The organism is Actinokineospora spheciospongiae, from assembly GCF_003182415.1.
Taxonomy (GTDB): Bacteria; Actinomycetota; Actinomycetes; order Mycobacteriales; family Pseudonocardiaceae; genus Actinokineospora; species Actinokineospora spheciospongiae.
The window spans coordinates 1-57,671 of record NZ_QHCP01000016.1; the positions used below are offsets into that span (position 1 = coordinate 1).

Sequence of the window (57,671 nt, forward strand, 5' to 3'; positions counted from 1 at the left end):
CCGCCGCAGCGCGGCTCCACACCACCCCCGCCCGCCCGCCCCACCGCACCACCGCACCACCGCACCACCGCACCACCGCACCACCGCACCGGATGATGCGAACGAATGCCCAGCCGTAACGCAAGTTCCCCTTCCGATGCACAGGCATACCGGCACAAACGCCGATATCCGTGACAAGCGCGCCTCCCGAGCCCGCAGCGCCGGGACCCACCGCCACCGGATACGCCGTCATCACCCCGCACACCACCGGGTCCCCCCACGCAACCTCGAACTAACACCAACCGGCAGCCACCTCTCGGCGCCGCGCGGCTTCGTGCCAACGCCGTACCGGCAACCCGAACCTCACCCAGTGCGGGCCGCGCCAAGCGCTGGCCACCTGAAGCCGAGCCGCTGCGCACGGCGCACGGCGCCCGCAGGCCGGGAGTGCCAACTGGATCAGTGCACATGGCACGCGGTGCCCATCAGGCAGGAGCGCCAACCGAACCAGTGCCCACGATGCACCGAGCTCGCTGGGCGCACCATGACCACGCGCGGCATTCGTCCCCGCGCCACCGCAGCACCAGAGTGCCGGGGGCACCGGACGGGTCCGGCGCCCCGGTGGGTGGTCACCACGGGCGGGGCCTTGGCCGTGTGCGGGTCGCAACCGTGCGGGTGTGTCGGTCGGGTCAGGTGGTGGGGCGGCGAGGCGTCACAGCGGGGGCGGGCTCACTCGCTGCTCTGGTCCACTCGCTGCTCTCCGGTGCACCTGCGCCCCCACCACATCTCCACGACCCACACCCGCGACCGCCCACCTGCCTTCGCGCGCCATTCCGAATTCAGGCTAGCAGACACGTACGACATTCCAGGGCTCTGTCGACGTCCCCTGTGGACAACTCCGTCGGCAGCCCCGAACAAGGGTGCCCTGGCACGGCAAACAGCCGGATGCTCCACATCATACCGTCGTGACCGGGTTCGATGCTCGTAGCAGTGCCAGCTCTCGTTCCGCTGCCGCGCGGTCGCGGACCATGCCGCGTTCTGCGAAGGTGGCGGCGGCGGCGTCCAGGAGGTCGACTGCTCGGGTGTGGTCGCCCGTGCGGGCGAGGAGGCGGGCGAGTTCGAAGCGGATCACGGCCGCGCCGCTGTGGTCGAGGATTTGGTCTCGGACTCGCAGGGCCTCTTCGTAGTACGCCTGGGCGCGGGTCATGTCGCCTGCTGCGGCGCAGACTTCGCCCAGGTTGGTGAGGAGGTGGCCTTCGCCTATCACGTCTCGGGAGGAGCGGACCATGTCCAGGACCCTGGTCATGGTTTCGGTGGCGCTGGTGTGGTCGCCCGCTTGGGATTGGACCTGGCCCAGGCGGCGGAGGGTGTGGGCCATGCCGCTGGTGTAGCCGACCTGGCGGTAGATGGCCATGGCCTCTTCGAGGTGGGTGTGGGCCTCGGTCATGTGGCCGCGCCTGGTCAGTATGTGGGCGCTCTGGGTGCGGACGATGGCTCGGCCGACGACGTCGCCCGCGCGGTCGAAGTCGTGGAGGGCCTTGGTGTAGAGGGTGAGGGCTTGGTCGTCGTCGCCTGCTTGGCGGTGGAGGAGGGCGAGGTCTCGGTGGCAGAGGCCGAGGCCGACTGGCTCGTCGAGGGTGGTGAACAGGTCCAGGGCGGCGGTGAGGGCGGTTCGGGCCTGGGCCGGTTGGCCCCGGTTGATGTGCAGGGTGCCGAGGCTGCTCAACAGGGCCGCGGTGCCGCGGGTGTTGCCGGTGCGGCGGCACAGGGCCAGGGCGTCCTCGTGGGTGTTCTCCCAGTCGTCGAGGTAGCCGCGGGCTTCGAAGAGGGTGGCGACGGTGACGGCGAGGTCCCAGCAGGCTTCGTCCAGGCCCGCGGTGCGGGCCTGGGTGATGGCTGCGCGGAGGTTGGCCTGTTCGCCGTCCATCCACTCGAGCGGGTCGGCGAGGACGGCGCTGACGTAGTCCTCCGGGGGGTGCCAGCGGGGGGCGGTGCCGTGCAGGACCGTGTAGTCGCCGCCGTAGATGCGGCGGTGGGCCTGTTCGGCGATGGCGAGCCAGCCGCCGATGACCCGTTCCACCGCGTCCGCGGTCGGGGTGGTGACCTGTTCGCGGGCGAAGAGGCGGACGATGTCCTGGAAGCGGTAGCGGAACTCGCCGGTGGTCTCGACCGAGGCGACGTCGAGCATCTGGACGTCGACCAGGGGTTCGAGGAGGTCCGAGGGGAAGGGGCGGTCGTCGTCGAGGACGGCGCCAGCGACCCAGCCGGGGAGGGTGGGGCCCTCGACGGCGCTGAGGAGGCCGAAGAGGCGGCGGGCGGCGGGGTCGAGGCCGTCGTGGGTGAGGGAGAGGCTGGCGCGGATGGTCATCTCGCCGTGGGCGAGTTCGTCGAGGCGGTGGCGTTCGTTGGCGAGGCGGGTGACCATCGACGCGAGGGACCAGTGGGGGCGGGCGGCGAGGCGGGCGGCGATGATGCGCAGTGCCAGGGGGAGGCCGCCGACGGTGCGGACGAGGGCGGCGGCGGCCTCGGGTTCGCGGGTGACGCGGTCGGTGCCGACGACTCGGCTGAGCAGTTCCAGGGAGCGGGCCGGGTCGAGGGAGTCCAGTTCGATCTGGCGGGCGCCGGGGACGCCGGTGAGGCGGGTGCGGGTGGTGACCAGGACCGCGCAGGTGGAGCTGCCCGGCAGCAGGGGGATGACCTGGCTCTCGGCGACGGCGTCGTCGAGGACGACGAGGACGCGCCTGCCCGCGAGGAGGGTGCGGTAGACCTCGCGGCGTTCGGCGAGGCCCTGCGGGATCATCGGGCCGGGGATGCCGAGGGCGACGAGGAAGCGGCCGAGGATGTCGGCGGCGGCGCTGGGGTCGTCGCGGGTGCCGCGCAGGTCGCAGTGGAGTTGGCCGTCGGGGAAGTGTTCCTGGGCGACGCGGTGGCCGATGTGGGTGGCGAGGGTGGACTTGCCGACGCCGGGGCGGCCGACGATGACGACGACGCCGACGGCGCGGCCCTCGCCGGTGAGGACGGCTTCGGCGGTGGCGATGAGGGTTTCGTCGCCGAGGAAGTCGGCGGTGTCGGCGGGGAGTTGGCGGGGGACCTCGGTGCGCTGGCCCGCGGGGGCGGCGGTGGGGCCGGGGTCGCGTTCGGGGGTGGTGGCGTGCTGGTGCAGGGTCGGGTCGCCCGCGAGGATGGCGGTTTCGAGGAGCCGCAGTTCCTCGCCGGGTTCGAGGCCGAGTTCGTCGATGAGCAGGTCGCGGGCGGCGCGGTAGACGTCGAGGGCTTCGGCCTGCCTGCCGGAGCGGTGCAGGGCGAGCATGAGCTGGGCGCGGAGGCGTTCGCGCAGCGGGTTCTCCTGCACCAGGCGGGCGATCTCGCCGACGAGGTGGTGGTGGCGGCCGAGGCCGAGTTCGAGTTCGAGGTAGGTCTCGGTGGCGGCGAGGCGGTCCTCGTCGAGGCGCAGGGCGCGGGTGCGCAGGGCGCGGTGCGGGATGCCGCTGAGGCAGGGGCCGCGCCAGAGGGCGACGGCGGCGCGGAGCAGGCCCGCGGCTTCGGCGGCGCGGCCCTCCTTGGCCAGGACCCTGGCCTCGGCGACGGTGCGGGTGAAGGAGTGCACGTCGAGGCGGGCGGGGTCGACGCGCAGGGCGTAGCCGGGTGGGCGGGTTTCGATGGGGACGTCGACCCCGGCGTCGGTGAGGCTCTTGCGGAGGCGGGATACGCAGATCTGCACCTGGGTGCGGGCGGTGTCCGGGGGTTGGTCGTCCCAGAGGGTGTCGACGAGGTGTTCGGTGCTGACGACCTGGTTGGCCTCCACCAGCAGCGAGGCCAGGATGACCTGCTGCCTGCCGGGTGGGATGCGCACGGTGCCGCGGGGGCCGTGCACCTCCACCGGGCCGAGGATGCGGAACGCCGTGGCCGGTTCGGTTCCCGTCGCCGTGTCGATCGGGCACCTCCGCCGAGTCCGGTCATCGAGCAACGGGCTGACTGTAATCACGGTTAATCAGCGCTGTATATACGACGGATGCCAACGGGTTTCGCCCGTTCGGCGTCCTGGTGGGGGCCGTTCGCAGGCAGTGGCGGCGCGGTGGCGACGCAGCGCGAGGTGTCCGGAAACCGCGATGACGGAGGGTGGCTATCGGTTCGGCGACGGGGGGATAGCGGGCGGATAGCGGGCGGTTAAACCGAGGCGGCACAGTGATCTCCACGCGGCCGAGGTGAGTGTGCACCGGGGCCCAGTCCGAGGGGGAGCCCGATGGTGGGGACCGTCCCGAGCACCGCGACCACTGCGGCCGCCGTCGACCACGTGCGCCTGGCGTACCTGTACCTGGACGCGGGCGACCTGGACGCCTACGCGTCGCTGGTGCACGAGGACGCGCAGTTCCGCAGACCCGACGCCCCGGACGCGCGGGGGCGGGTGGAGGTGTTGGCGATGTTGGCGGTGTGCGTGCGGGCGGGTGGGTCGCACGAGTTGTTCAAGGTGGTGGCCGACGGGGACTGCATCGCGGTGGTGGGGCACCACACGTCGTCGGACGGTGCGGACGTGGAGTTCGCGGACTTCTTCACGATCGCCGACGACGGGTTGTTGCTGGGGTGTCGCCGCTTCTACTACCTGGCGCCGTAGGCGCGCAGGGCGGTCTGGTCGGCCCGTCGGCGGCGTGGGCGGTGGCGCGCAGGGCGAGGGGCGGGGGCGTTCGCGGTGTCACCGGTCAGCGTTGGATCAGGGCAGGATGGAGTCGACGTAGCCGCCGTCGACGCGGAGGGCGCCGCCGGTGGTGGCGGAGGCTTGGGGGCTGGCGAGGTAGACGACCATGTTGGCGATTTCCCCGGGTTCGATGAGCCTGCCGAGGAGGGACTGGGGGCGGTGCAGGCGCATGAACTCGCGCTGGGCCTCCTCCCAGGGGAGGTCCTTGTCGACCAGGCTGTACACGAAGTCCTCGACGCCGCCGGTGTGGGTGGGGCCCGCGATGACCGAGTTGACCGTGACGCCGGTGGCCTTGGTGGCTTTGGCGAAGCCTCGGGAGACCGAGAGCAGGGCGGTTTTGCTCATGCCGTAGTGGATCATCTCGGCGGGGACGACGACGGCGGAGTCGCTGGCGATGTACTGCACGCGGCCCCAGCCCGCGGCGATCATGCCGGGGAGGTAGGCGCGGGTGAGGCGGACGGCGCTGAGGACGTTGACCTCGAAGTAGCGGCGCCAGTCGTCGTCGGTGATGGACAGGGGGTCCTGGGCGCCGAAGATGCCGAGGTTGTTGACCAGGATGTCGACCGCGGGGAGGGCGTCGACGACCTCGGCTGTGCCCTCGGCGGTGGTGAGGTCGCCGGGGGCGGGGAGGAAGGTGCCGTCGAGGCGGTCGATGGTGGCCTGGACCTTGGCCGCGGAGCGGCCGTTGACGGCGACGGTCGCGCCCGCCTCGGCCAGGCCCGCGGCGATGGCTTCGCCGATGCCCTGGGTGGAGCCGGTCACCAGGGCCGTCTTGCCGCTGAGGTCGAGCCGCACTGCGCACTCCCGTGGGTCGGGGGGCCGCACCCGGTGCGCGGCCCGCGCACCCATCCTGACCGAGGACCCCCTTCGCCGCAGGGGTCCTCGCCGAACCCCACCCCGGCGGGTAGGGGGAGAAATCTCCTAGGGGGTTCGCGGAATAATCCATTTGGGACGTGACACGCGCCACTGTGAGCGTGTTTTCCCGCCTGGACCGGACGAACGCGAACCGAGCTTGCTTCCTGTCCTCGACTTCGCCCGTCCACTCCCAGGAAGGTCACCGCGGCGCTCCCCGGTGTTCACCGCCCGGTCACCGTCCTGATCGGACAGGTCCCGATCGGGCGGCGCCGCGTCGGTCAGACGGCGGCGCGGTGCAGGAAATGGGGGTCGAGCGTCTGGTCGGCCCGCAGGATCGCCTGCTGCAACGAGCGCAGCATCCGGCACGGTTCCAGACCCAATTCGTGGTTGAGCGTGCTGCGTAGCTGCGAGTAGACCCGCAGCGCCTCCGACTGCCGTTCCGAGCGGTAGAGCGCGATCATGAGCTGGCGGTAGAACGCCTCCCGGAACGGGTGCTCGCTGACCATGTTGAGCAGTTCGCCGATGAGGTGGCGGTCGCGGCCCAGGGCCAGGTCGGCCTCCACGCGCATCTCCACCGCGGAGACGCGCAGCTCGTCGAGCCGGATGGAGGCGTTGCGCAGCACCGGGCTGTCCTGCAGGCCGTGCAGGGTGGAGCCGCGCCAGTGCGCCAGCGCCGAGGACAGCGTCTCCGCGGTGCCGACGTGGTCCTCGGCCTCCAGCAGCCTGCGGCCCTCGCAGATGAGCCGCTCGACCCGGAAGGCGTCGACGGTGCTCGGGTCGGCCTCCAGCACGTACCCGCCCGCGCAGGTCTTGACCGGGCTGACCTCGGCGCCCTGTTCGCCGAGGAACTTGCGCAACTGGGAGACGTAGACGTGCAGCGCGGTGCGGGCGCTGCGCGGCCCGTGCCCACCCCACATCGATTCCAGCAACTGGTCGAGCGAGACCACCTCGTTGGCCCGGACCAGCAGCGTGGCCAGCAGGATCTTGACCTTGGCCGCCTTGGGTGTCCCCACCCCGTTCGCGCCGACCACCTGCAGCGGTCCGAGTACTCGGTATTCCATTTGTCCGCACCCCGATTTCGCGCCGAAAATTGCACCGGATCAACCGCGATCGTCGGCCCCCGGCCCTTTGTGACCGCGCTTGGACGACTTTCCCGGGTCCGATCCCCCGATTGCGGACCCTTAGCGGTTTGGCTAATGGCACTAGTCTGCACCGAGGTTCCAGCGGACGTAATCCACCGAAGAGCGCAACCTGGGCTGGACCGAATGCCGCGTGCGCCGCAATTAACACGCACCTAACAGTGAACGCCGATAACTCGGTCCGAATTGCGGTCGAAACCCCTAGCGGCACCACAGGAGGCGCAAGGGGGTGCCCCCCTAGGCATATGTCGGGACCCGGACCGGCGGGTGGTGGAATGCGCAAGTTCAGATAAGGGCGCTACTCGGATTGTGTCCGCAGACGCCGGAAGCCGCCGCCCGGGGTGGGGGCGGCGGCTTCCGGCGTGGGGGGTGGGGTCAGCCCTGGCTGACGGTCGGGCGCAGGCGGTCGGACACGGCCTCCCACAGGCTGCCCGGACTGGCGAACGCGGCCGGGGTCAGCACCTCGTCGGGGATCTGCACCCCGTAGGCCTCCTCCAGCTTGACCAGCAGCTCCACGGTGGCCAGTGAGTCCAGGCCCGCGGCGCGCAGGCTGGCCTCCGGGCTGACCGGTCCGTCCCCGCCCAGCCGGGGCAGCGCCTCGCGCAACTGCTTCTCGAACTCGGCGTCCCACTGCACGCTCATGTGGTCGGGTCCCTTCTCCTGGTAGGCGTCTCCGGTGCGGAGTTCGGTGACCGGCTCGCGGGCGAGCCGCAGCCGGGAGGCGTGCACCACCGCGCCGCCGCGCAGCAGCACCTCGGTGGGCGCGGGCCTGCTCAGGAAGCCCACCAGGCTGGCGGTCAGCCCGTAGGCGCCCACGTTGGGGATCTCCAGGAGCTGCCCCGGGTGCGGCGCGGGCAGGCTGGCGGCGCGGTTGACGATGTCGGCCGGGGTGCACAGCGGGCCGACCAGCGAGGTGGGCACCCGCTCGGCGTCGGTGGGGGTGGCGGGGCGGGCCGTCATCGGGCGCAGCCTGCCGATGCCGGAGAGGCCGCCGAGGTGGTGGATGCCGGTGTCGAGGACGGTGTAGGTGCCCGGTCCGCTGGTCTTGACGTCGGTGACGGTGCACACCAGGGTGCCGCTGTCGCCGACGAGGTAGCGGCCGGACTCGAAGACCAGCTCGAACCCGGGGGTGCGCCAGGCCGGGAAGCGCGCGTCCAGCTCGCGCTCCAGCGGCTCGCGCAGGGTGGTGTAGACCGGGCGGTCGCCCTCGCCCGCGTACGGGGTGGAGAAGCCGCCGCCGAGGTCGAGGTGGGTGACCTCGATCCCCCACCGGGCGGCCAGGTCGGCCGCGACCCGGACGCTGCCGAGCAGTTCCTCGCGCAGCGTCCGCTCGTCGGGGGTGTTGGTCAGCGGGTAGAAGTGGAAGCCGTGCACGGTGGCGCCGGGAACGGCCAGGTCGGCGCCGGTGACGTCGGGGTTGGCGTCGAGGTCCAGGCCGAACTGGGAGGGTTGGCCGGTCATCCGCAGCCCGGCGCCGCCCGCGTTCGACGGCGGGTTGACCCGCAGCAGGCAGGTGGCGCGGGTGCCGTGGGCGAGCGCGACCGAACCCACCCGGCGCAGGTCGGCCAGCGACTCCACCGAGTAGTGCCGGATGCCGGAGGTGAACGCGGCGGTCAGCTCCTCGACGGTCTTGCCCGGCCCGCCGTAGAGGCACTCGGCGCCGTCGAACCCGGCGGCCAGGGCGGACGCCAGCTCGCCGGTGGAGGTCAGCTCGACGCGGCAGCCCGCGCCGCGCAGCACCCGGACCAGCTCCGGGTGCGGGTTGGCCTTGAGCGAGTACATGACCACCGCGCCGGTGGGCAGCGCGGCGCGCAGGTCGGCCGCGGCGGCCTCGACCCTCTCGGCCCGGTACACGTACAGCGGGCTGCCGTAGCGCCCGACCAGCTCCGCGGCGGTAGGCCCGCCCCCGTCAGTCGCCATTCGCGGCACCTTCCCAGTCGCTGAGCAACGCCTTCTTGTCCGTCTTGCCGTTGGGGGTCAGCGGCAGCCGGTCGCGGACCGCGCACACCGGGGGCACCTTCGCCCGCTCCAGCCGCTCGGCGAGGCCCGAGAGCACCGCCTCCGGCTCGACCGCGCCGGTGACGACCAGCACCATGTCGCGGGTGCCGTCGGGGGGCAGCAGCGCGGCGGCGTCCACCCCGGGCACGTCGACGGCGGCGGCTTCGATCTCGATGGCGCTCATCCGGGTGCCGTGCCGCTTGAACTGGTCGTCGCGGCGGCCCGCGAAGTACAGGTGCCCGTCGGCGTCGAGCCAGCCGTAGTCGCCGGTGAACAGCCGGGCCGCGCCGGTGTCGGGGTCGGTGCGGAACCGCTGGGCGGTCAGCTCCGGGGCGCGCCAGTAGCCCGCCATCACGTGCGGGCCCTCGGCGACGATCTCGCCGACCTCACCGACCGGCAATTCGGCGCCGTCGGAGTCGAGGATGAGGACGCGGGTGCCGGGCAGGGCGGGGCCGACCGAGCCGGGCTTGGCGAGGTCGCCGTCCGCGTCGAGGATGCAGACCCGCTTGCACTCGGTGATGCCGTACATCGGGACCACGCCCGCGTTGGGGAAGGTGGCGCGCAGACCGGCGGTGGTGGGGGCGGTGAGCGCGGCGCCGGTGTTGGTGAACAGCCGCACGTCGACCGGCGGGGCGCCGCGGCGGGCGAGCCGGGTGAGCATGTCGGCCAGCGACGGCACGATGGGCACGACGGTGGCGCGGCTGGCGCGCAGGGTCGCCATCAGCGCCACCGGGTCCTCCGCGTCGGCCACCCGCAGCTCGGCGCGGGCGAGGGCGGACAGGAACACCTGGTAGAGGCCGTAGTCGAAGGACAGCGGCGAGGCGGTGAGCACGACGTCGTCGGCGCGGTAGCCCAGCCGGGCGGCGATGGCGGCGGCGGCGAAGCGGACCCGGCCGTGCGGGCACACCACGCCCTTGGGCGCGGAGGTGCTGCCGGAGGTGTAGATCAGCAGCGCCAGGTCGTCCGGGCCGACCTCGGCGAACGGCTCGTCGGCGCCCTCGGCCCCGGCGAGCACGGTCTCGGCGGGGACCAGGGTGGCGGCGGTGCCGCGGGTGGAGGCCGCGGCGGCGGTGTCGGTGCCCGCGGCGACGACGAGGGCCGGTTCGGCGTCGGCCACGACCTGGGCCAGGTGGTACTGCCGCATGGTGGGGTTGATCGGGACGACGACGGCGCCCGCGCGGAAGGCGCCGTAGAGCAGGGCGACGAACTCGCGGGTGTTGCCCAGCCGCAGCAGGACGCGGTCGCCGCGGGTGATCCCGTTGCGGCGCAGCCAGTTCGCGGCGGTGCGGCTGATCGCGTCGAGTTCGGCGTAGGTGTGCGTGCCGCCGCCGTCGGAGACCGCGGGGCGCCCGCCGGCGACCGCGGCGGCCTCGGTGAGCAGGTCGGCGACGGACCCGGGGGACTCGACCGCCTCGGGCGCGCTCAGCACCACGTTCGTCATCTGCACACTCCGTCATCTCCGGGGGCGTGGGGCTCGCAGGTCTGGTGCGGCGGCCCGCCGGGCCGCTCCCGCCACCACCATCGGGCACCCGGCTACTCCGGTCCTTAAGCGGCGCCTAGTCGGACCCGCCCGTCGACTCCATTGCCGTGCAAGGCTTCCGGGCCGGGGGGCGCGGTCGGTGGAAGCTTGACAACCCTCAGCTTCGGCTAGTCTACTTAGCTTTGAAGCTACGACTGATAACCGCCCTGGGGGGAACGCCCGATGCCGAGAAGAGGCCTCACGACCACGTCGGTGGTCGCCGCCGCGGCCGACCTCGCCGACGCCGACGGCCTGGGCGCGCTGACCCTTGGCAAGCTCAGCGCCCACCTCGGCGTGCGGGTCCCGTCGCTGTACAAGCACATCGACGGCATCGGCGACCTGTTCCGCAGGCTGGCCGCCAGCGCGACCGGTGAACTGGCCGAGGCGCTGCGCTCGGCGGCCGCGGGCCGCTCCGGCGCCGACGCGCTGGCCGCCACCTGCCACGCCTACCGCGAGTTCGCGCTGAGCAGGCCCGGCCGCTACGACTCCATCCAGCACCCGATGGACTCCTCCGCCGAACTCGGCGCCGCCAGGGCCACGATGCTGCGGGTGGTCGCGGAGACGTTGCGCGGCTACGACCTCGACGACGACGACCAGATCCCGGTGGTGCGGATGGTGCGCAGCGTGCTGCACGGGTTCGTCTGCCTGGAGCGCGATTCCGGCTTCCAGCTCGACGTGCCGCTGGAGTTGAGCTTCGAGGAGCTGATCACGATGCTCGACAATTCGCTGAGCACCCGCCGGGACTGAGCCCACGACGGAGAAGGCCACCCGGGTCCCGGGTGGCCTTCTCCGTCGTGGGAGCCCGGGGCCACCGGCGGGGATTCCCGGTGGCCCCGGGCGGTCTCAGACGGCGGGGGCGGACTCGACCTCCACCACCGCGCAGGTGGAGGTGAAGCCCGCGCCGCCGCCCACGAGCAGCACCTTGTCGCCGACGCCGACGATCCCGGTCCGCACCGCGTGGTGCAGGCCCGCGAACTGGTCGCCCGCCCCGATGTGGCCCGCGAGGCGGCCGAACTCCCAGCTCGTCTTGGCCTCGTCGATGCCGATGAGCTGGTGCAACTGCCACTGGAGCTTGGCCCGACCGCTGGCCGGGATGACCACGTGGGCGATCTCCGCCATGTCCGTCTTCGCGTCTACCAGCGCCTGGTCGATCGAGGAGCGCACGGTCGCGCCCAGGCGGCCCGCGGCCTCGCGGACCGCGCCCATGCCCCCGGGGAAGGCGGCGATGCGCTCCCCCAGGGCGAGCTGCTTCGAGCCGGGCGAGTCGTACCAGTCCGGGCCGCGGACGACCTGCTCCAGGCTGTTGTCGCACACGGTGGCGGTGGACAGCAGGCGGGCGAAGCCGCGGTCATTGGCCAGCAGCAGCGCGGTGGCGCCGTCGCCGTAGAGGATGCCGTCCTCGCTGCGCCAGCGGTCGATGCCGGGCAGCGCGAAGCGGTCGCCGGTGGTGATCAGCGCGGTGGACGGCTCGGCGCGCACCGAGAGCTGGGTGGCGGCCAGTTCGAGCGCGGCCATGCCGCCGTTGCACTGCTGGAGGACCTCGTAGGCCGGGACGCGCTCGCCGACGGAGAACCGGGCCACGTAGGAGGCGGCCGGGAACATGTCGACGCCCTGGAACCACAGGCTGGCGTGCAGCACCAGGGCGCACTCGTCGGCCGAGCGGCCGGAGGCGGCCAGCGCGGCGGTCCCCGCGCGGGCGGCCATCACCGGCGCCGGGTCCTCGCCGACGAGGACCGACAGGATGCCGTTGGCCTCGAACTCCACCGCGTCGTAGAGACCGTCGCGGACGGCCTGCTCCGCGCTGTGCGGCTCGGGGAGGTCCACCCCCAGACCCGCGACGTACGTGTTCTCCCAGTGCATGCCAGTCCCGCTTTCGTCTGGAGTGGTCGGACCGCCCGCTGTTCCCCGGCGGGGGTCTCGGCCCGCGGCGGACGCCGGAGGGGCCACGCCGATCGTCTCCCCCGGCGCTTGCGGGGTGCTTAAGCGATCAGCGCATCAGTTGCCGGGGGGCGGGGTGCCGCCCCCCGGCGCGCCGCCGCCCATGCCGCCGGTGGCCTCCTGCTGCGTCGCGCTGTTCGCGTAGTCGTTGGTGGGGTCGCGGTAGATGGTGTGGACGTGTCCCCAGCCGGAGGTGACGACACCGTCGACGTCGGCACCCGCCGAGCCCTGCTGGGCCGCGAACTCGATGTACGCGTTCGGTCCGGAGATCTGGAAGTGGATGCCGTTGCCCTGGGTCGTGTCGTAGGTGGTGGCACCCGACCAGTTGACGTAGGTGGTGTCCAGGGTGGCCTCGATCTTGGCCAGGGCATCGGCGGTGGTCTCCTCGTCGGCGAGGCCGACCCAGTTGGCGATGACGTCGAGGAGGAGTTGCCTCTGCTCGTCGGTGAGATCCGCGCCGGAGAGCCCGGTTCCGGTGGGGTAGTCGCAGGTGCTTCCGGGTGCGCACACCATGTTCGCGACGTCCTCGCCCTGGTAGAGGGTGGTTTTCTGCTCGTCCGTGAGGCTGTTGTAGAAGGCGAACGCTGTGGTGTGGATGTCCGCGAAGGGCTGCACCTGCTCGCCGTCGGCGTTGGTGTAGACGGCGGGCTGCACGCCCAGGTGGGTCGGGGCGAAGGTGATGGCGTCGGTCGCGCCGTCGAGGGTGGCGTTGATGCCGAGGTGGTGGCCGCCGAACTGCAATTCGAAGGCGCTCGTCGCGGACGGGTCGCCGAAGAAGGCGATGTAGTACTGGCCCAGCGACTCCTCGGTGCTGGAGCTGTTCTCCGCCAGGTACTCGTCGCCGCCGATGATGCCGGTGACGGTTTCGTAGCCCTCGTCGTCCAGGAGGGCTTCGAGGACGGCCATCGCGGCGGCCCGCTGCTCCCCGGTGAGGTCGGTGAGGTCGAGGCCGGCGCGTTCGACGAAGGTGACGGGGAAGTTCGACCACGAGGTCGTCTTGGTCTCGTCGTCGTAGGCGTACAGCACGGCTTCGCGCTGCTCGTCGGACAGAGTCGCGAGGAACGCCTGCGCGGCGGCCGCGGTGTTCGAGATGGTCTCGGCGGTGGTGCTCGACGACGCGCTCGCGGAATCGACGAGGGTCGAGATGGCGGTGTCGCCCGAGGTGGTCGGGCTGGTCGAGGTGGCCGTACCGGTGCCCGCGCACCCGGCGAGGGAGAGCCCCGCGGCGAGCAGCGCCGAGGCGACCCACAGCGCCTTGCGGCGCCGGGGAGGCGGTGCGGTGGTCGGGTCGGTGGTCGCGCTGGTCTCGTTCACACCGGTGACGCTAGGGAGCGTTCCTTTGGACGGGTTGTGAGCCGCCCCAGCGCGCGCTGAGTGGGCTGCGGCCGGGTCCGGCGGTTCCGCGCTCGCCCGGACCTCATGATCCCGCGGCACCCGGTGGGGACGAGGCGCCGACGCGTTCCGGACCGACCGCCGCGCCGGGCCGCACCCGGGCGGGCAGGGTCGCCGCGGCGAAGACCGCGCCCGCGAGGACGACCGCGGCGGCCACGGTCATGCCGACGCCCGCGGCGGTGGTGAAGGCGTCGAGCGCCCGGTCGGCCACCCCGCCCCGCCCCTCCTCCCGCGACAGCCGCAGCGCGCCGCCGAGCGACGAGCGCGCCGCGGCGGGCAGGTCGGCCAGCGCGTCGGCGTAGAGCCGCTGCGACACGGTGCCGACGACGGCGACGCCGAGGGCGAAGCCGAGTTCCTGCATGGTGTCGTTCATCGCCGAGCCCATGCCGCTGCGCTCGTCCGGGACGGTGCTGAGCATCGCCTCGGTGGCCGGGGACATGGAGAGGCCGAACCCGACACCGACGGCGAGCAGGCCGGCGAGGACCTGCCAGTACCCGCCCGCCCAGGCGATGGTGAGGATGCCCGCCGCGGCCACCGCGAGCCCGAGGCCGACCGCGCCCCGGGTGCCCAGGCGGGTGGTGAGCGCGGCGGCGAACCCGGAGGACACCCCGACCGCCACCGCGACCGGCGCGATGGCCAGCCCCGCCTGCAACGGGCTGAAGCCGAACGCGATCTGCAACCGCTGGGTGAGCACGAACAGGGTGGCGGCGAGCCCGAACACCAGCAGCAGGTTCCCGACGCTGGCGCCGAGGAAGGTGCGGCTGCGCAACACCGCCAGGTCCACCAGCGGGTGCTCGGCGCGGCGCATCCGGGCGGTGAAGCCGAACCCGGCGGCGACGGCGGCGGCCAGCGCGCCGAGGACCGGCGGGGACACCCAGCCGTGCACCGGGGCCTCGATGATCGCGTAGACCAGCGCCACCGTGGCCGCGGCGCCCAGCGCGGCACCGGGCAGGTCGACCGGGGCCGCGGCCGGGTCGCGCCACTCGGGCACCACCACCAGCCCGATCCCCGCGGTGACCAGCACCAGCGGCACGTTGAGGACGAACACCGACGCCCAGCCGAAGTGGGTCACCAGCACCCCGCCGACCACCGGCCCGATGGCCACGCCGAGCGCGGACACCCCGCCCCACACCGCGATCGCCCGCTGCCGCTCCGGGCCTGGGGCGAACACCTGCACGATGATCGACAGGGTGCCCGGCATGACGAACGCCGCGCCCAGGCCCATCACCGCGCGGGCGGCCAGCAGTTGGCCGACGTCGTCGGAGGCCGCCGCGAGCAGCGACCCGAGGCCGAAGAGCACCAGCCCGCCGAGGGTGAAGCGCTTGCGCCCGAACCGGTCGGCCACCGCGCCCGCCGCGAGCAGCAGGCCCGCGAAGACCAGCGAGTACACGTCGACGATCCACTGGACCTCGGTGGTGCTCGCGTCGAGTTCCTCGATGAGCTGCGGGATGGCGACGTTGAGGACGCTGTTGTTCAGCACGATCGCCAGCAGCGACAGCGACATGACCGAGAGTGTCCACTGGCGGCGCGGGTGCGGTTCGCTGTCCACGGCGGCTCCTCGCTGGTGCGGGCAGGGAAGTCCGCCCCATGTCAGCCGGGTCCGCTTAAGCGGGGCTAATCGGCCGGTTGCTCGCGGCACCGGGTGGGTGGAGGGGTTTGACATCGGGCCGGACACCCGGCAGCATTGGCCGTGCTGGCTACTGGCGTTAGCCTCAAGGCTAGCGCTCGCGACGGGACCGGTCGGAAGGATGGCAGCGCAATGGGCGTGCGGTACCTCGACCGACCCGGCGGGCGCCTGGCCCACGAGGTGCGCGGCGACGGGCCGCTCGTGGTGTGCGCACCGGGCCTGGGCGACCTGCGCGGCACCTTCACCGACCTCGTCGACCGGCTCGTCGCCCGCGGCCACCGGGTCGCCTGGCTCGACCTGCGCGGGCACGGGGAGTCCAGCACCGGCTGGGACAGCCACCACGAGACCGACGTCGCCGAGGACCTGCTGGCCCTCGTCGCCCACCTCGGCGGCCCCGCCGTGCTGGTGGGCAACAGCTACAGCGCCGGGGCCGCGGTCATCGCCGCCGCCCGCGCGCCGGAGGCGGTCTCGGGCCTGGTGCTGACCGGCCCGTTCGTCCGCGACCAGCCCGTCACCGCCCTCGACCGGCTGGCGAACGCCCTGTTCGCGGTGCCGTGGCTGGGGCGGGCGCTGTGGTGCGCCTACTGGCCCAACCTGTTCGGTGACAAGCCCGCCGACCTCGCCGAGCGCAAGCGCGCGCTGGCGGCCAACCTGGCCGAACCCGGCCGGTTCGCCGCGGTGCTCGACATGCTGCGCGGCGACCACGCGGTCGCCGAGGCCGCGCTGACCGCGGTGCGCTGCCCGGCCGTGGTCGTCATGGGCGAGCGGGACCCCGACTTCCCCGACCCCGCCGCCGAGGCCCGCTTCGCCGCCGACGCGCTCGGCGGCACCGTGGTCATGGTGGCCGGGGCCGGGCACTACCCGCACGCCGAGCGCCCGGACACCGTCGCCGCGGCGGTGGCGGGCCTGCGCGGCAGCCTGGACCGGTCGTCGTGCCGCGAGTAGGGCTCAACACGGCCAAGGTCGTGCAGGAGGCGGCCGCGATCGCCGACAGCGAGGGGCTGGAGTCGCTGACCCTGGCCCGGCTGGCGAGCGAGCTGGGCATCCGGGTGCCCTCGCTGTACAAGCACATCAACGGCCTCGCCGACCTGCACCGGCGGCTGGCCGCGATCGCCAACGAGAGCATGGCCGAGGCCATCCGCGGCGCCACCGTGGGCCGGGCGGGCACCGACGCGCTGCGCGCCTGCTGCCGCAGCTACCGCGAGTTCGCGGGCAGGTACCCGGGCCGCTACGCCGCCGCCCAGCGCGCCCCCGACCCGAACGACCCGGACCAGGCGGCCCTCCACAAGCTCAGCGGGGAACTCACCTCGCTGGCCCTGAACGTGCTGCGCAGCTACGACCTCGTCGGCGAGGACTCCATCCACGCCGCCCGCATCCTGCGCAGCGCGATGCACGGCTTCGTCAGCCTCGAACAGCTCGGCGGCTTCGGCCTGCCGACCGAGATCGAGGCCAGCTTCGAGCGGCTGATCGACCTGCTCGACGCGGGCCTGCGGGCCATGGCGGCCCAGGGCAGCACACCGACCACCTGACCGATCTCCCCCGACCGACCCCGCGGGCGCGCACCGCGACCGACACCGCCGTCACCCGCGGTGCGCACCCGCACGTCTCCGCGAGGACCCGTGATGAACCTGCTCGTCCCCACCAAGCCCACCTCCCCGCCCACCGCCGCGAGCCGCACCGGCTGGGGCCTCGGCGGCGCGTTCTTCCTGGCGTTCGGCGTCTTCGAGATGGTCGAGCACGGCGGCACCACCTGGGCCACCGGCCTCATCGGCGCCCTCGCCCCGGACATCCCGCTGCTGTTCGGGTTCTGGGGCAAGGGCTTGGCCAAGAGCCAGCTCTCGCCGAAGGTCGTGCCGTTCTACAACGCCACGCACCACTGGCTGCCGCCGGTCCTGGTCATCGCCTGGTTCAGCCTGATGACCGGGACCAACGACGAGGCCGCCCCCGGCTTCACCCTGGGCGTGATGTGGTTGGCGCACATCATGGTCGACCGGGCGTTCGGCTACGGACCGCGCAACCGGGCGGGTTTCCAGCGCTGGCAGGGTGATCCGGCGTAGCGCCGCTTAAGGGTTCGCGTAGCGGGGTCTTCGACACTGGAGGCGAAGCCCCGGAGAGCGAAACCCGATCGGAGCCGATGTGGACACCGCATCAGAGATCCCACCCGCCGCCACGAAGTGCCCGTACGCCTACCCGTTCCACCGGCCGTCGGCCATCGAGGTCCCGCCGCTGTACGAGAAGCTGCGCGAAGAGGACCCGGTGGCGAAGGTGTCGCTGCCCAGCGGGGACGAGGGCTACGTCGTCAGCCGCTACGAGGACGCCAAGCTGGTGCTCTCGGACCTGCGGTTCAGCCGGGCGGCCACGGTCGAGCCGGGCGCGCCCAAGCTGACCCACGTCACGCCCCCGCCGAACAGCCTGTTCACCCTGGACCCGCCGGAGCACACCCGGCTGCGCAAGCTGGTCGCGGCGGAGTTCACCAACCGCCGCGTCCGCGAGATGCGCCCGCGCATCCAGCAGCTCACCGACGACCTGCTGGATGAGATGGCCAAGGGTGACGGCCACGCCGACCTCAACGTGGCGCTGGCGTTCCCGATGCCGGTCGCGGTGATCTGCGAACTGCTCGGCGTCCCCTTCGAGGACCGGGAGAAGTTCCGCAACTGGTCCAACGCCATCGTGGCCCTCACCACGATGACCGAGGAGCAGATGATGGCCGAACGGCTCGCCATGGCGGGCTACATCTGGGAACTGGTGCAGAAGAAGCGCACCGAACCCGGCTCGGACCTCCTCTCGGCGCTGATCACCGCCCACGACGACGACAACTCCCTCGACGAGGGCGAACTGGTCATCATGGCGATGACGCTGCTGGTGGCCGGGCACGAGACCACGGTCAGCATGATCGGCGCCTGCGTGCTCACCATCCTGCGCCAACCGCACCTGCGCGACGTCGTCGACAACCACCCGGAGAAGATCGGCGCCCTGGTCGAGGAACTCCTCCGCGTCAACCCCATCGGCGACGGCGGCCCCATCCGCATCACCCTGGAGGACGTGGAGGTCGCGGGCACGGTGATCCCCAAGGGCAGCGCCGTCATGGCCGCCGTCGCCTCCGGCAACCGCGACGACCGCCGCTACCTCAACCCCACCGAGGTCGACGTCGACCGGGAGAACTCCCAGCACCTGGCCTTCGGCCACGGGGTGCACTTCTGCCTGGGCGCCAACCTGGCCCGGCTGGAACTGGAGATCGCCATCAGGTCGGTGTTCGAGCGCTTCCCGACGCTGCGGCTGGACACGGAGCTGGACGCGCTGCGGATGAAGAGCGGGATGATGGTGCACGGGCTGGAGTCGCTGCCCGTCACCTGGTAGGCCGCACGACGAACAGGACCGCCGAGCCCGGGGCTTCGGCGGTCCTTTTCGTGTGCGGGGGAAGTCGTGGACACTGGACCGGTGGAGGAGAACGAAGTCGCGCACCAGGCGGTCACCGGCGACGTCGACGGTGCGGTGTTCCAAGCGCACACCGTGCACGCGGGGACCATCGCGCTGGGCGGGATCGGCCGGGCTCCGGGATCGGGGTCGGCGGCGGTCCCCTGGTCCCGGCTGACCGGCACCGTGCACGGCCGCGACGAGGTCGTGGCGTCTCTGGTGGCCCAGGCCCGGGGCGCGGAGCCGTCCGTGGTCGTCCTGCACGCGGGCGGCGGCTTCGGCAAGACCACGATCGCCCTCGCGCTGTGCCGCGAGCTGCGCGACGCGCTGACCGTCTGGTGGGTCGACGCGTCGACCGCGACGGGATTGTCCGAAGGGTTGCGCGAGGTGGCCTTCGAGGCGGGCGCCGATCCGCAGCGGGTGAGGGAAGCCTGGAACGGGGACGGCTCGGCCTCGTCGGTGCTCTGGAACGCCTTGGGCGCTCCGGGTCGCCCGTGGCTGCTCGTCATCGACAACGCCGACGACCTGTCGGTGCTCGCGGGCCCCGACGGCCTCATCGACGGACGGGGCTGGCTGCGCACCCCGCCCCCGGGCTGCACCCTGCTCATCACGACCCGCGACGGCAGGCCCGTCCCCTGGCCCGAGACCGCGATTCGTCACCGGGTGGACGCACTGTCGCGATCCGACGGCGCCGCCGTGCTGCTGGACCTCTGCCCAGCGGCAGGCGACGCGGAGGCTGCGGAGCGGCTTTCGCACTGCCTGGGGAACCTGCCGCTGGCGCTGCGATTGGCGGGGAAATACCTCCGCGCCGCCGCGGACACCCCGCTCCTGCCCGGCCTGGACCTCCCCCGCACGTTCGCCGAGTACGAGGCGCGGTGGCGCGAGCACGTGGCCGACCTGGCGGAGTCGCGGGACCGGCAGGAGGGCCTGGGCACGGCGTGGGAGATGACCCTGGACCTGCTCACCGACCAGGGTCACCACTTCGCCCGGCCCGTTCTGCGCCTGCTGGCCGCCTTCTCCTGGGCCCCGATCCCCCATGGCGTGCTGGACGCCGGGGTCCTCGCCGCGGAGCCGATCTTCGACGGCCTGACCGCGACGGCGTTGGCATCCACGCTGGCGCACCTGCTGGGGACCGGCCTGGTCGGGGGATTCTCCGACGAACAGTTCCCCCCGAGCGTCGTCCTGCACCCCGTCATCCGCGAGGTCACGCGCGCGCAGCCGGGTGCGGTCGCCGACCGTGTCGTCCAGGAAGCGGCGGTCGCCCGGCTCATCATCCGGTACGCCGATCGCCTCGCCCCCGGGCGCCCGGGCGAGGGCGGAGGGGAGGACTTCCTCTTCCTCACGCACGCGCACCAGTCGCTGTCCGACCAGTTCCGCGGCGGCCTCACCCGGGGTGCCACCGCCGCAGCACTGCTCGATGCCATCGTGCACGTCGTGGAGCAAGGGGGCTACGACAACGACGGCGCCGCCCGGGACCTCAGGAAGTACGCGAAGGGGATCAGGGAACTCATCGCGGAGGACGAGGACCAAGGAGCCCGCCCGGCGTGATCGCCGGGCGGGCTCCTCGTTGTGCGGTGGGGGTTACACGCCCGCGAGCTTCTTGTCGGCTTCCGCTTCCGGCTTGACGTCGGAGTCGGGGACCACAGCGGGTTCGTCGTGCTTTTCCAGCTTGTCGAAGCCCAGCTTGCTGTGCAGGGCGCGCAGCGGCTTCGGGGACCACCAGGCGAACTTGCCCAGCAGGCCCATCAGCGACGGGACCAGCATCGCCCGGACAATGGTGGCGTCGATCAGGACCGCCAGGGTCGTGCCGAAGCCCAGTTCCGCGATCAGGGTGATGCGGGAGAACATGAGCGCGCCCACGGCGATGCAGAACAGGACCGCCGCCGAGGTGACCATGCGGCCGGTGCGCTCGATGCCCAGGGCCACCGCCTCGCGGTCACCGACGCCGTTGTCGCGGGCTTCCTTGACCCGGCCCAGGAGGAACAGGTTGTAGTCGGTGGAGAGGCCGAACGCCAGGGCGAACAGGAGGATCGGGGAGGTCTGCTCCAGGGCGCGGACGTCGGTGAAGTGGAGGAAGCCCGCGAGGTTGCCGTCCTGGAAGGCCCAGACGAGGATGCCGAACGCGGCGCCGACGCTCAGGGCGTTGAGCAGGAGGGCCATGAGCGGGACGATGACCGAGCCGGTGAAGACGAACAGCAATAGCAGGGTCAGGGCGACCAGGGTGATGGCGGCGGTTGGCAGGGTGTCGGAGATGGCGTCGCGCTGGGCCAGCAGGTCTGCCGTCTGGCCGGTGTACTGGGTCGGGTGGGGGGTGGGGAGGGCTTGGACCGCGCGGACGGTGGTTTCGCCCGCGTCGCCCTCGGGGTTGTTGACGGCGGCGTCGATCTGCCAGTGGTCGGGGCCCAGCGGGCGGGGGGTGCTGACGCCCTGGATGCCGGGCACCTTGGCGACCTCGGCGCTGTAGGCGGCCAGGGACGGTGCGGCGTCGGCGGGGGCCTCGACGACGATCTGGAGGGGGCCGGTGGGTGAGTTGGCGAAGTCGGCTTCCAGGGCGTGGGCGACCTTGCCCGAGGACACGTCGCCGGGCATGTCGCTGGGGTCGACGCCCGCGAACTTGACGCCCAGCAGCGGGGAGGCGAGGACGAGCAGGATCAGCACCGACAGGGCGGTGAACAGGCCGCCGCGGCGCATGACGGTGGTGGCGACGCGGTACCAGCGGCCCTGCTCGGCCGGGCGCTCAGCGCGGCGCTGCCAGGACTTCGGCGCCAGGGAGTTGACGCGGTGACCCAGGGCGGCGAGCAGGGCGGGCAGCACCAGCAGCGCGAACACCGCCGCCGACACCACGGTCATGACGCCCGCGAGGCCCATGGAGCGCAGGTAGGACTGGGGGAAGATCGCCAGGGTGGCCAGGGCCGCCGCGACGGTCAGGGAGCTGAACGCGACGGTGCGGCCCGCGGTGTTCACGGTGCGGCGCAGGGCATCGGTGGTCGAGCGGCCCTGGGCCAGTTCCTCGCGGAAGCGGGAGACGATGAGCAGGCTGAAGTCGATGGACAGGCCCAGGCCCAGCGCGAAGGCCAGGTTCAGGCCGCCGGAGGAGACGTTCATCAGCTCGGTGAGGCCGCGCATCCCCAGCAGGGTCAGCATGATCGCGAACGCGCCGCCGAGCATCGGCAGCAGCGCCGCGGTGAGGCCGCGGAAGACCAGGAACAGCAGGATGAGCAGGATCGGCGTCGCGATGGTCTCGGAGATGCCGAGGTCTTCGTTGGTGACGTTGGCGAGCTGGGTGTGGGCGGGAGTGGCGCCGCCGAGTTCGGTGCGGCCCTTCAGTGCCGGGTTGGCTTCGATGGCCTCCTGCATCTGCTTCTCGGCGTCGATCGCCGCCTGGTCCGACATGGGCCCGACCTCGCCGACGATGACCGTCGACGTGCCGTCCTCGGCGATCAGGCCCGCGTTGCCGGTGGAGGCGTAGTCGATGACGTTGCGCACCTCGCCGCGGCCCCTGAGCAGGGCGATGGCCTCGGTGACGGCCGCGGGCGGCGCGGCGTCCGGGGCGAGGGCGGTGTCGGCGTGCACGAGCAGCATGTAGCCCTGCTGCGGGTCGATGCCGGTGACGTCGCGGATGACCTCGCGGGCGGCGACGTTGCCGCCGCTGGGGTCGTCGTAGTCCTCCAGGCCGTTGGTGAGCCTGGAGGACAGGTCGGCGGTCAGCAGCCCGGCGACCACGAGCACCGCGGTCGCCGCCAGCAGGACGAGGCGCTTGTGCCGCTGCAGCAGCGCTGTCAGTGCGGTCAGCATGGGGTCCCCTCGGTTGGTTGACTCGGACCGGTGCGCGGAACCTGGCTAGGCCCCCGATCCAATGGGCTAAGGCTAATAGCCGTTCGGCTATGGCCGCTAGACCCAACTTCGCCGGTCTCAGTGAATCCTCAGCTCCCGCGACCGGGGCTTAAGAACCGCTTCAGCGCCGCTCCCACGGGGGGCGTAGCAGGTCCGTCGACCCTGGGCGCAGGAGATCACGCGAGCGAGGAGACGGAACCCATGAGTCCAACGGCAGTCGATGTCTGCGTCGTCGGGGGCGGGCCAGCGGGCCTGGCCCTCGGGCTCGAACTCGCGCGGCAGGGGGTCGAGGTCGCCGTGGTGGAGCAGAGCGGGCACTTCAACCGCTCCTTCCGCGGCGAGTCGGTCTCGCCGGACGCGGTGCTGGTCCTCGACCGGCTCGGGGTGCTGGACAAGATCAAGGCCGAGGGCGCGCTGACCACCACCCGGATGGAGATCACCGAGGACGGCCGGACGGTGCTGGACACCGCCTTCGCCGACTTCGAGTACGAGCACCGCTTCCCGCTGGAGCTGCCGCAGCCGACCCTGCTCGGGGTGATGGACAACGTCGCCAGCGGTTTCGACAACTTCTCCATGCTGCGCAAGTCCACCGTCGTGGGCCTGCTGGAGGCCGACGGCGCGGTGACCGGGGTGCGGATCAAGGACCCCGGCGGGGAGCGCGAGCTGGCCGCGAAGATCGTCATCGGCGCCGACGGCCGCTACTCCAAGGTCCTGGAGATGTCCGGCCTGGCCCACGAGCGCGTCCCGCTCGACCGCGACGTGGTGTGGCTCAAGCTGCCGCTGCCGCCGGAGTGGGACACCGAGACCTACCGGGTGCGGATCAAGGGCGACCGGCACGGCCTGTTCATCCCCACCTACCCCGACATGGTCCGGGTCGGCTTCAACATCCCCAAGGGCGGCCTCAGGGAGCTGCGCAAGCAGGGCATCGGCGCCCTGCACGAGAAGATCGACGAGCTGGCCCCCGAGCTGTCGACCCTGGTGCGGGAGAAGGTGACCGGCTACTCCGACACCTCCATGCTCGACATCTTCACGTCCGTGGTCCCCCGCTGGTCCCGCGACGGCCTGCTGGTCATCGGCGACGCCGCGCACACCCTGTCCCCCGTCCTCGGCCAGGGCGTCAACCACGCCCTGATCGACGCGGTGACCCTGGCCCCCATGCTCACCGCCGCGCTGAAGGAGGCCGACCACCGCACCGCGCTGGCCGCCGCCGCGGTGGAGTTCCAGCGCATCCGCGAGCCGGAGGTCAAGCGGTCGCGCGGGTTGCAACTGCGCCAGGAGCGCATGTTCACCTTCGGCAGCAGGGCGGGCGTGTTCCTGCGCAGCTCGCTGTACCGGGCGATGAACCGCAGCGCGTTCCTCAAGCAGCGCGTGCTGGCCGACGCGTACTTCCGCCTCCAGAAGCGCGAGAAGGCGGCGTAGGCACCGACGACGAGAGGGCCCGCTCCCCCGGGAGCGGGCCCTCTGCGTTGGAACGGCGCTGTACGGGAAGGCCCGACCGGAGCACCGGTCGGGCCTTCTCGGTCTCAGGCGGGCAGGGCGGTGGCGAGGCGGGCGCGGGCCATCGTCACGACCTGGTCGGTGAGGATGTCCAGGCGGCGCAGCAGCCTCGGGTCGGTGAACACGTCCGGGCGGGACAGGGCGTTGATCGGAACGCCCATCGGGGTGGTCCAGGCGCGCAGCGACTGGGCGCTGTTGCGCAGGTCGGCCACCGCCGTGGCGGCGCCGTGGTCGCTCCAGCCGGTGGCGATGCAGCCGACCGCCCGACCATCGAGGTAGGACGGTGTGGCGGAGGCGAGGTCCTCGGCGTAGTCCAGGGCGTTCTTCATCAACCCGGACATGCCGCCGTGGTAGGTGGGGGTGGACAGGACCAGGCCGTCGCAGGAGGCCAGGGCGGAGACCAGGTTCCGGGCCTGGGGGGTGCGGTGCAGCGACACCGGGTCGTACAGCGGCAGGAGCAGGTCGCGGGCGGTCAGCAGCTCCACCGCGCAGCCCCGGGCCGCGAGTTGGCCGGCGACGACGTGCAGGGCGCGCTCGCTGACCGATTCCGGGCGGGTGGAACCGCCGACGAGGGCGATCGTGGGGGTGGTCACCGCGAACCTCCGGGGACTGGGACGGGGCGGGGGTGGGCGAGCCGGGCGGAGATCCGGTCGCAGGCGCGCAGGGTGGACTCGACGGCGCCGTCGGCGAGCAGGGCCGTCGAGCCGGTCCAGTCGCCGGAGGCGTGGACGCCGGGGCGGTCGGCCAGGGCGGCGGCGAGGGTGTCGGCGGCGCCGGGGCCGTGGGTGGTGGTGATGGCGGGGAGGAACCGCTGGTGCACGACGTGGTCGCGCCAGCCCGGCTGGCACTGCTCCAAAAGGGATTCCAGGCGGGCACGGGTGTCCTTCGGCGCTGTCCCGTCGTCGAAGCGGGCCAGGTGCACGACGGCGCCGGGGCCGAGGCGGGCGGCGTGGGAGTGGACGGCGTAGTAGAGGGGTTCGTCGAGGCCGTAGACGAAACCCGGGGTGGCCGAGGGCAGGTGGGACAGGGCGACGTCGAGGCAGGCGGTGCGGACCGGCGCGGTGGTCAACTCGACGTCGAGCAGCGACGCGGCCTTGGCGGGCGGCAGGCCCGCCAGCAGCACGGCGGGGGCGTCGAGGGTGGTGCCGTCGGCGAGGGTGACGCGGCCGGGTTCGACCTCGCGGGCGGCGGTGCCGGTGCGCAGGGTCGCGGTGGGCGCCGCCCGGCGCAGGGCGTCCACGATGGACGACCAGCCGCCGTCGACGTACAGCACCCCCTTGCGGACCAGGGCGAGCTGCGCGGCGACCGAGCGGGCGTCGATCATCGCCGGGGAGCCGGTGTAGCAGCTCACCCGCAGCAGCCCGAACGCCGCCTCACGGGTGCGCTCGGTGGGCAGCGCGTCGGCCAGCCACTCCTCGGCGGTCAGCCCGGCGGGGGCGGTGCGGGTGAGACCGAGGAAGGCACCGAGCGCGGCCCGTTCCCGCAGCGAGAACAGGGGGCTGCGCAGCAGGCCGAAAGCGCTTGCGTACCCCGGGGTCAGCTCCCCGGCGCGCAGCGCGCGCCCGTCCCCCACCGCCGGGGTTCCCGCGCGCAGCCGGATGCCGAGTGAGCGCAGCATCCGGTACGTGTATCCCTTGTAGAGCGCCCGTGGCCCGAGGTTCAGCGAGAAGCCCGCCACCGAGGTCGTCCGGGCGCGACCGCCCAGTTCCCCACCGGCCTCCACCAGCACGACCCGGTGGCCGCGGCGGCTGAGCACGGCCGCGGCCGTCAGCCCGGCCAGTCCCCCGCCGACCACGACCACATCGGTGGTGCTCACGCCAGCTCACCGGAGGCCACCATCGACGCGACCAGCCCGCGGCGCATCTTGCCGCTGGAGGTGCGCGGCAGCGTCCCCGGGCGGACCACCAGGACCCGGTCGGGGCGCAGGGCGGTGCGCTCGGACACCACCCGCTCCACCTCGAAGGCCAGGGCGGCGGTCTCGGCCGGTTCGCGGAAGGCCACCGACTCGACCACCACGACCAGCCGCTCGGTGCCCAGCACCGGGTCCGGCACGCCGACCGCGGCGGCGGCGCCGGGTCGCACGCGCGGCGGCTCGCAGGCGGCCTGCTCGATCGGGTACGGGTGGTGGTTGCGCCCGGCGACGATCACCAGGTCCTTGGCCCGGCCGGTCAACACCAGCTCCCCCGAGTCGCGGAAGCCCAGGTCGCCGGTGTCGAGCCAGGAACCGGGGGCCAGCGGCGGCTCCCCCAGGTAGCCGGTCATCATGGCGGTGCCGCGGACCTCGACGCGGCCGATCACCGAGTCGCCGACCTCGCGGCCGTCGGCGTCGACCACCCGGACCGCCAGGCCGGGCACCTCGACCCCGCAGGACACCAGGTCGTGCGCGTCCCCCGGGGTCAGCGGCGGCAGCAGGGCGCCCTCGGTGGTGAGCGCGGACCGGCTCACCGTGCGGACCCTGGGCAGCGTGCCCGCCGGGGCGAACGTGGCGGCCAGGCCCAGTTCGGCCATGCCGTAGCAGGGGCGCATCGAGGTGGCGGCGAAGCCGTGCGGGCCGAGCGCGGCCTGCCACTGCCGCAGCGTGGCGTGGTCGACCAGTTCGGCGCCGTTGAACGCGACCCGCCAGGCGCTCAGGTCCAGGCCGACCGCGGTCAGGCCCGCGACGGCCTCGGCGGCGAGCCGGTAGGCGAAGTTCGGGGCGGGTGAGATGGTGACGCGGAACCGGTGCAGCAGGGTCAGCCACCGCTCCGGGCGCATCACGAACGACAGCGGCGGCATGATCGCGCTGGCCAGGTTGTGCAGGAACGGGGACACGACGGTGCCGATCAGGCCCATGTCGTGGTGCAGCGGCAGCCAGCCGCCGAGCATGTCCCCGGCCAGGAACGGCGCGGCCAGGGCGATGGCCCGGGACGCCTCCAGCACCGACCGGTGCGACAGGACCACGGCCTTGGGGGTGCCGGTGGTGCCCGAGCTGAACTGGATCAGCGCGGGCGCCTCCGGGCGGACCGGGGTGGGGGCCGGGATGTCGGCGGTGCCGAACGGCGCCACCAGGACCGGCGGGCCGAGCCGGGCCGCGGTTGCGGCCAGGGCGGGCCCGCAGACGACCGCCGCGGGGGTGGCGGCGGCGACCATCGCGGCGGTCCGGCTCAGCCAGCCCTCGTGCCGGGCCCGGGTGAGCGGGGGCTCCACCAGGAACGGCACCGCGCCGACCAGGCTCGCCCCGTACAGGGCGGCGAGCAGGTCGACCGAGGTGTCCAGGCACAGCGCGACGGCGTCGCCGGTGCCCACCCCGGCCCGGCGCAGCCGCACCGCGGCGGCACCGGCGAGCCGGTACAGGTCGCGGGAGGTGAGCCGGGTCTCGCCCTGCCTGCCGTCGACGACGTGGTGGGCCACCGACAGCGGGCGCCACTTGGCCCGCCAGGCGAGCGCGGCCCCCAGGGAGTCCGCCGGGACGGGCTCGGCCGGGGCGGCACCGGCCACGGGCAGGCCGATCCGGTCCGGGTGCACCTCGGGGGCGGTGAGCACCGGGCGGTCGAGCGCGGGCGGGGGGATCAGGGTGGAGGTCAAGGCGGACTCCCAGGGGTGGCGGGGTTCAGAAAACGTGCTCAACGCCGGTCCGGCTGCCCGGGTGCCAGGTCGGGGACGGTGCCGGGCGGGGACGAGGGGGCGGGTGGCGGGAGGAAGACAACTCAGCCGAGGATGAAGGGGAAGTCGTTCGCGGCCATCTCGCGGGCGGAGTCGGTGACCGCGGCGAACAGTTCGTCGAGGTCGGCTTCGCTGTGCGCGTCGCCGGTGAACAGCATCGGCAGGCTCAGCGCGTACACGCCGCGGCGGCGCAGCAGCAGCGTCATCAGGAACAGCGCGATCGGGTTGATGGCCGAGGCGAAGTCGCGGTAGTCGGCGTAGGACTCCTCTGCGGTGAAGCCGAAGGAGCCGATGAAGTCGCCGAAGCCCAGCAGCCGCAGCGGGATGCCGGTCTCGGCGCGGAAGGCGGCCAGCCCGGAGCGCAGCCTGTCGACCTTGGCGCGGGTGCGGGTGTAGTACGCGTCCCCCTGGTCCCTGAGCAGGGTGAGGGTGGCCAGCGAGGCGGCGAGGGCGAGGTGGTTGCCCGCGTGCGTGGTCTGCACGGAGGTCTTGCGGCCCAGGTCGGTCAGCGGCATCCCACTGGTCTGGGTGTGCTCGATCAGCGCCGCCTTGCCCGCCACGACCGACAGCGGGATGCCCAGGGCGCTGACGACCTTGCCGTAGGTGTGCAGGTCGGCCGGGATGTCGAAGTGCGCCGCCGCGCCGCCGGGGCCGTAGCGGAACCCGGTCAGGACCTCGTCGAGGATGAACGGGATGCCCAGGTCGCGGGAGGCCGCCGCGGTGGCCTTGATGATCGGCACGGTGTGCTCGGGGAACGGGAACGAGGAGGACACGGCCTCGCCGAGCACGCAGGCCAACTGGTCGCGGTGGCGCTCGATCAGCTCGATCGCCTGCTTGGCGTCGTTGGGCAGCACCAGCAGTTCGCCGTTGTCGGCGACCGGGACGCCCTTGAGCGCGGGCGTCGGGGTGACGCCGTTCGGGCCGACCTCGGGGAACGGCTGCACCGGGTGCCCGTGGTACCAGAACGCGGTGTTGTGCGCGGCCAGGTCGTGCACGCCGTGCAGCGAGCCCTCGAACTTGGCGACCATCCGCTTGCCGGTGTGCGCGCGGGCCAGCCGGATCGCGGCGGCGGTGGCGTCGGTGCCGGAGTTGAGGAAGGCGAACTTCTCGCAGTGCGGCAGGAACCCCTGCAGGACGCCGATCAGCTCGGACTCGACCGGGTGCAGGTAGCCGTTGCCGGTGGAGGTGCCCAGCAGGTCGCGCACGGCGGCCACGACCGGCTCCGGGTTGTGCCCGTGCAGGGCCTGCGCGCCGAAGCCCAGGTGGCAGTCGAGGTAGGTGTTGCCGTCGACGTCGGTGATCCGGCTGCCCTTGGCCCGCGCGATGGACAGCGGGAACTGCGGGGCGTGGAAGGGCCAGAAGGCGTGGTTGGTGGCGCCGAGCGGGCGCAGCTTCTCCACCTGGGCCATCGACCCGGCCTGCCTGGTGGCCACGTCGGTGAACAGGTCGATCACCCACGGCTGGGTGAGCAGGTCGGAGACGAGGCGCTGCGTGGCGTCGGCGTCGAGGGTCGCGGTCACTGGTGGCCTCCGGCCTTGGTCCCGGTGAACACCCCGTAGTGCATGACGCCGCGGTCGTAGGCCTGGCGCATGAGGGGCACGGAGTTGAGGAAGCGGAAGATGTCCACGCCCTTGGCGCGCACCAGCTTCCAGACGACGGTTGGGTCCTTGATGACCGGCTTGACCAGGTCCGAGGACATCTTCCAGGTGTCGGTGACGCGCTCGGACCAGTCGTCGCTGCGCACGTCCTCGAAGCCCAGCCGCTCGGCCATGGCGTGGTAGTCCGGCAGCGGCAGCACGTGCGAGATGACGAAGTCGCGGTAGATGCGGCCGAGCAGGCGGTGCTCGGAGTCGTCGAGGTCGTTGTCGCGGGCGCACCAGGTGGCCACGACGAGCGTGCCGCCGGGCTTGAGCACGCGGTGGCACTCGGACAGGAACCTCTCCTTGTCCGGCATCAGCTCGCAGCTCTCCAGCGCCCACACGACGTCGAAGGAGTCGTCCGGGAAGTCGGTGCGCAGCGCGTCCATGATCTGGAAGTTGACCCGGTCGGCGACCCCGGCCTCGGTCTTCTTCTCCCCGCCGCGGCGCACCTGCTCGGCGGCCAGGGTGATGCCCTCGACCGTGGCGCCGTGGTTGGCCGCGAGGTACACCGAGGACGCGCCGACGCCGCAGCCCGCGTCCAGGATGCGGGCCCCGGTGGGGACCTCGCCGAACTCGATCAGCTTCTCGATCAGCCGGACCTGGGCGGCGTGCCGGTCGGCGGGCGAGTCCTCGGCCCAGTAGCCGTGGTGGATGTGCTCGCCCCAGACCTTCTCGTAGAGGTCGACGAGGCCGTCGTAGTGGTTCTCGATGGCCGACCGCAATTCCGGGTCGCTCCACCGGGGCACCAGCGCACTGGTCATGGTATTGTCCTTTTTGTTCCAGGGAGTCCGTTGCGGGAAATCAGAAGCGGACGAGCGCCGACTCCATCGTCAGGCCGGGTCCGAAGGCCATCAGGACCGCGTACGAGCCCGGGGCGGGGCGCGACTCGGTCAGAATCCGGTGCAGGATCAGCAGAACCGTGGGCGACGAGCAGTTGCCGTAGTCGGCCAGCACGTCCAGTGACGGCTGGAGCTGTTCCGGCGTCAGGGAAAGGCGTTCGCCGACGAAGTCGATGATCTTCGGGCCGCCGGGGTGCACCGCCCAGTGCTCGACCTCGTCCGGGGTGAGCCCGGCCTTGGCCAGCAGCCGCTCGGTGAACGGCCGCACCGCCTCGGACAGGAACAGCGGCACGTACGGCGACAGCGTCATCCGGAACGCGTCGTCCCGCACCGTCCAGGTCATCGCGTGCGAGGTCTCGTAGTGCGTCTCGGTGTGCGTGGCCAGGACGACCGGGCCGTCCTCGTCCGGCTCGGCGGCGGCCAGCACCATGCTCGCCCCAGCGTCGCCGAACAGCCCGCTCACCACGACCTGCTCGCGGGTGACCTCCGGTCGCAGGTGCACCGAGCAGATCTCCGCGCAGGTCAGCAGCGCCAAGTCGTCCGGCCGGGCGGCCAGCGAGTCGAGCGCGACCTTGAGGGTGTTGAACGCCGCGTAGCAGCCCATGTGCCCGACGAAGGTGCGGCGCAGGTCGTCGCGCAGGCCCAGTTCCTTGGCCAGCAGCATCTCCGGGGTCGGACCGGCGTACCCGGTGCAACTGGCCATCGTGTAGCTGCCGACCCGGTCCCGGTCCACCCCGGCGAGGACCTTGCCCGCCGAGCGCCTGCCCAGGTCCAGGACGTTGCGCTCCCACACCGCCATCCGCTCGGCCATGCCGGGGAACCCGTTCGCGTACACCTCACGCGGGTCCCAGGCCATGTGCCGGGTCTTGACCTGGGTGTTGAGGAACAGCTCCCGCGCGGTGGGCACCTCGGCGTAGAGGTCGGCGTAGAAGGCGTCGAACACGTCGGCCTGCGGGACGACCGTGCCGACGGTGACGGGTTCGAGCGCGAGGATCTTCGCGGGCCTCACGGCGACACCGCCGCCGGTTCCAGCTCGCCGCGCAGCCGGTCGAGGAACCCGGTGGTGATCTCGTCGGTCTGCAACTGCGCGAACGGCTCGATGAGCGTCACCATGACCGGCGCGACCTGCACCGACGCCTCGGAACGGGTGCTGATCTCCAGGATCACCTCACCGTCCACACCGGATTCCCGGGTGGTGAAGGCGCCCCAGGAGCGGAAGTTGTGCTCGCCGTGCGGCTCCCAGGTGATGTGCCCGGGGTCGGTGGTGTCGAAGGTGGCCTCGTAGTCGGGCACCAGGTGCACGGCGCCGTTGGTGATCGGGTCCAGCGCGTAGTGGTACACCGCGCCGGAGACGTGGGTCAGCGAGTTGACGCCGGGCATGAGCAGGCCCGCCCGCTCCACGTCGAGCAGCAGTTGCCGCACCTCGGCGAGCCCCGCGCGGACGCGGACGCTCTTGGTGGTGCCCGAACGAATCCAGACCATGTCGTTCTCCTATCGGACCGCGCTGGGGCGCGCGGGCTGCTTGACGGCGTGCCCGATGTAGCTGACGCGCACGGAGTTGTTCAGCTCGTACTCGCCGAGGCCGCGACCGCGCAGGATCGAGGCGATCAGCCGGTGCGGCGGGCGGGCCGGGGCCATGCCCTTGATCTCGGCCAGGGTGATGTCGCGCTCGGCCAGGGCGGCGCGCAGCTCGCCGGGGCGGATGAACATCCTCCAGTCGTGCGTGCCCGGGTGGACGATGCGCAGGACGCGCTCGGCCATGAGGATCGCGGTGAGGTAGCTGCCGAGGGTGCGGTTGATGGTGTCGAACAGCATCAACCCGCCCGGGCGCAGCACCCGGCTGATCTCGGCGACGGCGGTGGGCAGGTCGTGCAGGTGCTCCAGCACGTCGGAGATGACCACCACGTCCACCACGCCGTCGGCCATGGGCAGCCGGTAGGCCGAGCCGACCCGGTAGTCGACCGCGATCCCGCCCGCCGCCGCGTGCGCCCTGGCCGCCTCGATCGCCCCCTCGGACATGTCGAGCCCGGTGACGTCGTAGCCGAGCGCGGCCATGGCCTCGCTGACGATCCCGCCGCCGCAGCCGATGTCGAGGACCTTCGTGGCCGCGGGCGGCTGGTCGGCGAACCGGGAGCGGATCGCGCTGTCGAAGTAGGCGACCCGGGTGGGGTTCATGTCGTGCAGGGCGCGCAGCGGGCCCTTGGGGTCCCACCAGCCCTGCCCGATCTCGGAGTAGTACTCGGTGGCGATCGGAGCGCTGTCCGGGTCGATCGCCACCTGGTCGCGCCGGACCATCACAGCCACCTCGGGGTCTCGATGGGGTTGAGGCCGAGTTCGTGCTTGCCGATGAACTCGCGGGCCACGTCGTTGGTGAACGGCACCAGCGGACCGGCCTTGACGTCGCGCCAGATCTGCCCGATCCGGGTGCCGCCGGAGATGCCGGAGCCGCCGACGACCTCGAACGCGGTGGCGACCACGTGCTCGGCCTCGTTGACGACGAAGTACTTCGGCACGCAGGTCTCGGCGACGAAGGCGATCAGGTCCTCGCCCGGTTCGACGTGCTCGGTGGCGTGGCGGGTGAGCAGCGCCTTCATGGTGGCGATCGAGGCGCGCATCCGGCCGATGTTGAACTGGATGCCGGGCAGCGTCGCCAGCGACGAAACGGCGGTGTTCGACCGCCCCTTGGTGCGCTCGATGGCGATCTCGTAGGCGCGCTCGGCCAGGCCGAGGAAGACCGCGGCGAAGCAGTAGTGGCCCCACTGCTGCCGGGACATGACGAACAGCGGTGTCAGGCCCTCGGGGAAGAGCATGTCGTCGCCGTCGACGTGCAGGGAGTCGATGGCCAGCGAGTGCGAACCGGTCATCGGCATGGCCATGCCGTCCCACTCGCGGTGCACGCCCAGGCCGGGGGCGCCCGCCTCGACCAGGAACGCGGCCAGGTTGAACGGCGGTCGCAGGTGCTCGTCGGTGAGCCCGGCGGTGATGAGCAGGTGCGTGGCACCCGGGTAGCCGGTGGCGAAGTGCTTGACGCCCTGGAGCACGAACCCGTCGTCGACCCGCTTGGCCACCGTGGACGGGACGGTCCAGTTGGACCCGGAGGACTCGTCGGTGAACGGGCCGATGACGAAGGCGCCGGTCTTGACCGCGTCGAACACCCGCGCCTTGACCTCGGGGCTGGTCTCGCCGCGCAGCGAGCCGGTGATGATGGTGTGGATGGCGAAGGTGAACGCGGTCGACCCGCAGCCCTTGGCGATCAGGCGCAGCAGCTCGACGTTCTCGGCCAGCGTGGCGTCGAAACCGCCCAGGTCGGCGGGCACGTTGACCGCGGTGATGCCCGCGGCCACCAGGTCGTCGATGTTGCGCTGGACGAACGTTCCCTTGTCGTAGTCCTCCAGGCTGCGCTGCTCGAACACCGCGGCCAGCTCCACCGCCGAGGCGGTCAGCTTCGCCCAGTGCGCCGCGCGCGCCTCAGCGGTCATCGGCTCGGGAGTGGCTTCCGCCTGCTCCGGCCGTTCCATCGTCGCGGTCATCTCAGCCACCCCACCTGGGCTCGGCGAACACGGGGACACCCAACGCTTGCTTGCCTGCCCACTCCAGGGTGACGTCGGCGACCGGGGGCACCAGCAGCCCGGTGACCACGTCGCGGTAGGCGCGTTGCAGGGGGTCGTTGGTCAGCAGGGCGGAACCGCCCTGGGTCTGCATGGCGATCGTGACGACCTCCTGGCAGAGCCGGGTGATGCTCATCTTGGCCAGGGACATCTCGATGTAGTGGTCGAGCGGGTCGGCCTGGGTGGCGGGCGAGTCGTGGTCGGCGTGCACCGCGGCCCACAGGTGCGCCTCCGCGGCCTCCAGCCTGGTCTTCATCTCCGCGACCCGGAACTGGATGCCCGGCAGGTGCGCGTTGGGCTTGCCGATCACCTTCAGCGTGCGCTTGCGCTGGGTGTCGACGACGTGCTTGAGCGCGCCGCGGGCGATGCCGACGAACACCGACGCGAAGCTGCACCAGGCCCAGTGGACCCCGGTCATGAACAGCAGCGGCAGCGCGCCGGTGGCGCCGATCAGGTGCTCCTCGGCGACGAACAGCTCCTCCAGTGCCAGCGAGTGGCTGCCGGTGGCGCGCATCCCGGCGGCGTTCCACTCGGAGGTGACCCGCACGCCCCGGTCGGGCTTGGGCACCAGGAACGCCACCGGCTGCGGCAGGCCGCGGTCGTCGGTGACGGCGGCGGAGAGGAACAGGTGCGTGGCGCCGGGGAAGCCGGTGAAGAAGCCCTTGTGCCCGTTGAGGACGTACCCGCCCTCGACCGGCCTGGCCTCGGTGGTCGGGTGCCACCAGTTGCCGCCGACCCCGGGCTCGGAGAACCCGCCCGCGATCACAGCACCTTCGGTGGCGACCGCGCGGCAGGCGCGCTCGGCGGTCTCGCCCTCCAGGTTGGCGATCATCGCCAGGCCGTGGACGTGCATGTTGACCGCGAACGCGGTGGAGGCGCACGCCTCGGCCAGGGTCGACTGCGCCTGCACCAGCTCCCACAGCGACGCGCCGCCGCCACCGAACGCGGTGGGCACGGTCATCGCGGTGTAGCCGGTGCGCACCAGGTCGGCCAGGTTCTCGTGCGGGAAGCTGCCGTGCTCGTCGTGCGCGGCGGCGCGGGCGGCGAACCCGGGCGCCAGGTCGCGGGCCAGCGCGACGTAGTCCTTGCCCGGGGGTGTCTTGTCAGCCATTGTCGTTCTCCTCAGCGGCGGACAGGGCGGCGGCCAGGCTCGCCACGCTGTCCACTTCGGATTCCATGGTGTCGGCGATCCAGGCCCGCAGGTCGACCCGGGGGTTCCGCGCGCGCACCTCGTTGGCCAGCGACACCAGGTCCAGCGAGTCGAACCCGAGGTCCCCGGTCAGCGACTCGGCACCGGTCAGCGCGACCCCGGCCAGCGACGGGCGCACGGCCACCAGCAGGTCGACCACGGCGGCGGGCACGGCGGTCGCGGTGGGGATCACGACGCACCGCCCTGGGGGGCGCCGAACCCGGGCATGAGCACCACCGGCGGACGGGTGCGGTCGGCGGAGCGGTGCTCGCCGAGGATGCGGCGGCCCTTCTCGGTCATCAGGTCCTCGGACCAGTCGGCGGTCACGTCCACCGACACGTCCACCTTGGTGATGCCGGGGACGTCGGCGACCTTGAGCTGGATGGCCTGGATGATCACCGAGATGGCCATGCACAGCAGCGTGGTGGGGGCGATGACGATGGCGGCGTGCCCGGTGCGGTCGACCGCGACCGAGCGGACCAGGCCGAGGTCCACCACGGACATGGGCCGCGCCCAGGAGTTGCTGCACGGGTCGTAGACGTCGAGGAGCGCGCGGCGGACGGCGGCTTCCTTCGGCGTGTCGGCGAGGGCGGTGTTCTCCAGCCCGGTGCCGCTGAGTTGGGCGGTCATCCCTGCACCCCGTCCCACACCGGGTCGTTCTTGCGCCAGAACGACCAGGGCTCGCCGACGCCGTTGTCCTCGACGGCGGTGGCGAACTCGTCGCCCGCGATCGCGGCCTTGGCCTTCTCGATGTCCAGGCCGATCATGCGGGCGTAGTTCTCGCCCATGATGAGCTTCTTGTCCGCCTTGGTGATCTGCTCGATGCCGTAGCGCTCCAGCACCCGGTCGGAGAACGTCAGGTTCGCGAACGCCCGCACGATCGGCTCCGGGTGGAAGTGCATGGCGCCGGTGGAGTAGATGACCTTCCACGGGCTGCCCAGCGCGATGAACTGCGCCACCGCGTCCTCGATGTAGCCCATGCCGGACTGCAACAGCGCGGAGGTGATCTCCAGGTTGGCGAAGACGTTCGGCAGCCGCATCAGCGCCATCGAGACCTCCTCGACGAACGGCGGCAAGCCCGCGTGCACGATCTCGAACATCAGCTCCGGGTGGCGGACCGCGACGACCTCCAGGTCGTCGATGCCGAACGGCTTGAGCGGCACCATCCCGTTGGCGACGACCTTGTGCAGGGCGACGACCTTGATGCCCAGCTCCGGCAGCAGCGCGAAGAACGGCTCCCACTCTGGGGAGTCCATCTGCCAGGTGTTGTCCGGCGACCCGGCGTTCGGGTAGACCTTCACGCCGATCGTGCCGGGGATCTCCTCGACCTGCCTGCGCAGGTCGGCGATGGCCTCGGCCACCGGCACGGTCGGGTTGACCCCGGCGTAGTTGATGAACCGCTGCGGCCAGCGCTGGGCCAGCTCCAGGTTCTTCTCGTGCGAGCACAGGCCGTCGTTGAAGACCGAGTCGATGCGCAGCCGGTGGTTGACCGCCAGGTCGGTGTGCGACTCGCCGAACATGGTCCAGGCCAGCGTCTCGGCCTGCCAGTCGGTCACGAACACCTCGCGCGGCAGCTTCGCCGCGGGCTCGGCCCAGCGCCAGTGCAGCGCCCACAGCATTTCCCGGAGGAAGTACGCCGGAATCGTCGGCTGCCCGTCCTCACCGCGCATCAGGTTCGCGTCGGAAAGGTTGTACGGATGGACCGTGGCATCAATGACGAATATGTCGTCGATCACGTCGGCTGCTCCCGCCCCGCGTCGTCCCGCCGGTCCGCCCTCGCTGCCCGGCCTGTCGCCGAGGAACGCTAGACCTCAGCCGGCTTCGGCAAAAGAGCTGTTCAGCGGGGCCAAGGCGGGGTGATAGCCCCACTTAAGGACTGGCCAAGCGTGATCTTTAGGGCGGCCGTGGACAGTGGTGCCAACACCGAGCCACACGGCGTGAGAGGGCTATCGTGAGCAACCGTAGCGATTTTGTCGGCCATTTTCGTGACCGGGTTTCCGAACAAGGCGAAAAGCAGGCGCTGATCTTTCTCGCGGACTCCGGTTCCGGCGTCACCGAGCGCTCCTTCGACTACCCCGAACTCGACCGCCGGGCCCGCCGGGTGGCCGCCTGGCTGGCCGAGCGCACCGAGCCGGGCGACCGGGCGATGCTGCTGTTCCTGCCCGGTCGTGAGTTCATGGTCGGGTTCCTGGGCTGCCTGTACGCGGGTGTGGTCGCCGTCCCCGCGCCGATGCCCGACAGCAACGGCCGCGGCGTGGCCCGGCTGGCGGGCATCGCCCGCGACGCTGACGTGCGCGCGGTGCTCAGCGAGCAGGCCGTCGCCGAGGCGATCGACGCCTGGGTGCAGCACTCCGGGCTGGCCGAGCAGGTCGTGCACACCGCCGTCGACGCGCTGCCCGAGGGCCTGGAGGACGACTGGCGCCCGGTGCCGCTCACCGGCGACTCGGTGGCGTTCCTGCAGTACACCTCGGGTTCGACCAGTGACCCCAAGGGCGTCATGGTCACCCACGCGAACCTCCTGCACAACGAGGAGGAGATCCACCAGGCGGTGCGCAGCACGTCGGAGACCCCGGTGTGCAGTTGGCTGCCGCAGTTCCACGACATGGGCCTGATCGGGCAGCTCCTGCACCCGCTGTACATGGGTTCGACGTCGATCTTCATGTCGCCGCTGACCTTCCTCAAGCGCCCGTACCTGTGGCTGTGGGCGCTGAGCGAGTACCGCGCGCCGATCAGCGTGGCGCCGAACTTCGCCTTCGAACTGGCCGTGCGCCGGGTCACCGACGAGCAGTTGGCCACCCTGGACCTGTCCTGCGTGGAGTCGATCCTCAACGGTTCCGAGCCGATCCAGGCGCACACCCTGGACGCGTTCACCGAGAAGTTCGCCGCCGCCGGGCTGCGCGACGGGGCGGTGTTCCCCTGCTACGGCTTGGCCGAGACCACGCTGTTCGTCACCGGCAGCCGCGACGGCCGGGTCTACACCGACGCCGACCCGAAGGCGCTGGAACAGGGCGGCATCGTCGCCTCCACCGCCACCGACGCGCGCACCCTGGTCAGCAGCGGTTCCGCGGGCACCCTGGAGGTCCGGATCGTCGACCCGGAGACCCACCAGGTCCTCGCCGACGGCCGCACCGGGGAGATCTGGGTGCGCGGCGGCAGCATCGCGGCGGGCTACTGGAAGCAGCCGGAGAAGACCGAGGAGACCTTCAACGCCGCCGCGATCACCGCCGACGGCGCCACCGCGGGCTATCTGCGCACCGGCGACATCGGCGCGCTGCTCGACGGCGAGCTGTACGTCACCGGTCGGCTCAAGGACATGCTGATCGTCAACGGCCGCAACCTCTACCCGCACGACCTGGAGCACACCGCCCGCCAAGTGCACGCCGCGCTCCAGACCGGTGTCGGCGCGTCGTTCGTCGTCGACGGCAAGCCGGAGAAGCTGGTCTTGGTGCACGAGATCAAGACCTCCGCGCTGGGCGACACCGAGCTGGCCGACCTGGAGAAGGCGATCCGCGCGGAGCTGCGCGCCGAGTACGACGTGCACCTGCACGAGCTGGTCCTGCTCCCCCGCGGCGGCGTGGCCCGCACCACCAGCGGCAAGGTCCGTCGCGGCTCGATGCGGGAGAAGTACCTGGCCGGGTCGCTGGAGTCGCTGCTGACCGGGGCGGGGCGATGAGGTACGGCGCGTTCGCCGAGGCCGAGCGCCTGGAGGGGGTGCTTGGCGACCCCGGCGACCCGGCGTCGGTGTTCTCCACCGCCGCCTGCGCCGACCTCGACGACGCCGACGGGTTCCCGACCGACGTCTGCGCGGTGCTCGACGGGTTCGACCTGGCCCGGCTGTACGTGCCGGCGGAGTTCGGCGGCGGCCTGGTCGACTACCAGGACGCCGTGCAGACCATGCGGATGGTCTCCCGGCGCGACGTGACCGTGGCCGTGGCGCACGGCAAGACCTACCTGGGCGCGGTCAGCGCGTGGGTGGGGGCGAGCCGGGAGCAGGCGGAGAAGGTGGGCGCGCTGGTGCGCTCCGGTCTGCCGATAAGCTGGGCGTTGACCGAGCAGGCGCACGGCAGCGACCTGCTCGCGGGCGGGGTCACCGCCACCCGCACCGGGTCCGGCTACCGGCTCGACGGGGAGAAGTGGCTGATCAACAACGCCACCCGGGGCGGGGCGGTCTGCGTGCTGGCCCGCACCGACGAAGCGGGCGGCCCGCGCGGGTTCAGCGTGTTCATGGTGGAGAAGGCGAAGCTGGACCCGGCCTCGCACTCCCCGGTGCCCAAGCAGCGCACGCACGGCATCCGCGGTGCGGACATCAGCGGCATCTCCTTCTCCGGGGCCACCATCGGCGCCGACGACCTGATCGGCCGGGAGGGCATCGGCCTGGAAAGTGTCCTTAAAGGACTTCAACTGACCAGGACGCTGTGCTGCGCGCTGTCGCTGGGCGCGGGTGACCACGCCCTGGGCATCGCGACCCGGTTCGCCGCCGGGCGCAGGCTCTACGGCCGCGGCCTGTCCGAGCTGCCCGCCGCCCGGCACCGGCTGGCGACCGCGTTCGCCGACCACCTGCTGGCCGAGGCGGTGTCGGTGGTCGGGTCGCGCTCGATCCAGGCGCTGACCGGCGAGATGTCGGTGGTCGCGGCGGTGGTCAAGTACCTGGTGCCGACCCGCACCGAGGGCATGATCGCCTCCCTGCGCAAGCTGGTGGGCGCCCGGTCGCTGCTGCGCGACGTGCTGGAGGACGGGGCGTTCGGCAAGGTCGAGCGCGACCACCGGATCGTGTCGCTGTTCGACGGCAACACCCTGGTCAACCTCAACGGCCTGGTGAACCTGTTCCCGATCCTGCTGCGCACCGCCGACAACGCCACCGCGCCGGACACCGACGGCATCCGCGCCGCCGCGACGGTGGGCGAGCCGCTGGCGCCCATGCAGCACAAGAGGCTGTCCCTGCTTCCGCGCAAGGGTTCCAGCTTCCTGCTGGCCCTGCCCGCCGCTGTCGCCGAGGTCGAGGCACTGGCCGCCGACGACAACGCGCTGGCCCCGCTGACCACCGCCGCCCGCGCGCTCCGGACCGCGTTGGACGGCGTGTACGCGGCGATGCGCGAGCTGCCCGCCGTGCCGGTGAACGTGCCGACGACGTCGTTCGTGGTCGCGCAGCGGCTCGCCGCGTGCCTGGGCGGGGCGGCGCTGCTCCAGCTCTGGCTGCGCACCCGGGTCGACGCGCTGGCCGAGACCGGCCCGAGCACCCCGCTGTGGCGCGACGGCGTGTGGCCGACCCTGGCCCTCGACCGGTTGTTGGCCTCGGTCGGCACGCCCACCCCCGCCCCGCAGGCGCACTACGACACCGCCTACGACGTGCTCACCGCTCAGGTCGGGTCCGGTCGGCTGACGTCCCTGTTCGACCACCGACTGGCGGAGGCGACCCGATGACCCGGCTCGAAGAGCGCTTCGGCGACCCCTACGACGCGGACAACCCCTTCGGCCACCGGGCGATCCTGGACGCCGACGAGCGGTCGGCGGTCGCCGAGGGCGCGGAGGCGGTGCTGGACGAGTTCGGGCTCAACGCCGAGTTCGTGCCGGAGGCCCTGGGCGGTCGGCTGGTCGAGGTGGACGAGCTGGTCCGCAGGCTGCGCCCGGTGTTCCGCCGGGACGCGAGCCTGGGCCTGGGCTACGGCGTGACCTCGCTCATGGCCGGGCTCAACGTGTGGCTCGGCGGTTCGGACGTGCAGCGCAAGTGGCTGGCCGACCTGCTGCTCGGCGGCGGGAAGGCGTCCGTGGGCTACCACGAGCTGGACCGCGGCAACGACCTGACGAACAACGAGTTCGCCGCGACCCGCACCGAGGACGGCCTGGTCCTCGACGGGCGCAAGGAGGTCATCAACAACGCCGCCCGCGCCGACGCGGCCGTGCTGTTCGCCAGGACCGGCGGCAAGGGCGGCGGCCGGGACCACTCGCTGCTCCTGGTCGACCTGCGCCAGCTCGACGGCGAGACCTTCCGCCGCCTCCCCCGCTACCGCACGCTGGGCCTGCGCGGGGTCGGGCTGTCCGGGTTCGAGTTCACCGGCTGCGCGGTGCCCGACAGCGCGCTGGTCGGCGACCTGGGCCAGGGCGGCGACATCGCGCTGCGCTCGTTCCAGGTGAGCCGGTGCGTCATGGCGGGCACGGGCCTGGGCATCCTCGACGCCGGGTTGTTCGGCGTGCTGCGCTTCGCCCTGGAGCGCAGGCTCTACGGGCAGACCGTGGCCGAGCTGCCGCACGCCCGCGCCACCCTGGCCGGTGCCTACGCCGACCTGCTGACCGCCGACGCGCTGGTGACCACCGCGACCCGGGCGCTGCACGTGCTGCCCGCCACCGCGAGCGCCTACGCGGCGGCGACGAAGCTGCTGGTCCCGACCCTGCTCGAAGAGGCGATGAACGCGCTGTCGGTCGTCCTCGGCGCCCGGTTCTACCTGCGCGAGGGCGACTACGCCGGGTTCGGCAAGCACATGCGCGACCTGCCGCCGCTGGGCATCGGGCACGCGGGCGGGATCTCCTGCCAGCTCATCCTGCTGCCGCAGCTCTCCCGGCTGCTGCGCGCCCTGGGTGACCCGGCCCCGGCGGCCGTGTTCACCGCCGGGGCGGCGCTGCCCGAGCTGGACCTGACCAGGCTGCGGCTGTTCGCCCCCTCCGGCGACTCGCTGCTGGCGGAGCTGGCCGCGCACGGCACCCACCCCGGGATCGCCGCCGCGCTGGCGAAGCTCACCGCCGACGTGGCCGCGCTGCCCGCCCGCGACACCGGTGTCGCGGCGAGCCCGGCGGCCCTGGATCTGACCGACCGGTACGCGGCCCTGCTCGCCGCCGCGTCGGTCACCGGTTACGCCCGGCACAACGCGGTGCCGGACGGCTGGGCGGAACTGGCGCTCAGCAGGCTCGCCGAGCGGCTGACCCCGTCCGCCGCGCTGCCCGCCACCCACCCGGCCGCCGAGGGGGCGCTGTTCGCCGACCTCCTCGACCGCGCCACCACCGGTTCCGGCTTCTGCCTCGACCGAGACCCCGTCCACCGCATGCTCGCCCAGTAAGGACACCCCGGACATGACCAGCACCGACACCACCACGAGCACCAGCACCACCGTCCCGGCCGACATCGCGCAGTGGCTCGCGGGCCGGGTGGCGTCCTACCTCGACACCGACGCCGCGACCATCGACCTGGACCTGCCGCTGGCCGAGTACGGCCTGGACTCGGTCTACGCGCTGAGCCTGTGCGGCGACATCGAGGACACCCTGGGCCTGGTCGTCGAGCCGACGCTGGCCTGGGACTACCCGACGGTCAACGCCATGGCCGAGTTCCTCCGGACCGAGATCGCCTGATGGCGGGCGGACAGCAGGCTCCCCGGACGGCGGCGGCCACGGTCGGCGATGCACTCGCCGACCCGATCGCCGTGGTCGGCATCGATTGCCGCTTCCCGGGCGCCGGTGACAAGGACGCGTTCTGGGACGTGCTGGTCCGCGGTGAGCACGGAATCTCCGAGGTGCCCGCGCAGCGGTGGGACAGCGCGGACTTCCACGACGAGGGCGGCGGCGCGGGCCGGGTGAACACCCGGTTCGCCGGGTTCATGTCCGACCCGGACACCTTCGACTTCGAGTTCTTCGGCATCTCCCCGCGCGAGGCCGCCGCGATGGACCCGCAGCAGCGGATGCTGTTGCAGGCGTCGTGGCGGGCGATCGAGGACTCGGGGACGGACCCGACCGCCCTGGCCGGGAGCAGCACCGGGGTGTTCGTGGGCATGATGTCCAGCGAGTGGGCCACCCTGCACATGTCCGACTACGCCGGGCTGACCGCGCACCGCGGCTCCGGCAACGGCTACTGCATGGCGGCCAACCGCATCTCCTACCACCTGGACCTGCGGGGGCCGAGCACGGCGGTGGACACCGCCTGTTCGTCCTCGCTGGTCGCCACCCACCTGGCGTGCACCGCGATCCGGGCGGGCGACTGCGACTCGGCGATCGTCGCCGGGGTGAACCTGCTGCTCACCCCGGCGCTGTCGATCTTCTACACCCAGGCCGGGCTGTCCGCCCCGGACGGCCGCTGCAAGCCCTACAGCGGTGACGCGGTGGGCATCGGCCGCGGCGAGGGCGTCGGTGTGGTGGTGCTGCGGCGGCTGTCGGACGCGCTCGCCGACAAGCAGCCGATCTATGCGGTGATCGAGGGCAGCGCGGTCAACCAGGACGGGCGCAGCAACGGCATCACCGCGCCCAGCCGGTGGTCGCAGGAGCACGTGCTGACCGCCGCCTACGCCAAGGCCGGGATCACCCCGGGGGACCTGACCTTCGTCGAGGGCCACGGCACCGGCACCACCCTCGGCGACATGATCGAGATCAAGGCGCTCGGCGCCGTGCACGCGGGGGCTGAGCGCAAGCAACCGCTGCTGCTGGGCTCGGTCAAGGGCAACATCGGTCACGCCGAGGGCGCCGCGGGCATCGCCGGGCTGATCAAGGCGTGCCTGGCGCTGGACAAGCGGGTCCTGCCGCCGACGCTGCACGCCGACAGCGAGAGCCCGCAGCTCAAGCTGGCGGAGAACGGCATCCGGCTGGCCCGCGGACCGGTCCGGCTGCCGCGCGGCACCGTGCGCGGCGCGGTGTCCAGCTTCGGCCTGGGCGGCACCAACGCCCACGTCGTGCTGGCCAGCGCGCCAGCGGTCCGCCGCCCGGTGGAGTCCGGCGGGGTCGGGGTGCTGACCGTGTCGGCCAACACCGTGGCCGGGTTGCAGCGCAACATCGCCGCCGTCGCCGAGACCGTGGACAGTGCGCCCGCGGATCGGTTGGGGCAGCTCTGCCACACCTCGAACCTGGTGAAGTCCTCGCTGCGGCAGCGCATCGCCGTCGCGGTGACTTCCCCCGAGCAGGTGCGCGGGGAGCTGCGCAGGCTGCTGCGCGACGCGGACGCGGTGGCCGAGCGCAGCAAGCGGCCCACCGGCAAGCCCAGGGTGGCGTTCCTGTTCACCGGCCAGGGCTCGCAGTACGCGGGCATGGGCCGGGCTCTGCACGAGCACTGCCCGCCGTTCCGCGCCCGGCTGGCCGAGGCGGACGCGGCGCTGCGCCCGCACCTGGGCTGCTCGATCACCGAGGTGGCCCTGCACGGCGCCGGGCACGACGGGCTCGACGTGGGCGAGACGGCGCTGACCCAGCCCGCCCTGTTCGCCCTCCAGTACGCGTTGGCCACCGCGCTCGGCGACCTGGGCCTGCGCCCGGACGCCGTGCTGGGGCACAGCGTCGGCGAGTTCGCTGCGGCCTGCGCGGCCGGGGTGCTGACCCTCGACGAGGCCGCCGCGCTGGTGGCGGCCCGGGGCGCGCTGATGCAGGCGCTGCCCCGCGACGGCGCGATGATCGCGGTGCAGGCGGGCGAGGGGCGGGTGTCCGCGCTGCTCGCCGACGAGCCGCTGGTGTCGATCGCGGCGGTCAACGGCCCGGACAGCACCGTGGTCTCCGGGGCGGCCGAACCCGCCCGCCGGGTGGCCGCCGCGCTGGCCGCCGAAGGGGTAAAGACGACCGAATTGGTGGTCTCGCACGCCTTCCACTCGCCGCTGATGGCCCCGGCCGCCACCGGGTTCGCCGAGGCGGCGGGTCCGCTGCCGGTGCGCGCGTCGGCGGTGGCGTTCGCCTCCACCGTGCACGGCCGGTTCGTCGAGGGCACCGAGCTGGACGCGGCGTACTGGTCGGCGCAGGTCACCGCCCCGGTCCGGTTCACCGCCGCGATGGCCGCGCTGCTCGACCGCGCGCCGACGCACCTGGTGGAGATCGGCCCGCGCGGGGTGCTCGTCGGCATGGCCGCGCGGGCGGGCCTGACCGGCGGCGCCAAGCGGTTGGTCCCGGTCCCCGGCGACACCGCCACCGGCGCCGAGTTCGCCGCGACCCTGGCCGCCCTCTACACCGACGGCCTGAACCCGAGCTGGGCCGCGCTCTACACCGAGGGCCAGCGCACCCCGCGCAGGCTGCCCGGCTACGTCTTCGCCGACGCCGAGCGGTTCTGGGCCAGCGCGGCCACCGTGCGCGGCACCGTCGCCTCGGTCGTCACCAAGGAGCAGCCGGGGATGCCCGAGGTCGGACAATCGCAGCCCGCGGCGCAGGCTCCCGCGCTGTCGGGCGACGTGCGGCCGGAGGTCCGCGCCGTGCTGGCGGTGGTGGCCGAGATCGGCGACTACGACCCGGCCGACCTGGCGCCGGAGGCGAAGCTGCACGAGGACCTGGGCTTCGACTCGATCATGGTGATGCAGTTGAGCGACCGGCTGACCGAGGTCCTGCGGCTGCCCGAACCCATCCCGGTGACCGAACTGCTCCCCCGCGTGACCACCGTCGGCGACCTGCTGGCGTTCGCGGGCGAGGTACTGGGCGAACAGGAGAGGAACCGATGAGCACCGACGAGACCTTCGTGCTGTCGACCGGGTCGGCGCTGCCCGGCGACCCGATCGACAACACCGCCCTGGCCGAGCGGTTCGGCGTGAACGCGCAGTGGGTGGAGCTGTTCGTGGGCACCCGGACCCGGCACTTCGCCGTCGACCTGGGCACCGCCGAGCAGACCCACACCCTGGCCGACCTGGCCGCGGCGGCGGGCGCGCAGGCGATGAGCCGGGCCGGTCTGGAGCCGACCGACCTGGACTTCGTCGTGCTGGCCACCGCCACCCCGGACACGCTGATGCCCGCCACGGTCAACGTCGTCGCCGACCGGCTCGGGGTGGACCAGGTGGCCACCTACCAGCTCCAGTCCGGCTGCGCGGGGGCCATCCAGGCGCTCGACATCGGCCGCAAGCTGCTCGACGACGAGCACCGCACCGGCCTGGTCATCGGCGGCGACGTGTGCGCCAAGCACCTGGTGCTCGACCGCGACACCACCGGCCAACCGCCCTCGGAGCTGATCAACTACGTGCTCTTCGGCGACGGCGCGGGCGCGGTCGTGCTCTCCGCCGACGCCGAGGGCGCCACCATGCGCCTGGACACCGTGCTCAACCGGTTCACCGGCCTGGGCCGCGACCCGGCGCAGGTCATCCACTGGTGGGGCGAGACCGGCCCGACCCCGGGCGTGCAGGCGGTCACCGAGGACTACAAGGCGATCGAGGAGCGGGTCCCGGGCATGGCCGTGGAGGTCCTGTACGAGCTGCTCGACCGGTGCGGGTGGGACAAGGGCGAACTGTCGTTCCTGCTGCCGCCGCAGCTGTCGGGGCGGATGACCCAGCGCATTGTCAAGGACCTCGCGGTCGACAGCGCCACCGAGGTCAGCGTGGTCGCCGACACCGGCAACAACGGCAACGCGCTGCCGTTCCTGCAACTGGACGCGCTGGCCCCGCAGATCCGCGCGGGCCAGCGGGCGGCGGCTGTGGCGATCGAGTCCAGCAAGTGGCTCAAGGGCGGTTTCACCCTGGAGGGGTTGTGAGTGTCGACCGAGTGAAGGAACTGTCCCGGGCCGGGAAGCTCGCGGAGAACTACGGCGAGGTCCCGTCGCTGTTGGCCGGGCTCGACGAGACCGGTCTGCGGCGGGCGGGGATGCTGTTGTCGCGTGTGGACGCCGCTGACGTCGACGGCACCCGGTTCACCGTGGCGGTCGCCGGGTCCTCGGCTTTGCAGCCGCTGGAAGCGCCGCTGACCGCGCAGCTCGCCCGGCACGGGTTCGTCCCGGACGTGCGGCTGGGCGGGTACAAGCAGTACGGCATGGAGCTGCGCGACCCGGCATCGCCGCTGTTCGACGTCGAGCCGGACCTGACCGTGTGCGTGCTGGACGCGGACGAGGTCTTCAAGCACCTCGACACCCCGTGGACCGCCGCCGACGTGCGCGACGCCCTCACCGAGCACGCCGAGCACATCGAGGCCCTGGTCACCGCCCACCGGGCCGACCACGCGGGCGCGCTGGTGCTTACCACGCTGCCGCTGCCCCGGCACTGGGCCGCGCAGCTCGTCGACCTGCGCTCGCGCGCCGAACTGGGCATCGCCTGGCGCGAGTTCGAGGCGCGGCTGCTGCGGCTGGCCGTGGAGCACACCGGGGTGTTCGTGGTGGACATGGAACCGCTGGTCGGCGTCGCCGGTCCGCTGCTCGACCCCCGGCTGGCCGCCTACACCGGCGTCCAGTTCGCCGACGGCGTGCTGGCCGCGCTGGCCCGGGAGGTCGGCCACATCGCCAGGGCGCTGCGCGGCAAGACCAGCAAGGTGCTCGTCCTCGACCTGGACAACACCACCTGGGGTGGCGTCCTGGTCGAGGAGGGCCCGCTGGGCATCACCACCGGTGAGGGCCCGGTGGGCGAGGCGTTCACCGCCGTGCAGAAGGCCGCCAAGCAGCTCGCCTCCCAGGGTCCGCTGCTGGCCGTGTGCAGCAAGAACGACGAGGACAAGGTCCGGATCGCCCTCCGCGACAACCCGGACCTGACCCTGCGCGAGGACGACCTGGTGGCGCTCGTCGCCAACTGGGGCGCCAAGCCGGACAACCTGCGCCAGATCGCCGAACAGCTCAACCTGGGCATCGACAGCCTGGTCTTCATCGACGACTCCCCCAGCGAGCGCGGCCTGGTCGCGGCGAACCTGCCGCAGGTCCCGGTGATCGCCGTGGACGCCGACGAGCCCGCCCTGCACCTGCACCGGCTGCTCGCCGACGGCTGGTTCACCACCCAGCGGGTCACCGACGAGGACCGGGTGCGCGGCGAGCGCTACCGCACCGAGCGCAAGCGGATGGAGTTCCGCGAGCGCGCCGACTCCCTCGGCGACTACCTCGCCCAGCTCGGCACCACGGTGGAGCTGTTCGTGCCCGGTGAGGCCGAGGTGGGGCGGATCGCGCAGATCACCCAGCGCACCAACCAGTTCAACCTCACCACCACCAGGTTGGACGTGGCGGCGGTCACCGCCGCGCTGTCCGACCCGGACCGCGCGGTGTACGGGGTGCGCTGCGCGGACAAGTTCGGCGACCACGGCATCGTCGGCGCGGTGTTCACCAGCACCGAGGCCGACGGCGCGCGGCGGGTGGACAACTTCCTGCTGTCCTGCCGGGTGCTCGCCCGCGGCGTCGAGGACGCGGTCCTGCGCACCCTCCTGGCCCAGGCCAAGGCGGCAGGCGCACCAGCGCTGCACGCCGCCTACCGGCCGACCGCCAAGAACGGTGCGGTGGCCGACTTCTACGCCAAGAGCGGCTTTAGCGCGGTCGGGGAGCCTGGTGGCGGTTCGCGGGAGTTCACCCACGACCTGACGGAGCTGCCGCCCCCGGTGCAGCACGTCGAGCTGAAGACACTCACGACCGTCTGAGGAGCTGCGCGATGACCGAGACCGACTTCGTCGAGCTGGTCGAGGCCGAGACCGGCCTGCCGCTGGACACCGCCGACCTGGCCACCGGGTTCGACGACCTGCCCGGGTGGGACTCGGTGCACCTGCTCAAGGTGCTCTCGGCGCTGGAGGCCGAGCACGGCATCACCCTGCGGATCGCCCAGTTGCTGGACGCGAAGTCGCTCGGCGACCTGCACGCGGCGGCGAGCGCCGCGGTCGCGGCGTGAGCACCCCGGAGATCGTGCCCGTCCCGGCGGCCCGCAGGCAGACGTTGCACTTCCTGCGGTTCGCCGGGGCGGCGGCCCCGGTCTACCTGGACACCGAGGTCGACGCCACCGCCCTCCTCGCGCACCGGGAGCTGGGGCGCAGGTACTCGGTGGTCAGCTACGCCATGTTCGTCCTGGGCCGGGTGCTGCCGGGGTTCCCGGAGGCCAACGCGGCCTTCGCCGGGTCGCTGCGCCCGCGCACGGCCCGGCACACCGCGGTGGACGTCAAGCTGACCCTGGACAAGCGGGTCGACGGGGTGCGCTCGGTCCTGTCGGTCGTGCTGCCCGACGTCGACGGCTGCACCCTCGACCACCTACAGAACGCCGTGGAGCGGCTGCGCGACACCCCGGTCGCGGACATCCGCGAACTGGACGGCGTGCGCAAGCTCCAGAAGCTGCCGATCCCCCTGGGCCGGTTGGCGTTCCGGCTGGCCAACGGCCTGTCCGGGCGGCACAAGCGGATGGGCACGGTGGCGCTGACCTCCCTCGGCCACGCCCCCGTCCACCGGTTCTTCTCCCACGGCGGCACCACGGTGACCATCGGGCTGGGGCGGATCACGCCCACGCCCGTGGTCCGCGACGGCGAGGTGGTCGTCCGGCCGCTGCTGCCGCTGAGCCTGACCTTCGACCACCGGGTGATCGACGGGGCGATGGCCGCCGACCTGCTCGCCGCGCTCAAGACCGCGCTGGAGGACTGCGATGTCACCGGAGCCGCCACCCCTGCCGGGCACGTGGACGGCGTGGGCGCTGTCGAGCACGTGGCAGACCGCGAACCGCAACCGGCCTGAGCTGGCGAACCTGCTGGACGGGGAGTTCGACCGCCACCAGCGGGCGCGCGACGGCGCGTTCCGGGACCGGCTGGTCGCCTCGCGCGCCTTCGCCAAGTGGTTCGCGTTCCGGGTGCTGGGGCACCCGGTGCGGTTGGTGAAGGACGCACGCGGCAAACCGGGCCTGGCCGACCAGGACGGGCAGCCGGTGCCCGGGATCGACTTCAGCCTGGCGCACACCGGCGACGTGCTGGCGGTCGCGGTGTCGCAGGCGGGCCGGGTCGGGGTGGATGTGGAGGTGCGCGACCGGCCGGTCGACTCCCCCGCGTTCCGCGCCCGCGCCTGCCACCCGGCCGAGCCCACCGACGACCCGGTGCGGCTGTGGACGGTGAAGGAGGCCATCGCCAAGGCGCGCGGCGAGGGCCTGCTGCTCGACTTCCGCACCGTGCGCGCGGACCGCCCGCCGCCGGGCTGGCGGGTGCACACGGAGGTCGTCGCGGACCGCTACCGGCTCACGACGGCCCTGGGACCCTGGGAGAAGGAAACAGCGTGACGTCAATATTGTCCTATGTGGACGAGGTGGCCGACCTCGTCCTGCTGCACGCCCGGGCGCAGGGCATGACCCCCGCCCAGGCCCGCGCGATCCTCGCCGACGCCCGCCGCCTCGGCGACGACGCCCCCGGCTCCTGGTCGCACGCCTGGACCACGGCGGGCGACGCGGCCCTGGCCGCAGGTGATCCGCTCAACGCCTGCCGCCGCTACAACCTGGCCCGCTTCCCCTACCCGGACACCGACGGCCAGCGCGCGGCGGGCGCGGCCTGCGTGGCGGCGTTCGACGAGTGGCGCACCGGGGTGGGCGGCATCCAGCGGCGCGAGCTGGACGTCCTCGGCGCCAAGCTGCCGGTGTGGACCAGCGGCCTGGACACCACCGCGCGCAAACCGCTGCTGGTCATCATGGGCGGCATCGTCTCCATCAAGGAGCAGTGGGGCCAGTTCCTCACGGCGGCGGGCAGGCTCGGCATGGCCGTGGTCGTCACCGAGATGCCCGGTGTGGGTGAGAACCCGCTGCGCTACCGCCCGGACTCGCACCGGATGCTCTCGGCCCTGGCCGACGCGGTGGCCGAGCTGACGCCGTACCGGGACGTCTACGCGGTGGCCATGAGCTTCGGCGGCACCATGGCCCTGGGCTGGGCGGCCCGCGACCCGAGGGTGCGCGGCATCCTGACCGTGGGCGCCCCCGTGCGCTCGTTCTTCACCGACGCGCAGTGGTGGCAGCGGGTCCCGGAGACGACCAAGCGCACCTTGGCCCACGTCACCGGCCTGCCGCAGCAGGACCTGGCGGCGGAACTGCCCGCGTACGCGCTCACCCGTGAGGAACTGGCGAACGTCCGCATCCCCGTGGGCTACGTGGTCAGCGCCCGCGACGAGATCGTCCCCGCCGCCGACAGCACCCTGCTCGCCGCCACCCTGCCGAACCTCGACCGGCTGCGCTTCGACGACGTGCACGGTTCCCCCGCGCACCTCACCGACACCAAGCTGTGGATCGTCCGGTCGCTGATCGCGTGGAGCCGGGGCACCGGCCCGGCCACCGCCGCCCTGGGCGCCGCGCTGCGCCTGCGCACCACCCTGAGGAGAGCCCGATGAGCCAGCGCCCCACCCTGGTCTGCTTCCACCACGCGGGCGGCACGGCGTCCACGTTCCGCGACTGGCGCAAGAACGCCCCCGACGACTTCGACATCCACCCGGTGCAGTTGCCGGGCCGGGAGAGCCGCATCGCCGAACCCCGCCACACCGACCTCGAAGCGCTGGTGGAGTCCCTGTTACCGGAGCTGGAACCGGTCCTCGCCGGACCGCACGTCCTCTTCGGGCACAGCATGGGCGCCCTCATCGCCTACCGCCTCGCCCAGCGCCGCCTCGAACTGGGCCTGCGCGACCCCGCCGCCCTCATCGTCGCCGCCTACGTCGCCCCGCACACCGAACCCATCCGCCTCGCCCTGGAGCAGCTACCGGACCTGGACTTGGCCAGGACCCTCTGCGACATCGACGGCATGCACCCGGAATTCCTCCGCCGCCCCGAGTGGCTCGGCCCCCTCCTGGCCGTGGTCAAGGACGACCTCCGCGTCTGCGCCAGCCACCCGGCCACCGCCGCCACCCCCCTCCCGATCCCCCTGCACGCCTTCGGCGCCACCCAGGACCCCCTGGTGACGATGGAGAAACTGGCCGCCTGGAGCGACCACACCACCGCCGAGTTCGGCCTCAGCTTCCTCCCCGGCGGCCACTTCATGGTCACCGCGAAGGACTCCGACCTCCGCGACCAGGTCTTCACCCTCACCCGCCGCCACACCCAGGTCCCCGTCGGCTGACCCCACCCGTGTCTGCGGGGGGTGGTCGCGGCGTCGGCGGCCGGGGCGTGCCTGTTCGCCGCCCAGCCCTTTCCCACGCCGCGTGGCAGGCGGCGTACCCGCTTGCCCACCACCGCCCGCCGACCCGGGTGGCGCCTACCCGAGTCAGCGTCCACCGGAAGCGGGATGCCCGATTCGAAGGAATTCGACCAACCCGAACCATCCGGGTGACGATTCCCCGAATGCGCACCCCTTCGCGGGTCGGCCGTCACGCACCGCGAAATGGGACCTTGTACCTCATCCTTCCGAGACGGGGACCCGGAAAATCCCGTTTGAAACCCACACGCTCAGCGCAGCCCGGCCGGATGATCCACTCGTCGGCGGGCGTGCTTCTTGGTAGGTCTTGAACAGCGATCCCGACCACCGAGAAAGGCCCGCCACATGAGTCGTAAGGCCACCCGGCTCGCCGCCGCTCTCGCCGCAGCGACCGTCGTGTCCCTGGCCGGTGTCTCCGTCGCGCTCGCCACGGCAGCGCCCGAGGACCCGATCCCCACGGCATCCGACCGCGCCGCGCCGACGTCCAGTTCCACCCCGCCGTCGTCGTTCCCGCCGAGCTGCACCACCTCCACCCAACCGTCCGATGACGACGACGAGGAGGACGAGGAGAACCGGATGGGCGCGGCGGCGGCGGTGGAAGAGGCCGCCCCGGTCCGGCTCACCGAGCGCCCGCGAGCCGCTGAGGTCGAGCGGGTGGAACCCACCGAGGAACCGAGCGAGACCTCGTCCTCCTCGGCGACGCAGTGCCCGTCCTCCACCACCAGGCCCACCAGCACGGAGGACCGTGCCGGGTGAGCACCGGCAGGCGCCCCGGACACCGCTCGGGGAGACCGAGACGCTTCCGGCCCACAACGGCCGGTCGGGCGGAGCCGCAGGCACTCCGCTCGACCGGCCGTTGCGCTGTCCACTCGGGATTCGACCTCCGCCCGACGGCCCGCCTCGTCAAACCTGGTTGACCGTGGCCGTGTTCCAAGAACCCGGGATCTTCGGGGTGTGCCCGGGTGGGTGGACCCGTAGCCGGACTGGCGGTCGGCGGCTGCGCCGGTGGGGTTCTTGGCGGCTGGTTGCCGCCTGCCCGGCTGTGCCGTCGGAACACCCACCGAACCCCCGGCCCTGGACAGGGCACGGCCTAGGGTGGGCTGATGGAGTTGCGCCACCTCCGCTACGCCGTGGCGGTCGCCGAGCACGGGCACTTCGGGCGGGCGGCCGAGGCGCTCGGGATCGCCCAGCCCCCGCTGTCGCGGCAGATCGCCGCGTTGGAGCGGGAGTTGGGGGTGGTGCTGTTCGAGCGGGTGGCGCGCGGGGCGAGGACCACTGCGGCGGGGGCGGTGTTCGTCGGGCGGGCGCGGCGGGTGCTCGGGGAGGTCGACGCCGGGGCCGCCGAGGCGCGGCGGGCCGCCCGGGGGGAGGTGGGGCACCTGCGGGTGGTGTTCATCGGCTCGGCGCTGCTGGAGCTGCTGCCGTCCCTGCTCGCCCGGTTCCGCGGCGGGCACCCGGCGGTCACCCTGGAGTTGGAGGAGGCGTCGACGCGGCGCGGGGGTGCGGCGCTGCTCGGTGGGGAGGCCGACATCGCCATCACCCGGGGGGCGCCGCGCGACAAGGGGGCGGAGGGGCTTTCGGCGATCCCGGTGGCGCACGACCACCTGATCGCGGTGTGCGGCCTGGCCCACCCCTTCAGCGGGCAGCGCCGGGTGGACCTCGACCAGCTCCGCGCCCAACCGCTGATCGCCGCGCCGGACGCCGAGGAACCCGCCACCGCGCACGCGATCCGCTCCCTGCTCGACGACGCGCGCCGCGCCCCGGCCACCGTCACCCGGGCCCGTGACGTGCACACCACCGTCGGCCTGGCCGCCTGCGGGGTCGGCATCGGGCTGCTGCCCTCGTGCGCTCGCGCGCTCGCGCGGCGGCCCGCGCGGACACCTGGGTCCTGGAGGTCGAACCGGCGCTGCCCCTGCCCGACCTGGTGCTCAGCTTCCGGGCCGACGACCGCTCCCCCGTCCTCGACGCGTTCCTGGCCACGGTCGCCGTGCACTGCCCCGACACCGGCAGGCACCTCGAACGCCTCGGCCGCCCCCATACCCGGGAGGTATCGGAGCAGTAGCCGCTCCGGTATCGGGGCGGACGCGCGTGGGTGGTTCGCGATCGGGTGTGACCATGACCGACGCACCGCAGAAGATCACCGTCCTCAAGACCTACGCCCGCGTGTTCGTCGACGACCTCGACACCTCCCTTCCGGTGTTCGAGCACGTCGTCGGGCGCCCCGCTGACCTGCGCTTCCCCTTCGAGGACGCCGAACTCGCCGCGGTGGGCGACGTCCTGCTGATCGCCGCGCCCGCCGCCGACCTGCCCCGCTACCGCGAGAGCCACGGGCCGCTCGTCGTCGAGGACGTCGAGACCGCCCGGCGGGTCCTGCTCGACCTCGGCGCCACCACCGTGAGCCGCTTCGAGTCGGCGACCGGCTTCGGGTACCACCTGCGCCACCCCGACGGCGTGGTGGTGGAGTACGTCCAGTGGAACCCGGGCCTGGTCGCCCGCATCGTCCACCGCGCCGCGACCGGGTGAGCGCTCAGCCCCGCCCGAGCGCGTCACCCGCCGCGCGGGAGCGGGCCGCCGGGTCCGGCGGGGGTACGACGGTGACTCCCGCACCGGTCAGGATGTCCAGGTCCAGCGACCAGTGGGTGCGGGACCGCTGGTCCCAGGTGGCGAACGCCTCGCGCACGTGCTGTTCGGCCCGCGGCCGGGAGAAGCCGGTGACCGACATGAGGTGCGCGAGCGCCACGCCGTCGGTTCCCCTGACCTGGGCCAGCCCGAAGTGGGTGGTGCGGTGGCAGTCGGTGCACAGGCAGATCAGGCGGCGCAGGGACTGCACCCGCCGGTCGGGGTCGTAGGACCAGCGTTCGTGGACCTCCAGCCAGCGCTGTTCCGCCCTGGCCTCCGGGCGGGCGCAGACCTCGCAGCGCTGCCCGGCGCGGCGGGTGACCATCCGGCGCAGCCGCTCCCAGTCGCGGGGGTCGACGCAGGAGCGGACGTTGGTGAACCAGCACGAACTCGGCACCAGGTCGACGAACAGGCCCGCGCCGAACCCCCGGTCCTCGCCGGGCAGCAGGTCGGGGACGTCGGGCAGCGCCTCCCAGCGGCTCAGGCCCGGCACCCCCGCGCGGGGGGCGTACCACCGCTTGGCCGCCGGGTCCCACCGCGCGCCCTCGGACTTCGCCTCGTCCTTGTCGCGGAAGGGGACGTCGAGCCAGACGCGTTCAACCAACGCCGCCGCCTCCCGTGGTGTGCCGAGCGCACCCCAGGTTAGCGAGCACCCGCGCGGCGGGGATGTCCGCGGGGGTGCCTGCCCGTACCCCCCTCGGGCAGACACCCCTGCGGACCGCGCCCGTCCACCCACGGAAAGTCCTCGCCACTGACCACACCACAGACCGCGGCCCGACTCCACCGGAATTCAGGTTCTCGCGTCACGTCGGACAGCACACCCACCGCTCCGGGGGTCAGCCCACACCCGCCAGGCCCGTGGGCTCGGGATCGGCGGGGACGAGCATCTGGGTCGCCGCCAGCTCGCGGTAGAGCGGGTCGGTGCGCACCAGTTCCCCGTGGGTGCCCTGGGCCCGGATCTGGCCGTGCTCCAGGACGATGATCTGGTCGGCGCCGGTGACCGTGGACAGCCGGTGGGCGATCAGCAGCACCGTGCACCGGCGGGCCGCCTGGTCGACGACCTCGCCGAGGGCGTGCTCGTTGCGCGCGTCGAGCTGCGCGGTGGCCTCGTCGAGCAGCAGCACCCCCGGCTTGCGCAGCAGCGCGCGGGCGATGGCCAACCGCTGCCGCTCACCGCCGGAGAGGGTGACGCCGCGGGCACCGACCTCGGTGTCGAGGCCGTGCTCCAGCCGGTCGACGAACGTGTCGAGCCGGGTCACCCGCAGCACCTCGGTGATCTCGGCGGCGGAGGCGTCCGGGGCCGCGTAGAGCAGGTTGGCCCGGATGGTCCCCGCCATCACCGGCGCGTCCTGCTCGACGTAGGCGATGCGCCTGCGCACCTCGGCGCGCGGCAGGGTGGCGATGTCCACGCCGTCGATGCGGATCGCACCCGCCGTGGGCTCGTAGAACCGCTGCAACAGGGCGAACATGGTGGTCTTGCCCGCCCCGGACAGCCCGACCAGCGCCGTCTTGGTCCCCGGCGGCACGGTGTAGGACACGCCGCGCAGCGCAGGCCCGCGACCGGGGTAGGCGAACTCCACCCGGTCGAACTCGACCAGCGGCGCGGCCCCGGCCACCGCCTCGACCTCGACGTCCACGTCGGTCTCGATGGGCATCCTGGCCACCTCGTCGATCCGGGTGACGGCACCGAGCCCCTGTTGCAGGGTGCCCAGGCCACCGGCCAGGGACGCCAGCGGACCGGTGAGGTAGAAGACGTAGAGCAGGAAGGCGATCAGCGCCGGGGCCGACATGTCCCCGGAGGCCACCAGGGCGCCGCCGACCCCCAGCACCGCGAGGAACGCCGCCTGGATGGCCACCCCGGACAGCACCTTCACCACGGCGACGTACCGGGCACCGACCAGACCAGCCCGGTAGGCCTGCTCCACCGCGGCGTTGGCGGTCTCGGTCTCCCTGGCCTCGGCCCCGTTGGCCTTGACGGTCCTGGACGCGCCCAGCGTCCGGTCCAGTGCCGCGCCGATCGCGCCCACGGACTCCTGGGCGCGCGCCACCGCGGCCCGGATGCGCGGCAGGACCAACCCGAGCAGGACTGCCACGACCAGGATCACCGACGCGGTGACCCCCAGCAGCACGATGTTGACCACGCCCATCAGCACGACGGCCCCGAGCGTCATCAGGATGCCGTTGGCCACCTGCACCAGCCCCTCGGTGGCGGCGTTCTGCACGAGGGTGCTGTCGGAGGTGATGCGGGCGGTGAGGTCACCGGGCGGACGGCGGTCGAGTTCGGGAACCCGCAGCCGGATCAGGCGGAACACCAGGTCCTGCCGCACGTGGCGGACCACCCGCTCGGCGGTCCGCTGCTGCCACCAGGACTGCACGCCGGTCAGCACCGCCCCCGCCACCACCAGCGCCGCCAGGAACAGCACCCACGGCAGCACGGCCCCCTCGGTGCCGAGGGACTCCAGCACGTGCTGGGCGACGAGGGGTTGGACCAGGCCCGCGGCACCCGCGACGAGGACCAGGAGCAGGCTGCCGAGCAGGACCGCGCGGTGGGGGCGGGCGTAGCCGACCAGGACGCTGAGGGCGGACGGGCTGTCGGTGCGGGTGGTCAATGTGGTCCCCGGGGTGCGTGAGGTCGGTGGGCGGGTTGCCCGCTGATTGCGGCCGGAGGGCTCGATCGGCCGGGCGCTCGGGGTGGCCGGTTCGCCGGGCCGGACGGGGAGCCCCGCACCACCCAGCGTGGCACAGGATCTCCGCACCCGGCCAGGTCGATTCGCCCGGCCGGGCGAGGACCGGTGGCGGTGCCCGGATGGGGGGAGGTCCGCCGGGTCGTGGCGTTGCGCGCGGTGATGCCCGCGGGAACCGGGTCCGCCGATGCGGTGACGCCGGTTGTCCCCGGTCGGGGCGGTGGCGACCGGCTCGGGCGCGGCAGCGGCGGGCGCCGGGAGGCGATCCGCCACGTGGCAGAATGCCGTTCCTGAATGAACCGAGAGGTTCAACCGACCAGGTCGTACGAGGGGTTCGGAACCGGTGACCGACAGCAGCGAGCACGACGTCCGGGTGGACAGCACCAACAGCGCGCCGACGATGCAGGACGCGCTGCTGGCACTGCAGCGCTACTGGACCGAGCGAGGTTGCCTGGTGACCCAGCCGTTCAACACCGAGGTCGGTGCCGGGACCGCGAACCCGGCCACCATGCTGCGGGTGCTCGGCCCCGAGCCGTGGCGGGTCGGCTACGTCGAGCCCAGCGTCCGCCCCGACGACTCCCGCTACGGCGAGAACCCCAACCGGTTGCAGACCCACACCCAGTTCCAGGTGATCCTCAAGCCCGACCCGGGCAACCCGCAGGAGCTGTACCTGGGCAGCCTGGAGGCGCTCGGCGTCGACATCCGCGCCCACGACATCCGCTTCGTCGAGGACAACTGGGCCTCCCCCGCGCTCGGCTCCTGGGGCCTGGGCTGGGAGGTGTGGCTCGACGGGTTGGAGATCACCCAGTTCACCTACTTCCAGCAGGCGGGCGG

General features: G+C 72.7%; 48 protein-coding genes and 1 pseudogene (1 of these 49 running past the window's edge). 25 read left to right on the top strand and 24 right to left on the bottom strand.

The window, feature by feature from the left end; genetic code table 11:
- Positions 1–931: 931 nt before the first annotated feature.
- On the bottom strand, positions 932–3,943 hold the full coding sequence (locus DFQ13_RS29720; protein ID WP_233438637.1) for an AfsR/SARP family transcriptional regulator: 3,012 nt from the start codon (positions 3,941–3,943) through the stop codon (positions 932–934).
- A 276-nt stretch (positions 3,944–4,219) separates the two neighbouring features.
- Between DFQ13_RS29720 and DFQ13_RS29725 the strand changes: the two genes are divergently transcribed.
- Positions 4,220–4,588 (top strand): nuclear transport factor 2 family protein, encoded by a 369-nt coding sequence (locus tag DFQ13_RS29725; RefSeq protein ID WP_035278163.1) that lies wholly within the window; start codon positions 4,220–4,222, stop codon positions 4,586–4,588.
- A 96-nt stretch (positions 4,589–4,684) separates the two neighbouring features.
- Here DFQ13_RS29725 and DFQ13_RS29730 read toward each other — a convergent pair whose 3' ends face one another.
- The 4 genes from DFQ13_RS29730 to DFQ13_RS29745 all read right to left on the bottom strand — a co-directional run bounded on the left by DFQ13_RS29730 (position 4,685) and on the right by DFQ13_RS29745 (position 10,102).
- Positions 4,685–5,464: an SDR family NAD(P)-dependent oxidoreductase gene (locus DFQ13_RS29730; protein WP_035278164.1), complete on the bottom strand. Its 780-nt coding sequence runs from the start codon at positions 5,462–5,464 to the stop codon at positions 4,685–4,687.
- Between the two features lie 338 nt (positions 5,465–5,802).
- A complete protein-coding gene (locus tag DFQ13_RS29735; protein ID WP_110082169.1) occupies positions 5,803–6,585 on the bottom strand; it encodes an AfsR/SARP family transcriptional regulator in 783 nt (260 codons plus the stop codon).
- A 453-nt stretch (positions 6,586–7,038) separates the two neighbouring features.
- Positions 7,039–8,583, bottom strand: coding sequence for a phosphopantetheine-binding protein (locus DFQ13_RS29740; RefSeq protein WP_110082170.1), 1,545 nt, complete (start codon positions 8,581–8,583; stop codon positions 7,039–7,041).
- A complete protein-coding gene (locus DFQ13_RS29745; protein WP_110082288.1) occupies positions 8,573–10,102 on the bottom strand; it encodes a class I adenylate-forming enzyme family protein in 1,530 nt (509 codons plus the stop codon). The genes DFQ13_RS29740 and DFQ13_RS29745 overlap by 11 nt, the downstream gene beginning before the upstream one ends.
- 261 nt (positions 10,103–10,363) lie before the next feature.
- On the opposite strand from DFQ13_RS29745, the gene DFQ13_RS29750 reads away from it, so the two are divergent.
- Complete coding sequence (locus DFQ13_RS29750) at positions 10,364–10,927, top strand: TetR-like C-terminal domain-containing protein (protein WP_084175200.1); 564 nt, start codon at positions 10,364–10,366, stop codon at positions 10,925–10,927.
- Positions 10,928–11,023: 96 nt separating this feature from the next.
- On the opposite strand, the gene DFQ13_RS29755 is transcribed toward DFQ13_RS29750, so the two are convergent.
- The 3 genes from DFQ13_RS29755 to DFQ13_RS29765 form a co-directional block, all read right to left on the bottom strand.
- On the bottom strand, positions 11,024–12,040 hold the full coding sequence (locus tag DFQ13_RS29755; protein WP_110082171.1) for a ketoacyl-ACP synthase III family protein: 1,017 nt from the start codon (positions 12,038–12,040) through the stop codon (positions 11,024–11,026).
- 135 nt (positions 12,041–12,175) lie between these two features.
- Entirely contained in the window at positions 12,176–13,432 is a 1,257-nt protein-coding gene (locus DFQ13_RS29760; protein WP_110082172.1) for a DUF3500 domain-containing protein, read from the bottom strand.
- Positions 13,433–13,535: 103 nt separating this feature from the next.
- Positions 13,536–15,059, bottom strand: a complete 1,524-nt coding sequence (locus tag DFQ13_RS29765; protein ID WP_181400209.1) for an MFS transporter — start codon at positions 15,057–15,059, stop codon at positions 13,536–13,538.
- Between the two features lie 210 nt (positions 15,060–15,269).
- Between DFQ13_RS29765 and DFQ13_RS29770 the strand changes: the two genes are divergently transcribed.
- The 5 genes from DFQ13_RS29770 to DFQ13_RS29790 all read left to right on the top strand — a co-directional run bounded on the left by DFQ13_RS29770 (position 15,270) and on the right by DFQ13_RS29790 (position 20,099).
- Complete coding sequence (locus DFQ13_RS29770; RefSeq protein WP_110082174.1) at positions 15,270–16,082, top strand: alpha/beta fold hydrolase; 813 nt, start codon at positions 15,270–15,272, stop codon at positions 16,080–16,082.
- Positions 16,070–16,666, top strand: a complete 597-nt coding sequence (locus tag DFQ13_RS29775) for a TetR/AcrR family transcriptional regulator (protein WP_110082175.1) — start codon at positions 16,070–16,072, stop codon at positions 16,664–16,666. Before DFQ13_RS29770 ends, DFQ13_RS29775 begins: the two co-directional genes overlap by 13 nt.
- A gap of 93 nt (positions 16,667–16,759) precedes the next feature.
- On the top strand, positions 16,760–17,194 hold the full coding sequence (locus DFQ13_RS29780; RefSeq protein WP_110082176.1) for a DUF4260 family protein: 435 nt from the start codon (positions 16,760–16,762) through the stop codon (positions 17,192–17,194).
- Positions 17,195–17,273: 79 nt separating this feature from the next.
- Positions 17,274–18,494, top strand: coding sequence for a cytochrome P450 (locus tag DFQ13_RS29785; protein ID WP_219994699.1), 1,221 nt, complete (start codon positions 17,274–17,276; stop codon positions 18,492–18,494).
- 81 nt (positions 18,495–18,575) lie between these two features.
- The gene (locus DFQ13_RS29790; RefSeq protein WP_035277752.1) at positions 18,576–20,099 is read left to right on the top strand and encodes a P-loop NTPase family protein; all 1,524 of its coding nucleotides are present in this window, start codon (positions 18,576–18,578) and stop codon (positions 20,097–20,099) included.
- A 33-nt stretch (positions 20,100–20,132) separates the two neighbouring features.
- Here the strand turns inward: DFQ13_RS29790 and DFQ13_RS29795 are convergent, their stop codons facing one another.
- Complete coding sequence (locus DFQ13_RS29795) at positions 20,133–22,346, bottom strand: MMPL family transporter (RefSeq protein WP_110082177.1); 2,214 nt, start codon at positions 22,344–22,346, stop codon at positions 20,133–20,135.
- A gap of 240 nt (positions 22,347–22,586) precedes the next feature.
- Here DFQ13_RS29795 and DFQ13_RS29800 point away from each other — a divergent pair, with 240 nt between their 5' ends.
- Positions 22,587–23,804 carry an FAD-dependent monooxygenase gene (locus DFQ13_RS29800; protein WP_110082178.1) on the top strand — a complete coding sequence of 406 codons (1,218 nt, stop codon included), beginning with the start codon at positions 22,587–22,589 and terminating at the stop codon, positions 23,802–23,804.
- Between the two features lie 104 nt (positions 23,805–23,908).
- Here DFQ13_RS29800 and DFQ13_RS29805 read toward each other — a convergent pair whose 3' ends face one another.
- The 13 genes from DFQ13_RS29805 to DFQ13_RS29865 form a co-directional block, all read right to left on the bottom strand.
- A complete protein-coding gene (locus DFQ13_RS29805) occupies positions 23,909–24,475 on the bottom strand; it encodes an NADPH-dependent FMN reductase (protein ID WP_181400210.1) in 567 nt (188 codons plus the stop codon).
- The gene (locus DFQ13_RS29810) at positions 24,472–25,698 is read right to left on the bottom strand and encodes an FAD-dependent oxidoreductase (protein WP_110082180.1); all 1,227 of its coding nucleotides are present in this window, start codon (positions 25,696–25,698) and stop codon (positions 24,472–24,474) included. Before DFQ13_RS29810 ends, DFQ13_RS29805 begins: the two co-directional genes overlap by 4 nt.
- Positions 25,695–27,446 (bottom strand): AMP-binding protein, encoded by a 1,752-nt coding sequence (locus DFQ13_RS29815; RefSeq protein WP_181400211.1) that lies wholly within the window; start codon positions 27,444–27,446, stop codon positions 25,695–25,697. The genes DFQ13_RS29810 and DFQ13_RS29815 overlap by 4 nt, the downstream gene beginning before the upstream one ends.
- Before the next feature lie 122 nt (positions 27,447–27,568).
- Complete coding sequence (locus tag DFQ13_RS29820; protein WP_110082181.1) at positions 27,569–29,044, bottom strand: aminotransferase class III-fold pyridoxal phosphate-dependent enzyme; 1,476 nt, start codon at positions 29,042–29,044, stop codon at positions 27,569–27,571.
- Positions 29,041–29,925: a methyltransferase domain-containing protein gene (locus tag DFQ13_RS29825; RefSeq protein ID WP_110082182.1), complete on the bottom strand. Its 885-nt coding sequence runs from the start codon at positions 29,923–29,925 to the stop codon at positions 29,041–29,043. Before DFQ13_RS29825 ends, DFQ13_RS29820 begins: the two co-directional genes overlap by 4 nt.
- 40 nt (positions 29,926–29,965) lie before the next feature.
- Positions 29,966–31,012, bottom strand: coding sequence for a type III polyketide synthase (locus DFQ13_RS29830; protein ID WP_110082183.1), 1,047 nt, complete (start codon positions 31,010–31,012; stop codon positions 29,966–29,968).
- Positions 31,009–31,485: an SRPBCC family protein gene (locus DFQ13_RS29835; protein WP_110082184.1), complete on the bottom strand. Its 477-nt coding sequence runs from the start codon at positions 31,483–31,485 to the stop codon at positions 31,009–31,011. Before DFQ13_RS29835 ends, DFQ13_RS29830 begins: the two co-directional genes overlap by 4 nt.
- 9 nt (positions 31,486–31,494) lie before the next feature.
- Positions 31,495–32,298: a bifunctional 2-polyprenyl-6-hydroxyphenol methylase/3-demethylubiquinol 3-O-methyltransferase UbiG gene (ubiG, locus tag DFQ13_RS29840; RefSeq protein ID WP_052020368.1), complete on the bottom strand. Its 804-nt coding sequence runs from the start codon at positions 32,296–32,298 to the stop codon at positions 31,495–31,497.
- Positions 32,298–33,533: an acyl-CoA dehydrogenase family protein gene (locus DFQ13_RS29845; RefSeq protein WP_110082186.1), complete on the bottom strand. Its 1,236-nt coding sequence runs from the start codon at positions 33,531–33,533 to the stop codon at positions 32,298–32,300. Before DFQ13_RS29845 ends, ubiG begins: the two co-directional genes overlap by 1 nt.
- 1 nt (position 33,534) lies before the next feature.
- Complete coding sequence (locus DFQ13_RS29850; protein WP_110082187.1) at positions 33,535–34,722, bottom strand: acyl-CoA dehydrogenase family protein; 1,188 nt, start codon at positions 34,720–34,722, stop codon at positions 33,535–33,537.
- Positions 34,715–34,993 (bottom strand): hypothetical protein, encoded by a 279-nt coding sequence (locus DFQ13_RS29855; RefSeq protein ID WP_110082188.1) that lies wholly within the window; start codon positions 34,991–34,993, stop codon positions 34,715–34,717. Before DFQ13_RS29855 ends, DFQ13_RS29850 begins: the two co-directional genes overlap by 8 nt.
- Positions 34,990–35,430, bottom strand: coding sequence for a metal-sulfur cluster assembly factor (locus DFQ13_RS29860; RefSeq protein WP_110082189.1), 441 nt, complete (start codon positions 35,428–35,430; stop codon positions 34,990–34,992). Before DFQ13_RS29860 ends, DFQ13_RS29855 begins: the two co-directional genes overlap by 4 nt.
- Complete coding sequence (locus tag DFQ13_RS29865; protein ID WP_110082190.1) at positions 35,427–36,536, bottom strand: amidohydrolase family protein; 1,110 nt, start codon at positions 36,534–36,536, stop codon at positions 35,427–35,429. Before DFQ13_RS29865 ends, DFQ13_RS29860 begins: the two co-directional genes overlap by 4 nt.
- A gap of 215 nt (positions 36,537–36,751) precedes the next feature.
- Here DFQ13_RS29865 and DFQ13_RS29870 point away from each other — a divergent pair, with 215 nt between their 5' ends.
- From DFQ13_RS29870 to DFQ13_RS29940, 16 genes and pseudogenes are all read left to right on the top strand, one after another.
- A complete protein-coding gene (locus DFQ13_RS29870; RefSeq protein WP_219994700.1) occupies positions 36,752–38,473 on the top strand; it encodes a fatty acyl-AMP ligase in 1,722 nt (573 codons plus the stop codon).
- Positions 38,470–40,221, top strand: a complete 1,752-nt coding sequence (locus DFQ13_RS29875; RefSeq protein WP_110082192.1) for an acyl-CoA dehydrogenase — start codon at positions 38,470–38,472, stop codon at positions 40,219–40,221. Before DFQ13_RS29870 ends, DFQ13_RS29875 begins: the two co-directional genes overlap by 4 nt.
- Positions 40,218–41,849, top strand: coding sequence for an acyl-CoA dehydrogenase (locus tag DFQ13_RS29880; protein WP_110082193.1), 1,632 nt, complete (start codon positions 40,218–40,220; stop codon positions 41,847–41,849). The genes DFQ13_RS29875 and DFQ13_RS29880 overlap by 4 nt, the downstream gene beginning before the upstream one ends.
- Positions 41,850–41,862: 13 nt before the next feature.
- Entirely contained in the window at positions 41,863–42,138 is a 276-nt protein-coding gene (locus DFQ13_RS29885) for an acyl carrier protein (protein WP_110082194.1), read from the top strand.
- Positions 42,138–45,179 carry a type I polyketide synthase gene (locus tag DFQ13_RS29890; protein WP_110082195.1) on the top strand — a complete coding sequence of 1,014 codons (3,042 nt, stop codon included), beginning with the start codon at positions 42,138–42,140 and terminating at the stop codon, positions 45,177–45,179. The genes DFQ13_RS29885 and DFQ13_RS29890 overlap by 1 nt, the downstream gene beginning before the upstream one ends.
- On the top strand, positions 45,176–46,195 hold the full coding sequence (locus DFQ13_RS29895) for a 3-oxoacyl-ACP synthase III family protein (protein WP_110082196.1): 1,020 nt from the start codon (positions 45,176–45,178) through the stop codon (positions 46,193–46,195). Before DFQ13_RS29890 ends, DFQ13_RS29895 begins: the two co-directional genes overlap by 4 nt.
- Positions 46,192–48,045: an HAD-IIIC family phosphatase gene (locus tag DFQ13_RS29900; protein WP_219994701.1), complete on the top strand. Its 1,854-nt coding sequence runs from the start codon at positions 46,192–46,194 to the stop codon at positions 48,043–48,045. The genes DFQ13_RS29895 and DFQ13_RS29900 overlap by 4 nt, the downstream gene beginning before the upstream one ends.
- 11 nt (positions 48,046–48,056) lie before the next feature.
- Positions 48,057–48,290: an acyl carrier protein gene (locus DFQ13_RS29905; protein WP_110082198.1), complete on the top strand. Its 234-nt coding sequence runs from the start codon at positions 48,057–48,059 to the stop codon at positions 48,288–48,290.
- Positions 48,287–49,117: a 2-oxo acid dehydrogenase subunit E2 gene (locus DFQ13_RS35840; protein WP_219994702.1), complete on the top strand. Its 831-nt coding sequence runs from the start codon at positions 48,287–48,289 to the stop codon at positions 49,115–49,117. Before DFQ13_RS29905 ends, DFQ13_RS35840 begins: the two co-directional genes overlap by 4 nt.
- Positions 49,029–49,649 (top strand): 4'-phosphopantetheinyl transferase family protein, encoded by a 621-nt coding sequence (locus DFQ13_RS29915; protein ID WP_110082199.1) that lies wholly within the window; start codon positions 49,029–49,031, stop codon positions 49,647–49,649. Before DFQ13_RS35840 ends, DFQ13_RS29915 begins: the two co-directional genes overlap by 89 nt.
- Positions 49,646–50,740 (top strand): alpha/beta fold hydrolase, encoded by a 1,095-nt coding sequence (locus tag DFQ13_RS29920; protein WP_146241400.1) that lies wholly within the window; start codon positions 49,646–49,648, stop codon positions 50,738–50,740. The genes DFQ13_RS29915 and DFQ13_RS29920 overlap by 4 nt, the downstream gene beginning before the upstream one ends.
- Entirely contained in the window at positions 50,737–51,459 is a 723-nt protein-coding gene (locus DFQ13_RS29925; RefSeq protein ID WP_110082201.1) for a thioesterase II family protein, read from the top strand. The genes DFQ13_RS29920 and DFQ13_RS29925 overlap by 4 nt, the downstream gene beginning before the upstream one ends.
- A gap of 420 nt (positions 51,460–51,879) precedes the next feature.
- Positions 51,880–52,290, top strand: a complete 411-nt coding sequence (locus DFQ13_RS29930; RefSeq protein ID WP_146241401.1) for a hypothetical protein — start codon at positions 51,880–51,882, stop codon at positions 52,288–52,290.
- Positions 52,291–52,637: 347 nt separating this feature from the next.
- Positions 52,638–53,339: pseudogene (locus DFQ13_RS29935) on the top strand (LysR family transcriptional regulator); the annotation flags it as partial.
- A 38-nt stretch (positions 53,340–53,377) separates the two neighbouring features.
- Positions 53,378–53,596: a hypothetical protein gene (locus DFQ13_RS35365; RefSeq protein ID WP_233438654.1), complete on the top strand. Its 219-nt coding sequence runs from the start codon at positions 53,378–53,380 to the stop codon at positions 53,594–53,596.
- Positions 53,597–53,649: 53 nt separating this feature from the next.
- Complete coding sequence (locus tag DFQ13_RS29940; protein ID WP_219994703.1) at positions 53,650–54,057, top strand: VOC family protein; 408 nt, start codon at positions 53,650–53,652, stop codon at positions 54,055–54,057.
- A 4-nt stretch (positions 54,058–54,061) separates the two neighbouring features.
- On the opposite strand, the gene DFQ13_RS29945 is transcribed toward DFQ13_RS29940, so the two are convergent.
- Together DFQ13_RS29945 and DFQ13_RS29950 are read right to left on the bottom strand one after the other, a co-directional pair.
- Positions 54,062–54,757: a DUF5710 domain-containing protein gene (locus DFQ13_RS29945; protein ID WP_110082202.1), complete on the bottom strand. Its 696-nt coding sequence runs from the start codon at positions 54,755–54,757 to the stop codon at positions 54,062–54,064.
- A gap of 232 nt (positions 54,758–54,989) precedes the next feature.
- Positions 54,990–56,762 carry an ABC transporter ATP-binding protein gene (locus tag DFQ13_RS29950; protein WP_110082203.1) on the bottom strand — a complete coding sequence of 591 codons (1,773 nt, stop codon included), beginning with the start codon at positions 56,760–56,762 and terminating at the stop codon, positions 54,990–54,992.
- Between the two features lie 418 nt (positions 56,763–57,180).
- Between DFQ13_RS29950 and DFQ13_RS29955 the strand changes: the two genes are divergently transcribed.
- Positions 57,181–57,671, top strand: the start of a protein-coding gene (locus tag DFQ13_RS29955; protein WP_233438638.1) for a glycine--tRNA ligase. 2,539 nt of this gene lie beyond the right edge of the window; the window shows 491 of its 3,030 coding nt (coding positions 1–491); the start codon lies at positions 57,181–57,183; its stop codon lies off the right edge, out of view.

Bases quoted from the DNA above. Each gene is read 5' to 3' on its own strand.
- DFQ13_RS29725 (WP_035278163.1), top strand. From the start codon at position 4,220: ATGGTGGGGACCGTCCCGAGCACCGCGACCACTGCGGCCGCCGTCGAC.
- DFQ13_RS29735 (WP_110082169.1), bottom strand. From the start codon at position 6,585: ATGGAATACCGAGTACTCGGACCGCTGCAGGTGGTCGGCGCGAACGGG.
- DFQ13_RS29740 (WP_110082170.1), bottom strand. From the start codon at position 8,583: ATGGCGACTGACGGGGGCGGGCCTACCGCCGCGGAGCTGGTCGGGCGC.
- DFQ13_RS29745 (WP_110082288.1), bottom strand. From the start codon at position 10,102: ATGACGAACGTGGTGCTGAGCGCGCCCGAGGCGGTCGAGTCCCCCGGG.
- DFQ13_RS29750 (WP_084175200.1), top strand. From the start codon at position 10,364: ATGCCGAGAAGAGGCCTCACGACCACGTCGGTGGTCGCCGCCGCGGCC.
- DFQ13_RS29755 (WP_110082171.1), bottom strand. From the start codon at position 12,040: ATGCACTGGGAGAACACGTACGTCGCGGGTCTGGGGGTGGACCTCCCC.
- DFQ13_RS29770 (WP_110082174.1), top strand. From the start codon at position 15,270: ATGGGCGTGCGGTACCTCGACCGACCCGGCGGGCGCCTGGCCCACGAG.
- DFQ13_RS29780 (WP_110082176.1), top strand. From the start codon at position 16,760: ATGAACCTGCTCGTCCCCACCAAGCCCACCTCCCCGCCCACCGCCGCG.
- DFQ13_RS29795 (WP_110082177.1), bottom strand. From the start codon at position 22,346: ATGCTGACCGCACTGACAGCGCTGCTGCAGCGGCACAAGCGCCTCGTC.
- DFQ13_RS29800 (WP_110082178.1), top strand. From the start codon at position 22,587: ATGAGTCCAACGGCAGTCGATGTCTGCGTCGTCGGGGGCGGGCCAGCG.
- DFQ13_RS29825 (WP_110082182.1), bottom strand. From the start codon at position 29,925: ATGACCAGTGCGCTGGTGCCCCGGTGGAGCGACCCGGAATTGCGGTCG.
- DFQ13_RS29835 (WP_110082184.1), bottom strand. From the start codon at position 31,485: ATGGTCTGGATTCGTTCGGGCACCACCAAGAGCGTCCGCGTCCGCGCG.
- ubiG (WP_052020368.1), bottom strand. From the start codon at position 32,298: ATGGTCCGGCGCGACCAGGTGGCGATCGACCCGGACAGCGCTCCGATC.
- DFQ13_RS29845 (WP_110082186.1), bottom strand. From the start codon at position 33,533: ATGACCGCGACGATGGAACGGCCGGAGCAGGCGGAAGCCACTCCCGAG.
- DFQ13_RS29850 (WP_110082187.1), bottom strand. From the start codon at position 34,722: ATGGCTGACAAGACACCCCCGGGCAAGGACTACGTCGCGCTGGCCCGC.
- DFQ13_RS29860 (WP_110082189.1), bottom strand. From the start codon at position 35,430: ATGACCGCCCAACTCAGCGGCACCGGGCTGGAGAACACCGCCCTCGCC.
- DFQ13_RS29875 (WP_110082192.1), top strand. From the start codon at position 38,470: ATGAGGTACGGCGCGTTCGCCGAGGCCGAGCGCCTGGAGGGGGTGCTT.
- DFQ13_RS29880 (WP_110082193.1), top strand. From the start codon at position 40,218: ATGACCCGGCTCGAAGAGCGCTTCGGCGACCCCTACGACGCGGACAAC.
- DFQ13_RS29885 (WP_110082194.1), top strand. From the start codon at position 41,863: ATGACCAGCACCGACACCACCACGAGCACCAGCACCACCGTCCCGGCC.
- DFQ13_RS29890 (WP_110082195.1), top strand. From the start codon at position 42,138: ATGGCGGGCGGACAGCAGGCTCCCCGGACGGCGGCGGCCACGGTCGGC.
- DFQ13_RS29895 (WP_110082196.1), top strand. From the start codon at position 45,176: ATGAGCACCGACGAGACCTTCGTGCTGTCGACCGGGTCGGCGCTGCCC.
- DFQ13_RS29905 (WP_110082198.1), top strand. From the start codon at position 48,057: ATGACCGAGACCGACTTCGTCGAGCTGGTCGAGGCCGAGACCGGCCTG.
- DFQ13_RS29915 (WP_110082199.1), top strand. From the start codon at position 49,029: ATGTCACCGGAGCCGCCACCCCTGCCGGGCACGTGGACGGCGTGGGCG.
- DFQ13_RS29925 (WP_110082201.1), top strand. From the start codon at position 50,737: ATGAGCCAGCGCCCCACCCTGGTCTGCTTCCACCACGCGGGCGGCACG.
- DFQ13_RS29930 (WP_146241401.1), top strand. From the start codon at position 51,880: ATGAGTCGTAAGGCCACCCGGCTCGCCGCCGCTCTCGCCGCAGCGACC.
- DFQ13_RS29940 (WP_219994703.1), top strand. From the start codon at position 53,650: ATGACCGACGCACCGCAGAAGATCACCGTCCTCAAGACCTACGCCCGC.